This is a genomic window from Agrobacterium sp. DSM 25558 (assembly GCF_900100825.1).
Classification (GTDB): domain Bacteria; phylum Pseudomonadota; class Alphaproteobacteria; order Rhizobiales; family Rhizobiaceae; genus Agrobacterium.
This window is the reverse complement of the sequence record NZ_FMUD01000003.1, coordinates 170,682-225,967: the sequence shown is the minus strand read 5'-3', so window position 1 is coordinate 225,967 and position 55,286 is coordinate 170,682. Positions and strand designations below refer to the sequence as shown.

Here is a 55,286-nt window from a genome sequence, read left to right as displayed (position 1 = left end):
TTGGCAATCGCCAGGGTGTCTTCCTTAACCTGCAGAAGAAGCTTCATGCCGAGTTCCTGGTGAGCCATTTCGCGGCCACGGAACTTCAGTGTCACCTTTACCTTGTCGCCTTCGTCAAAGAAACGGTTCATCGCCTTCATCTTCACCTCATAGTCATGGGTGTCGATGTTAGGGCGCATCTTGATTTCCTTGACCTCAACGATCTTCTGCTTCTTGCGCGCTTCTGCCGCCTTTTTTTGCGACGAATACTTCAGCTTGCCGAGATCAAGAATTTTGCATACGGGCGGTTCTGCGTTCGGCGAAATCTCAACGAGATCGAGACCGGCGTCTTCCGCCATCTTCAGAGCCTGGTCCGTCGCCATGACGCCAAGGTTCTGGCCTTCTTCATCAATCAGCTGAATTTTGGGAATTCGAATTTCCCTGTTGGAGCGCGGGCCCTCTTTGACGGGGGCATCGGCTTTGAACGGTCTGCGAATGGTCGTAGTCTCCTGATCTGTTTCGGGATCGCGTCGGCAAAAACCAGCTTGTCGGTGCAAATGGCGGAAATGTCGTGAATGCCGCCGCGAAGTCAATAGCATGCCCGCGCAAAAAAATCACCTCCTGTCGTGCTTTTTCCGAATTTACGCTACATGGAGAGCAAAATGCAGGAGATTCTCACCGATATGACTGATCAAACGATTGAATACCTGACGGTTGGTACCGCCGATGAGGCCCGCGACATCGCCATACGCTCACGCGCAGCGACCCATAATGACGATGCTCCTGCATTGGTCTGGCTCGGCGGATATCGGTCCGACATGACGGGCACCAAAGCAGTGGAGCTCGACCGGTTTGCCGAACAGAATGGTCTTGCCTGTATTCGCCTTGATTACTCCGGCCACGGCGCATCCAAAGGTGACTTCAACAAAGGTACGATCTCGCGCTGGCTGGAAGAAACGATAGCCGTGCTGCGTCATACGGCACCAAAACGCGTCGTCGTCGTCGGCTCTTCCATGGGGGGATGGATTGCGCTGCGGCTGGTGGAAAAATTGCGCAAGCAGCAAGGCGGTCCTGACATTGCAGGTCTGCTGCTCATCGCGCCTGCCCCGGATTTTACCGCCGAACTGATAGAGCCCAATCTTTCCGAAGAGGAAAAGGCCTCGCTGAGGGAGCGAGGTTACTTCGAAGAACCGTCCGAATATAGCCCGGAGCCGAACATCTTTACCCGTGCCCTGATCGAGGACGGACGCAACAACCGCGTGTTGCAAGGCATTATCCAGACAGGGTGCCCGGTTTACATTCTACAGGGGATGAAAGATGAGGATGTACCCTACACGCACGCCCTCAAACTGCTGGAGCATCTGCCCGCCGATGATGTTGTCTTGAGCCTTATTCGCGATGGCGACCACAGACTGTCGCGTCCACAGGACATCGAACGCATGCTGGCAGCGGCCAAAAGCCTTGTTTTGTAGGCAAACCGGTCACGCTCTTAACCATATTATTCATCTTGCGTTCATGGACACCGAGTTCTGATTGACACATACCCCCGCCGTCTCTTAACTTTTCATTAAGATTTTAAGGGACGGGTTTCATGATGAACGCACCGCGGGCGCGGGCACTGCTTCTGGCAGTTGCGGCCGGAATACTTTCTGTGGCCTCCGCACAGGCAGAGAACAAGGGTAGCCCGGCCATGGTGACCGGTGGCATCACGTCCCAGCCTATCGGTCATTACGAGTTCTGCCAGAAGTATATGTCCGAGTGCGATATTCGCAGCAAGCTGACACCTCCTCCGCGCGTGACGGAGTATGGATGGAAGGTTGTTCGCGACATCAACAAGGAAGTAAACTCCACCATCATCGCCATGACCGACCTGGAAGTTTATGGCAAAGACGAAGTCTGGGAATATCCCAAGACCGCTGGTGACTGTGAAGATTTCGTGCTTTTGAAGCGCCGGAAACTGATGGAACGCGGCTTTGCCGTTTCCGACCTTTTGATCACCGTCGTTCGCAAGCCCGATGGCGAAGGCCATGCGGTGCTGACACTGCGCACCAATGACGGCGACTTCATTCTCGACAACCTGTCGGATGACGTGAAGCTGTGGACCGATACGAACTATACGTATCTCAAGCGTCAGGCCTCGTTCAACACGGGCCGCTGGGTTTCCATCGAGGATGGCCGCGACGTTCTGGTTGGCGCGCTACGGTAATATCCGAGCAGAGTGTCAAACCTCCGCCAGCAAGCCCGAAGCCAGTTGGCGGAAGGCCTGGACGGCCTTCGGGAAGGCGTCGCGCGGATCGTCGGCAGCGGCGATCCAGAGCGCCGCGTTCAACACGGCACCATTCAGCAGCCATGTCGTGGCTCTTGCGTCGACTGGCTTCAACGTGCCGTCATCGACCAGCGACTGAACCGTTTCCTCAATCCGCTTCAGGCAGGCCGTCTGGTTTGGCCAATTGGCGGGATCGCCCAACACTGCCGGGCCGTCCAACAGCATGATGCGCTGTATTTCCGGCTCCAGTGCCATTTCGACATAGGCTACGCTTTCGGCAAGCAGACCAAGCCAGGGTGTCTCTGCTTCCTTCTGGACGACATACAATCGCGCCAGCATTTCAGCATCGATCTGGTCGATCACGGCCTGAAGCAGTCCCTTTTTGTCGCCAAAATTATGATAGAGCGCTCCGCGCGTCAGCCCGGCTTCCGCTGTCAGCTCATCCATGGAGGATGCAGCATAACCCTTTGATGCAAAGGCTTTTCGCGCAGCAGCGATGAGTTTTGCACGCGTTTCCTCGACCATTTGCGACCGCGTTTTCGGTGTCATATCTCATCCCCAAACTAACATACGCCACGTATACCTATAGACATACGCGCCGTATGCTTAGTATCTAGACATACGGTGCGTATATCAAAATTTGTTCCGTACAGTAAAGTCATCAAAGGCCAGGCCATCAGACCTCGTCCCCCGCATATTGCATCGCGCCGGGGAATGGATGCTGCTGCCTTGAATTCTGGAGTATTCAAAAATGAGTAAACGCGACGCAATTTTCCCCGCCGATCGGCACGCGCTTTATGAGAAGCACGGCTATTCGGCAGCAGTCCGTTCCGGCGACCTGCTGTTCGTCTCGGGTCAGGTCGGCAGCCGCGACGATGGTTCAGCCGAACCGGATTTTGCCAAACAGGTGCAGCTTGCATTCGACAATCTGAAGGCCGTTCTGGCAGCCGCTGGCGCAACTTTCGATGACATCATCGATGTCACGACGTTCCACACCGACCCGGAAAATCAGTTCGAGACGATCATGGCCGTCAAGGCAACGGCTTTCAGTGAAAAGCCCTATCCCACATGGACTGCGGTTGGCGTGAACTGGCTGGCGGGTTTCGACTTCGAGATCAAAGTCATCGCCCGCGCTCCCCAGGCTGCATGAGTGATGTGGGGCTCAAGCGACGTTTTGAGCCCAACATCTTAGCCATGACCGATGATGATACCTGCCGCCAGCACCAGCGAACCACCTAGTACGACCTGAAAGACCGCCCGCAGGAACGGTGTTTCCATGTAGCGGTTCTGGATGAAGGCGATTGCCCAGAGTTCCATGAAGACGATGACAGCTGCAACGGCGGTTGCCGTCCAGAAATGTGGAATGAGATAAGGCAGCGTGTGGCCGAGGCCACCGATTGCCGTCATGATGCCGGATGCAAGACCGCGCTTGAAGGGTGAGCCACGGCCGGAAAGCTTGCCATCATCATGCGCCGCTTCCGTGAAACCCATGGAAATGCCAGCACCGACAGACGCCGAAAGGCCGATAAGAAATGTCTGCCATGTATCCTGAGTGGCGAAGGCGGCTGCAAAGATAGGAGCCAGTGTCGAGACCGATCCATCCATAAGGCCCGCCAGCCCCGGCTGGACATAGGTCAGCAGAAATCGACGCTTGGCGGTTTCCTCCTCTTCGGATTTGGCCTCTTCGGCCAAGTGTTTGCCTTCCAGCATTCCGGCAATGTCCTGATGCCCACGCTCCGCTTCAGCCAGATCGCCCAGCAATTTGCGGGTGGAAGCATCGGTCACATGTTTGACGGCCTCGTCGTAAAAGCGGATGGCCTGGTCTTCCATCCGTTCGGCCTGTTCCCGCATGGCCTCAAGAGACAGGTTCTTAACCAGCCAGTCCGGCTTGCGCTCATAAAAGCCGCTGACATGTTCGCGACGGATCAGTGGAATCGTGTCGCCAAATCTGTCCTGATGCATGCCGATCAGCATGTTGCGATGGGCATGCTCGACCTCTGCCATCTCGTCGAAAACCTTCGCCGACTGCGGATAATCCGCCCGCAAATGATCTGCATAGGACCGGTAGATACGCGCGTCATCTTCTTCAGAGGAGATGGCAAGTGAGAGAATTTCCTGTTCGCTCAGGGATGCGAAAGGGCGCTTGGAGTGTGAAAACAGACTGCGAAACATGAGAACCATCCGATTTAGAATAATTCTAAATAATACCGGCATTAAGTTAGCGCAAGCCAATTTAGAATAATTCTAATTTTGGCGATGTGGATCGCAACCGTTTGGCCTGAGCCACCCATCAACAAGCCCCAGGGCTGTGCAGGAATGCTAATTCGCCCCATGATTGAAATGTCATTTTCGTTTTACTGCAAAACAAAGACTGCCGACTCAATATCATCAAGATTATCTTGAAGGCTGCAACCGGACATGGTTAGTAGATGACGGGAGGCGTACCATACGGTTCGCCCTAGATATTCATATTCAAGGCTCAATCGACATGGATCGCAGATCATTCATCCGCAAGGCCGGTGCCGTTGGCGCAGGCGTTACAGCAACCGCCCTTGCCGCGCCCGCTATCGCTCAGGAAAACCCCAAGATCACTTGGCGTATGACATCGTCTTTCACCAAAGGCCTCGACATTCTTTTCGGTGCCGGACAGATCGTTGCAGACCACGTCAAGGAAGCATCCGGCGGCAACTTCACCATTCAGCATTTTGCCGGTGGCGAGATCGTTCCGGCCCTTCAGGCCGCAGATGCCGTGACCTCTGGCACGGTGGAAATGGCGCATACCTGCTCATACTATTACGTCGGTAAAGACCCGACCTTTGCGCTCGGAACATCTGTCCCATTCGGCCTCAATGCACGTCAGACGAATGCTTGGTTCAACCAGGCAGGCGGCAACGAGTTAATGAATGAGTTCTTTGCTAAGCACAACATCTACTCCATCCTGCTGGGCAACACCGGCGCGCAGATGGGTGGCTGGTTCCGCAAGGAAATCAACACGATCGATGACCTCAAGGGTCTGAAGATGCGCATTGCCGGCCTCACCGGTCAGGTCATGCAAAAGGTCGGCATCACGCCCCAGCAGATCGCAGGCGGCGACGTCTATGCGGCGCTGGAAAAGGGCACCATCGACGCGACGGAGTTTGTTGGTCCCTATGACGACCAGAAGCTCGGATTCTACAAGGTCGCGAAATACTATTACTATCCCGCATGGTGGGAAGGTGGCCCGGCCTGCCACGCCTTCGTGAACCTGGAAAAGTTCAACAGCCTGCCGGACAACTACAAGCGCATTCTGAGGGATGCCTGTGCGGCTGGCAGCGCCTCCATGCTGGAGCGTTACGATGCCCGCAACCCGAAGGCGTTGAAGGAACTGGTGGCCCAAGGCGCGATCCTTCGCCCGTTTAGCCAGGAAATTCTCGACGTCTGCCACAAGGCGGCGCTTGAAACCTATGCTGAGATTTCCTCGGTCAACGAGAACTTCAAGAAGATTTACGAAAGCCAGCAGGCGTTCAAGAAGGATGCCTATCTCTGGGCGCAGATCGCTGAATACACCTACGACACCTACATGATGATTCAGCAGCGCAACGGCAATCTGTAATCATCTTTTGTCTATGTTTGATGGCCATCCGGTTACGCCGGGTGGCCATTTTTATGCGCGGACACCAGCTTCCAAACCTCGCGCTCCCGCCATGCCAGCGGGTTCATACCGGTGATGCGGCGAAATTCCCGGTTGAAGTTGGATTTGGTCTGGAAGCCGCTTTCGAACATGATCGATGTGACGGACTGATCCGTCTCCTCCAGCAGCCGGCAGGCATCTTTCACTCGTAACTGGTTGATATATTGCGAGACGTTTCCCCCCGTCGCGCGGTTGATGGCGTTGGAAATCTGGCGGCTGGGCAACGCCATTTTGCGAGCAAGACGGGAGAGGTTGAGGTTTTCGTCGCGGTAAAACTTCTGCCGTGCCATCAGGTCTTCCAGGCGGGCCATGATTTCGTGGTCTTCGGTGGTGGCCCTAACTGGCTCTGCTTCCGTTAGCGCCGAAAGCTTTTCCGCTTTGCTGTCGCCCGCGACCCATGCCGTCAACCCAATCAGGAGCAGGCCGAGCACATTGCCATTGCTAATGAGGACACCAGCATTCTGACCCCGCGTCCATTCGTAGTCGAGAAGGATCACAACATCGAAGGAAGCGGAGAGGCAAAGAGCCGCAGCGGCGATGTAGAGCGCGCGGTGAACAGATGTGACGCTGGCAAATTGTGCCTCCTCCAACCCATCTGGCCCACGCCTTCCGAGCATAACGATGGCAAACGCATATCCTACAAAGAGACCAATGAGGGCCAAATCGATGGCAAGGGGGTAAATCGTCAAGAGCACTATGATAAGCAATGGCGGCAAGGTGATACTGAACAGCGTCTCTCTGCTTTTCAAACGCCAACCATTCATCAAGCTTCGGAAACTGGCATAGGCCAGCGGCGGCAAAAGCGATGCCATCACGGGCAAGGCTGGTTTCAGCAACTCCACATGATAACCCCAACGCAGACCGACAAGAGTTGACTGAATGGCGCTCAGCCCGAGTAACGCCAGAAAAGGCAGGTTGGCCTTTCCTTCGCCATTTCCACGAAGGATCGAGATCAGCATCAGCCAGAGAAAAAGTGAGACGACAATAGGTAGCGGCAGGAAAAGCAAGGCGGAAAAACCTAAGCTGGAACAATGACCCTTCTTACATGAACCAGATCGCGTTTGCGCACGACCTCAAACATGTTTCAGGGCGTGAAAAACTTGCGACGCGCAGACAACGGCCTCGTTATTCCAACCCCAAGAGGCTTTCCATGCGCTCCACTATCTCCGCTACCCTTCTTTTGTCAGTCTTCGCCATCCAGCCAGCTCTCGCAGACCAGAACGTTGGCACGCGCGATATCACTGTTCATTCTCCCGCACGCAACAGGGACCTATCCGTCACGCTCTGGTATCCATCCGACGGTAAGAGCCAGAAGGTCAGCGTCGGAGAAAATCGAATCTTCGACGGCGCGCCAGCCATCAAGGGCGCCTCTCTTCCGCGAGATCATCTGCCCTTGGTGCTGCTATCGCATGGCTCTGGCTCACGCGCGATTAGCATGGCCTGGATAGCAACGGCACTTGCTGAAGCGGGTTTCCTTGTTGCGGCACCGGATCACCCCGGTACGACGAGCGGCGATTCCACGCCTGCCGACACACCGAAAATCTGGGAGCGTACAGACGACATCTCCACCATCGTCACGTCGCTGACCACCAGTGCCGAATGGTCTGGATCAGTCGATGCCAAGCGCATCGGCGTTCTCGGCTTTTCGCTCGGCGGCAGCGCGGCGATGGAGCTTGCAGGTGCGCGTGCCGATCTCGACGCCTATGCGCAATATTGCGTAGACTATGCCACCTCCATGGATTGCCAGTGGTTTGCAGGTGGGCGCGGCTACAAGAACGATGAGCCAATCGATGTGCCGAAGTTCGATTTGCGCAGCGTCGACAAAGCGCGTTTCGAACAATCGAACCACGACGCCCGCATCCGCTCGGCGGTGCTTGTCGATCCGGGGTTGGAAGTGGCCTTTACGAAGGACAGCTTGAAGGCCATCGATATTCCGCTGACCTTCATCAATCTCGGCAGTGTCGGCGAAATTCCCGTCTCCGTGCTTTCGGACCAACTGGCCAAAGACGTGCCTAGTGCCACGTACATGCAGGTCAACGACAGCAACCATTTCAGCTTTCTGCCGGTCTGCAAAAAAGATGCCGATGCATTTTTGAAATCAGTCGGTGAAATCGATCCGATTTGTGAGCCGATGGCCAAGCGCGACAGGGCGGATATTCACGAGGAACTGGTGACGAAGATCGTGAGTGCCTTCCAGCGAACGCTGAAAGCCGGTTACTGATTGAGTCCATAGGGACAAAAATGGGAGCTGGTTTATAGACACCGGCTTCCATTTCCCATTTACCACGCATGGCGGAACTCACTGAATATTAACATTATTTTCAAACCTCAGTTGCAGAAGTCGAAGCGCACTGTTTTTTTCGGCTGCGAAGAATTGAAAGTCACAAAAAGGCTTTGGGGAAAAAATGATGATCGATAATCTGCTCGCCCGTTTTAAGATACAAACAAAAGTCATCGTGTTCATAGCGCCATTCGTAGCAAGTATTCTTGCAGTCGGATTTTCGGGTTTGTATGCATCAAACCTGCTGCAAAGCCGCATGGATGTTTCCAACACCATCCTTCAATCCTTAACGGGGTTCAAAGAAGTATATGGTGGCATGACATCGTTTCTTACCAACACTAATGATGAAACGCGGACCACCCTGCACCGGCAGCTTGCAGAGCAGGCCAATTTCCTGCGCGCGGCGGAAGATGGCGATTCCACTGAAATAAAAGATGCTATCGACCGGACGAAAATCATCACCAACCAAGTCGATGAATTGTGGTCGAGTCATCAGAAGGAGCAGGCACTCCGCGCTGGCATGGATGCAGACTTTTCGGTCATCAAGAAGGAACTGAACGGCCTTCTGGCAAACGCGACCAACATCAGAAATACGCTCCAGACCGACGAGGCCAAGGCCAAGCTGCTGTTGCGCGAGGCTGATAAACTCAATCGCGGTGCAAATCTCATCGCCACTGTCGTCACTGATTTTAACAGGGCGACATCGCCGGAAGAAAAGACTGCTGTTGTGAAGTCTGCGATCGGCAGTCTGGAAACAACCGCCAAGGAACTTGTCGCTATAGCCTCCGTCGATCAGAAAATGATTATCGAGCAGCTTGCCGAGGGCGTGACCCAGATCCGTGCGCAGCTCGATATCGGCATCGTCAACGACGCGACGGTTGGCGCGATCGACCGCGTGGTCAATCTGATGCGACCCTCCACTATTCGCCTTCAGGGTTTTGCCACCGTGAAATCACGGCAGGCGACCGAGGTTTTCGGCAAGCTGGACCAGCCCATCGAACAGGCAACGGCGTTTCTTGCCACCGCACGACAGATTGCAGAAGACGCCAAAAATCTGGAGCTTGAAATGGCAGGCTTTGTTGCCGCCCCTGCCAAGGCGTCGCTTGAGAAATTCAGGGATGTCGCTTTCCGCCTGAACGTCTCTGCTGGCGAGATGATGGGCGACAGAACGATGTCTGAGGCGACGCGCAAGAGCGCCGAGTCGATTGACGCCATGGCCACCAAGCTGGATCGCGCATCGGCAGACCTGTTCGCCATGTCGCAGCAGCGCCAGGTCGCATTCCGCATGGCGGAAGACGAGATCCGCAACGTTTGGGCCAGCTTGACGAGTTTTGCTGAGAAACAACGCACGGCTGCCGATACCGAGCGCAGTAAGGCGGATGACATCTCGCTGTCTGCCATGGTGATCGGCGTCTTCGTCGCCATCTTTGCCGGCATCGGTCTGGTCATGACGTTCAAGGGCCCGATCCTTGGGATTGTCGGCTCCATGAAACGTCTGGCCAAGGGCGATATCGACATTCCGCTTACCGGCAAGAACCGCCACGACGAAATCGGCGACATGGCGCGTGCGCTTGAGGTCTTCAAGGAAAATGCCGAAGAGCGCATTCGTCTTGAAGCCTCCACGCAGGAACAGCGCGCCTCTGCCGAAGCGCAGCGTAAGTCCAACGATGCCGAGCGTAAAGAGCTGGACCGCCAAATCCAGTTTGCCGTGACCGCCTTGGCCGGTGGCCTGGAGCGTCTGTCCGCAGGCGACATTTCCACCACCATCGATACGCCATTCAGCGACCGTCTCGAGCAGCTTCGCGTCGACTTCAACCAGTCCATGCTGCGCCTGCGCGAGACAATCGGCGGCATTCTCGAGAACGTCGGCGCTATTCGCGGAAATGCCCAGCAGATGTCGGAATCCGCCGTTGATCTGGCGCGCCGCACGGAACGTCAGGCAGCCTCGCTGGAGGAAACGGCCGCCGCCGTTGATGAAGTCAACTCCAACATGCGCAACGCGGTGGACCGCGCCCGCGAAGCAAACACCATTGTCGACAAGACACGCCGCAATACCGATGAATCACTTGTCATCGTCGGCAATGCGATTTCTGCCATGGAGCGGATCGAGAATGCGTCGAAGACCATCGGCAACATTACCGAAGTCATCGATTCCATTTCGTTCCAGACAAATCTGCTGGCTCTGAATGCGGGTGTTGAAGCAGCGCGCGCTGGAGAGGCGGGCAAGGGCTTTGCCGTCGTTGCCCATGAAGTGCGTGAGCTTGCGCAACGCTCCGCCGCAGCCGCCAAGGAAATCCGTCAACTGATTGCGGTTTCCAACAAGGAGGTTGCTGCCGGTTCCAGCCTCGTGAGCCAAACAGGCGAAGCGCTAGCCCAGATCGGCACGCAAATCTCCCATGTCAGCGAGCATGTTCAGCAGATCACGCAGGCTTCGCAGGACCAGTCTGTTGCCATGCAGCAAATCAACAGCTCGGTTGGTGAAGTGGATGTGTTGACACAGCAGAATGCCGCGATGGTGGAAGAGACAAGTGCTGCCAGCGAGCAACTGAACGAAGAGACGGATCAGTTGCTGGGTCTGCTGGAGCAGTTCCGTCTTGATACGACGCAGGATAGCCGCCGGGATCATCGTCGCGCTGCCTGACCAGAAACGACTGAAAACTCGAACTCGAGCGCGGGCGGTTTCGTCCGCGCTTTTTGCTGTCATGCTCACCATAGTCTCACGCAAACGTCAGCTCATGTTTTTTATCATTTTCCGATCGTAAAGATTGGATTCAGCCTTTTTTGATAATTTGTCGTTAGTCATCTTTTTTCACGGTCCCAGGGTGGTGCATTTTGTGCTTGCCCGTCTGTTTTGCGTACGGGTTCTCATGCATCGATCGACAGTGCCAGCCATTATTCTAGCCTGCCTATCCATCACGGGCTGTACATCCAGTTCAGGGCCGGAAGGTCTGATGGCTGGCATCCCTTCCAAAGAGACCACGAGTTCCGTCACGCCCTCTGCACCGGTGCCGCAGGCCAGTGTTGGACAAACACAAGCGCGGCTTCGCCCGGAACCTGCCCAGAAGGTTCTGGCCTGGGGTGGACCGGTTCCACAGGAACCGAAAGCCTTTGCTGCTGTGGACCAACAGTCGGCACCCCGCCGTGCCGTGCCCCAAATCGACACCTCCATGTCTCCACAGGCGGGTGTTGGCCTTCCAGATGAAAAATCGGTGCAGATGGCTATGGCTGCAGCGCCTGCCATAAATGCCGGGCCAGCCGTGCGCTCCCGCATCTTCCGGTCCAATTTCAGCGATGCTAAGCCGATCAATTTCGGCAGGATTACGCCACGGCATTTCGCCGTGCATGGCGTTGATGTTTCCCGCTGGCAGGGTAATATCGATTGGGAAAGGTTGAGATCACGCGGTGCCAACTTCGCGTTCATAAAGGCGACCGATGGTGGTGATCATCTGGACCCGATGTTCAAGACCAACTGGAACCGCTCCAAGGCAGCAGGGCTGCGCCGGGGTGCATACCACTTCTTCTACTGGTGCCGCCCTGCAAGCCAGCAAGCGGACTGGTTCATTCGTAACGTACCGCGCGACCCGGACGCACTGCCACCCGTCATCGACGTGGAATATAACGGCGAATCCAGCTGCAAGATGCGCCTGCCGCGCGCCAAGGTGCTGGAAAAGATGCAGGTCTTCATGGACATGCTGGAACGCCACTACGGCCAGCGCCCGATCATTTACACGGCACCGGATTTCTACAAGGACCACCTGTCCGGTGAATTCCTGAACTATCCGTTCTGGCTGCGGGCCGTGGCTCAGCATCCGTCCAAGGTCTATCCGGACCGCAAATGGATGTTCTGGCAATATTCCGGCTCTGGCCTTTCCCATGGCGTCGAAGGCAAGATCGACCTCAACGTCTTCAGCGGCAACGAAGAAAGCTGGCTTCGCTGGACATCGCGCCGTGGCAATGGCTAACGGGGATGCAGCTTCATAGCGGATTTCTTTGCGCCGACGACACAGGCCACGACGCCAAGCGTCGTCAGCAGCATGGGAATACTGACGGTTTCACCCAGCAAGCTCGCTGCCAGTACGAGACCCATAAAGGGCTGGAGCAGTTGCAACTGGCCAACGGCGGCAATGCCGCCCAGCGCCAAACCGCGATACCAGAAGACAAATCCGATCAACATGCTGAACAGCGATACGTAGACAAGTCCGCCCCAGGCGGCACCGGCGATATTGCTCCACGAAGCAGGCATGGTGAAAAGCGCAAGCGGCAGCATGACCGGCAGGGACAAAACCAGGGCCCACGAAATGACCTGCCAACCGCCCAGCTTGCGCGACAGGGCGGCACCTTCGGCATAACCCAACCCGCACAGCGCGATGGCTGCCAGCATCAGGAGATCGCCGGCCAGCGACGCTGAACCGCCCTGCATCATCGCAAAACCAGCGACCAATGCACTGCCCAGACACGAGTAAAGCCAGAAGGCCAGACGCGGGCGCTCGCCTCCGCGCAGCACGGCAAATATGGCCGTCGCCAAGGGCAGCAGACCCACGAAGACGACGGAATGGGCCGAGGTCATATGCTTCAACGCCATGGCTGTCAGCAGAGGGAAGCCGACCACGACGCCTAGCGAAACGATGGCCAGCGACACGAGATCGGCGCGCGCAGGCTGCTTCTGTCGAAAGACCGCAAGCAGCGCGAGCCCGAGCAAACCGGCAATACTGGCCCGCGCGAGGGTCAGAAACACGGGATCGAACCCCGTGACCGCCAAACGTGTTGCGGGCAAAGAGCCGCTGAAAATAACCACACCCACAAAACCGTTCACCCAACCAGCCGACTGCCTATCCATTTCAACGCTCCATTTCGATGGATTTATGCGTTGGAATGGATGGTGCAGACAGCGACAGTACGGTACAGTTTGATAAAACCGTTATGGCATCGAGAGCAATACGGATGGATGTGACCTCGAACAAACCTCACGATAACGCGCCTCGCATCAACAGCGTGATGGCGGAAATTCGTAAGCGTATTTCTGCACGCATCCTTGCACCGGGAGCAAAACTTCCATCCGTTCGCGCCTTCGCAAAGACCATGCTGGTCTCGACCTCGACCGTTGTCGAAGCCTATGAGCGGCTCATGGCGGAGGGCACCATTCACTCCCGACCGGGATCGGGATTTTATGTGGCGGCCGCTCTCGCTCCTCTTTCGCTCGCCGAAATCGGCCCGAAGCTCGACCGTGCGGTTGATCCCTTCTGGGTCTCGCGCCTGGCGCTGGATGGTCAGGATGGCATGATCAAACCCGGTTGTGGCTGGATGCCGCCTTCATGGATGCCGGAAGAGACGATACGCCGAGCCATGCGCAGCGTGGCGCGTGCCGAGCCAGACCTGTTGACCGACTACGGCACGCCGCTTGGGTTACTGCCATTGCGAAAACTGCTGTCACGGCGATTGTCGGAAAATGGTGTGCACGCGGCACCCGAACACATCATGCTGACGGACAGCGGCACACAGGCTATCGATCTGCTCTGCCGTTTTCTGCTGGAGCCGGGACAGACCGTGCTGGTCGATGACCCTTGCTATTTCAATTTCCACGCTCTGCTGCGCGCCCACCGGGTGAAGATCATCGGCCTGCCTTACACGCCTTCAGGGCCTGATGTCGCGCTGTTCGAACAGGCGTTGAGCGAGCATCAGCCTCGCCTCTACATCACCAATTCTGCAATTCACAACCCAACCGGCGCGGTTCTTTCCCCTGTTATAGCGCATCGGGTGCTGACGCTGGCGGAACGGGCCGGATTGACGATCATCGAAGACGATATTTTTGCAGATTTTGAAGACCAAAAAGCGCCAAGACTTGCGGCCTTCGATGGGCTGAACCGCGTCGTGCAGATTGGCAGTTTTTCTAAAACGCTCTCAGCATCCGTCCGTTGCGGCTATATCGCAGCACCGCAACGGTGGATCGAGCCGTTAACCGACTTGAAGATCGCCACGAATTTTTCCGGCAACCAGCTTTGCGAGGCGGTGGTATTGGCGGCATTGAAAGATGGCAGCTACCGGCGTCACATCGAGGCCGTGAAAGTGCGACTGTCCAGAGCAAGACTGGAAACAGAAGCAAGGCTTCGCGGTCTCGGCATCACGCCATGGATCGAACCGCAATCGGGTATATTTCTGTGGTGCAGCTTACCCGACGGGGTCGATGCAGCGGCGGTCGCCCGTCATGCGCTTTTAAAAAACGTGGTTCTGGCACCGGGCAATATTTTCAGCCAGTCGTACACCGCATCGACACATATGCGGTTCAACGTTTCGCATTGCGACGACCCCAAATTAACGAAGGTTTTGAGTGAGGCGATCGATAGGACGCGCACGACACCTTAGACCTACCAGTTTTTACCATTTATAGATTTCTGGAACCAATTAAGCACAATCGCATTTTCTCCCCATAGTAAGAGAGGAGAAAACACCATGACATTCGATCCAAATCTTCCACGTGACCCCAATCTTCGTCCAGACCGTCCGGAACTGCGCACGACGCCAGAAGCGGCCCGCAAGTCTGCTGGCTGGGCTCCATGGGTTGCGGTAATCGCCGTTCTGTTGGTCGGTGGCTTCATCTGGATGCAGATGAGCGCTCCATCGACAACTGACCCAACCACAACGTCGTCTACGACACCACCAGCAGTCAGCGATCAGGCTCCAGCGCCCGTCCCGATGACGCCAGCAGCACCTACCAACAACGCTGCCCCGGCTTCGCCGACCACTGGCGGCACATCGACACAGCCATAACAACTTAGGTTGTTATATGATCGAAGAACCGCTTGCCTTTAGGCAGGCGGTTTTTTGTTGAGATCAAAACCCTTGGAAGAGAAAGTCTGTGGCCGCTACAATTGAGTGATCATCGTCGGACAATCGTCCTATTGTCTCCTGTACATCACGCAAAGATATCGTACCCAACATATGTGTGACCATAATGCATATCGTTCCGTCAACTTGAAATTTGGGGTTGAGACGGGCAACCGGTTTAGGAAATTCTTCGAGCCTTAACAGTGGCGCGACAACCCGCGTATCCAAATCATCGATGATCGTAGCTTGAAGATCGACAACCAACCCGCCAGACTTAAGACGATAGATATCGAACCGCGCCATTAGAACTTGCGATATTGCGCGAGTGGCAAACCGTGCTTTTCAACATAGTCATTGGACAGCCTGATCGCTTCGACATTTTCCAACCGCCAAAGGCGCTCACGTTCCGCCTTGATGGCATAGGTGATGCCGTCTTCGGCCGCGCGTGAAATATTGATCTTCAGTTCGCGCGCCTGTTCCACAAGGACACTGTCCAGGGAAAGATTGGCGGCTTTTCTTGCTGTCGATACCATGACAACCTCCGACTTTGATGCGCATAGTCTATACGCATCAAGCCTGAAGGCAAGATCAATCGTCGCTCATCTTCAGTGCGGCGATAAACGCTTCCTGTGGAATGTCTACCTTGCCGAACTGGCGCATGCGCTTCTTGCCTTCCTTCTGCTTGTCCAGAAGTTTGCGCTTGCGGGTGGCATCGCCGCCGTAGCACTTGGCGGTTACGTCCTTGCGCATGGCTGAGATCGTTTCACGCGCGATGACGTTGCCGCCGATGGCCGCTTGAATCGGGATCTTGAACATGTGGCGTGGGATGAGGTCTTTCAGCTTCTCGCACATGTCGCGGCCGCGCTTGTCGGCAGCGGTACGGTGCACCAGCATAGAGAGCGCATCCACGGGTTCGCCATTGACCATGATCGACATCTTCACGAGGTTGCCTTCGCGGTAACCATCGAGATGATAATCGAAGGAGGCATAACCCTTGGAGATGGATTTCAGGCGGTCGTAGAAGTCGAACACGACTTCGTTGAGCGGCAGCTCATAGGTGAGCATGGCGCGCTTGCCGACATAGGTGAGTTCGGTCTGGACGCCGCGACGGTCCTGACAGAGTTTCAGGATACCGCCGAGATAATCATCAGGCGTCAGGATAGTCGCCTTGATCCACGGCTCGCGGATTTCGGAAATCTTGACAACATCGGGCATGTCAGCCGGGTTATGCAGCTCGCGCTCGGAGCCATCGGTCATCGTCAACTGATAAACCACCGAAGGGGCGGTCGCGATGAGGTCGAGATCGAATTCGCGCTCGAGGCGTTCCTGAATGATTTCCAGATGAAGCAGGCCGAGGAAGCCGCAGCGGAAACCGAAGCCCAGAGCGGCAGACGATTCCATTTCGAAGGAGAAGGAGGCGTCGTTGAGGCGAAGCTTGCCCATGGCGGCGCGCAGATCTTCGAAATCGGCGGCATCGACCGGGAACAGGCCGCAGAATACCACGGGCTGCGCAGGCTTGAAGCCTGGCAGCGCCTGAGCGGTGGGGCGCTTGTCTTCTGTGATGGTATCGCCGACGCGAGTATCGGCCACTTCCTTGATCGAGCCGGTGATGAAACCGATTTCGCCAGGGCCGAGGCTATCGACAGCTACCATTTTCGGTGTGAGAACGCCGACGCGTTCCACCTGATATTTCGCGTCCGTGCCCATCATGCGGATGGTCTGGCCCTTGGTCAGCACGCCATCAAGAACGCGCACCAGAACCATGACGCCGAGATAGGTATCGTACCAGCTATCGACCAGCAGGGCCTTCAACGGACCCTTCTCGCCAAGCTCGCTCTTTGGCGGCGGCAATTGGTGCACGATGGCTTCCAGAACGTCGGGAATACCGAGGCCAGTCTTTGCCGAAATCAGAACGGCCTGAGACGCATCGATGCCGATGACTTCCTCGATCTGCTCGCGAATGCGGTCCGGTTCGGCGGCGGGCAGGTCGATCTTGTTCAGAACCGTGACGATCTCGTGGTCGTTATCAATGGCCTGATAGACATTGGCCAGCGTCTGTGCTTCCACGCCTTGAGAGGCATCCACCACCAGCAGCGAGCCTTCGCAGGCCGACAGCGAGCGGGACACTTCATAAGCGAAATCGACGTGGCCGGGGGTGTCGATGAGGTTCAGCACATAGATTTCGCCGTTATTCGCCTTGTAATGCAGGCGCACGGTCTGTGCCTTGATGGTGATGCCGCGTTCGCGCTCGATATCCATATTGTCGAGCACCTGCTCGGACATGTCGCGCTCGGCAAGGCCGCCCGTCGACTGGATCAACCGGTCGGCTAGCGTCGATTTGCCATGGTCGATATGGGCAACGATGGAAAAGTTGCGGATATGGTCAAGCGGGGTGCGGGTCGAATTTGTGCTCATGCCCCGCGCTATAGCAGGGGCCTTTGCGCTGGAAAAGCGGGAATTTGGTTAAAAGCCTTTTAAGTTGGGCTTTTTCAACCAGCAACCAAGCGCGCGTGGCAACGAGATGAGGCATATCGTCGATTGCGGCACCGAATTCTGGTCTTTTAGACCGCAATTTCCATCATTGTGAATATTGACTCCATCATCAGAGATTATTATTCTCGCATAATGGAAAATGAAACTGTCACTTTTGAACGCTCCATTGCTGAACGCATCAAACATCTGCGAATGCAAGGCAATCTGACGCTCGACCAACTCGCCAGCGCCTCCGGGGTTAGCCGCGCCATGATTTCGCGCATAGAGCGCGGCGAAGCCAGCCCAACCGCAGCGCTTCTGGCGCGGATTTGCGCTGCACTTGGGCTCTCACTTTCAGGCTTCTTTGCCGAGAACGAAGATGCGATCTCGCCACTGGTCAAGAAACAGGACCAACAGACGTGGCAGGACCCTGATACCGGCTACGTGCGACGTGCGGTCTCGCCTCCCCGTGTCGGTTCCGACGTCGATATTGTCGAAGTGAATCTTCCGGCCCGTGCCAAGGTCAGCTTTCCACCGCATGCTGCAAGCCAGAGCATGACGCAGTATGTTTGGCTGCTTGAGGGAAACCTTGAGATGACAACGGGCAATCAGGTACACCGGATGACCTCAGGCGACTGCCTGTTCATGCCGGTTGGCGACGGACACACATTCCACAACCCCTCTGACGTCCCCGCCCGCTATGCGGTGGTGCTGGACCAGCGCAAGCGCTGACATTTTCTGGAGTTTTAAATGACTGTTATCCGCATGCTGAACGGCGAGGAAACCTTGTCGGCCCTATCAGATCTTTGCGAAATTTTATCCGACTGCGTCAATGGCGGCGCATCTGTGGGCTTCATCTTGCCCTTCACACCAGCGGACGCGACAGACTTCTGGCAAGACGTCGCGAAGAATGTAGACATAGGCAACACGATCCATGTGGTGGCAGAAGTGGATGGCAAAATCGTTGGCACCGTGCAGGTGGGACTTTCCTCCAAACCCAACCAGCCGCACCGGGGCGACCTGATGAAACTTCTGGTTCATCGCTCCGCTCGCGGGCTTGGTCTTTCGCGCAAACTGATGGACCGCGTGGAAGCCGAGGCCGCCCGCCTCGGCAGGACGCTTCTGGTCCTAGATACGGCGACCGGTAGCGAAGCGGAAGCTATATACCCTCGATTTGGTTGGGAGCGTGTGGGTGTCATTCCAGACTATGCGATGCATCCCGATGGTCGTTATTGCAACACGACATGGTTTTACAAACGGATCGGCTAGCACTCCCAGATATCAACACTTGCAAACATCTGTTTGCTGAAGAAACATGCCCTGATCGTTTCAAACAGACAAACGATGAGGGTCCCAATGACAGACGCAATAGCCAAGCCACGCATTTCCATCATTTATTGCACCCAATGCAATTGGCTCCTGCGCTCATCGTGGATGGCGCAGGAGTTGCTGCAGACCTTCTCCGATAGTCTTGGAGAAGTGTCGCTCGTGCCCGCCACAGGCGGACGTTTCGAAATCCTGGTGGACGGTCACGTGATCTGGGAACGCAAACGCGACGGCGGCTTCCCCGGACCCAAAGAGCTCAAACAACGCGTACGAGATATCATCGACCCCGACCGAGACCTCGGCCACTTGGATCGCTCCAAGAACGAAGGGCTGGATAGCTGATTCTTGCTTTCAGATGTCAATCGAGGCTCAGCCAACGCATGCGCGGATGACGGTTTCGATTTTTTTGGCGAAAAATCAAAGATCGTCACAAAACTTAAAAATGGCTGTTGACACCAGACGGCTGTCCCCGTACATCGCTCCTCGTCGCCCAGATGGCGGAATTGGTAGACGCGCCAGCTTCAGGTGCTGGTACTCGAAAGGGTGTGGAGGTTCGAGTCCTCTTCTGGGCACCATTCCATTTTTGATCTTAGCCAGATCAATAACTTACCTGAAAATTTCATATAAAAAAGAATCGCCCTTAGGGCGATTGAGTGTTGCGTATTTGCGTTTCAGCGCTTGCATTTGACTGTTGATACAGCCTCGCACGATGACCTCCAACATCCAGAAGACGCTAGCAGATATCACTGACCGCTGGCGGCTGCGCCTTCGTTGGGGGAGTGTTCTTCGCAATTCGGTGTGCAGGACAGAACCGTGCGGGCTGTCTGACGGAAAACGCGGACCGTGTTGCCTTCATCGATCGATACTAGCACCCGCTCATCGACGATGGCGTTGCCTTCAGCGTCCAGAAGCACCAGATTCGTCGTGCCGAAACTGCGACCGGTGAGGACGATGGTGGTGGCGTCTGCAACTGTCGCGTCCGCAACTTTTGAGTTGCCGATGATGACTTTGCTGACGGGGCGATCAAGTTTCAGGACGCGCGCGTGGTTCATGGACACGCGCAACATATCGCTGTCTGCAGCCATAATCGGTACTGACGTTGCGATAAGCACCGTCAAGGTCGCAGCAATTCTCGCTATAGAAACGGACAGCATGGATATGGGCAGCCTTGGTTCACTCGTTACGCACCTGATCAAAGTCACCATGCGCGGCATTGGTGAATGAAGCGTTAAGTATGAATCCTATTATGGCATCACGCCGATAAGGTACGGCACATATCGATGAGCCATTTCAAGCCATGCGCCATAATAGAACAGGAAAATGCACCGTTTTCGAACGCATTCGAAGCAATAATAGCGCCTGGCAACATTAGGGGAATAAGGATTCGAGACGGTGTATAAATATTGAATTTCTACTTTGATTTATTGTTTACTATGCTCGATTTCACCCTCCATTAACGCATTTTTAACGAGATTTTTTAAGTCGTTGGAAATCGACCTTCTGTAATTTGAGCTCAACCGAACAACGGAAAACAGTTGTCGGCGTGCTGAACAACAAACGAAGAGTTTAGGAGAACCCGCATGACAAACATTTTCGCTCGCTTCATGAAAGACGAGTCCGGCGCGACCGCCATCGAATACGGCTTGATCGCAGCCCTGATTTCCGTTGCAATTATCACTGGTGCTTCGTCAGTCGGCACAAAGCTTGGTACAATGTTTACCAATCTAGGCCTCCGTCTCAACGCGAATATGCCGTCAGCGACCAACTAAAAATCATTTTTAAATTTGATCTGGTACGTCGCTATTCGAGCGGCGTATCCTAACAAACGAGCTTGTACTGGGTGTAAGGGACGAAGACATGGTCATCGCTGCAGTCTTCCTCATACTGCCACTATGCCTAGCGTTTGCCGCATTTAACGACCTTTTCACAATGACGATACCTAACCGGATATCAGCAATTCTACTCGGCTCTTTTTTGATCGTCGCCCCGTTCAGCGGAATGAATTTGCAAACTCTGGCCTTAAGTCTTTTGGCTGGACTTTTGATTTTTATTTGTAGCTTTGGCCTTTTTGCTCTGAACACTATGGGCGGCGGAGATGCGAAGCTTTTGACCGCATCTGCTGTATGGTTTGGTTTCAATACGCAGCTTGCGGCCTATATGATTGCAGTAGCGATTATTGGCGGCGTCCTGACGATTGGCATTTTATTCATACGCTCTTACCATCAAGAAATCATGGCAAGCGGTTTGCCCATCCCCGACTCCTTGCTCGTCGCAAAAAAAATTCCCTACGGCATCGCCATCGCGATTGCTGGCCTTCTGACTTACCCCGAAGCACCCATCGTGCAACTCGCCATGCAGCACATGCTTTGAAGTCGCATTTCCAATAATCGTGTTGTTTATTTCTCATTAACCACGATGCGACAGATTTTATTAACCATAATTACACCAATGGCGGGCCAAGGTTCAGATCAGAGATTCTGACTCTTTCAAGGGCCTAGCATGAAGCCGTCGCGTGTCATCATACTTTCCGTTGCTGTCGTTGCCGCCGGTCTTGCCGGTTTGCTGGCGATGCAGCTTGGCGGCCCTCAGCAGGTCGTCGAACAGGCGGAAGCCATCATCCAGAAAGAGCCGACGGTCAACGTGCTGGTTTCCTCGGTCAATCTGCCGGTGGGAAGCCGCCTGAGCGCGGATTCCGTTCGGTGGGCCGCGTGGCCGCAGGGCAGCATCAACGACAATTTCGTGACCGAAACCAAACGGCCCGACGCCATAACCGAACTCACAGGCTCTGTTGTGCGCCTGCCTTTGTTCGAGGGCGAGCCGCTGCGGCCAGAGAAAGTGGTCGATTCCAGCACACGCATCATGTCTGCTCTTTTGCCAGCGGGCATGCGCGCCGTCGCCACCGAAATTTCCGTCGCCACGGGTGCTGGCGGCTTCGTGTTGCCCAATGACCGCGTTGACGTGATCATGGTTCGTAAGGGCGATGCGGGAAGCTTCCTGACTGAAAACGTTCTCAACAATGTCCGTGTTCTCGCCATCGACCAGCAGATCAAGGAAGGCGAAGACGGCACGACCGCTGTCGTTGGTGCAACTGCGACGCTGGAGCTGACGCCCGAGCAAGCGAAAATCATGATTGTCGCGCAGCAGATGGCGGACCGTTTGACGCTTTCCCTGCGCTCGGTTGCCGATGCTCAGGACAGCGACACGACATCGGCCAATTATCTCTTGAGCGGTGGCTCGGGACGACCGGCAATTCAGGTGATCAAATCCGGCTCGATTGTCCGGGATGGACAAGGAGGGTCGTCACAATGACCAGATTTCACGCACTCACCGGCCTGAAAAAAACGATGCGCTCCTCCGTCACAGGCGGAGTGGCGTTTTGCATCGCATTTTCCGGCTTTCCTGGAATGAACGCACCTTTCGGATTTTCAACGCATGAGGCGCTGGCACAAAGCGCGAGCATCGTGCGGATCAACGAAAGCGGTCAAGGTGTTCGCAAGCGGTTGAAGCTGGGCTTAAACAAAGCGCTGGTGATCGACCTGCCCCAGGATGCGCATGATATTCTGGTTGCCGACCCCAGCATGGCCGATGCCGTAACGCGCAGTTCGCGACGGATCTATCTGTTCGGCAAGGCGGTCGGCCAGACGAATATTTTCATCTTCGGTGATCAGGGACAGGAAATCGTCAGCCTCGATCTGGAAGTCGAACGCGATATTTCCGGTCTCCAAGCCAATTTGCGCCGATTTATTCCGGAATCGGATATTCGCGTCGAAATCGTCTCTGATAACATCGTTCTTTCGGGGACGGTCCGTACGCCACAGGATTCGGCGCGTGCCGTTCAATTGGCATCCGCCTTCTTGAAGGGTGGTGAGGCGACCACACGCAACATTACCGAAACCAGCCAGAGCAATGGTGACGGTGCCGTTGCCATCTTTGCCGAAGACCGTCAGCAATCATCCATCGTCAATATGCTGACGATCGAGGGTGAAGATCAGGTGACGTTGAAGGTTACCGTTGCCGAGGTCAGCCGACAGGTTCTGAAACAGCTCGGCTTTAACGGCTCCATCAGCGGCTCGGGTAGTGATTTGGGCGGGCGCATCTCGTTCTCCAACCCGTCGAACCTTGGCAATGCAATCGGGCTTGCAGGTACCGGAAACATTGCCGGCAGCATCGGCAAGTTGACCCTCGGTAGCTATTTCAATGCCATGGAACAGGCCGGCGTGATGCGAACGCTGGCTGAGCCTAGCCTCACCGCCATTTCAGGCGAGCAAGCGAAATTCTACGTCGGCGGCGAATTCCGCCTGCCTGCAGAGCAGGAGGTGGCCATCGATGACACCACTGGAAGACCAACTGTTACACGTACCACTGACACCGTGAACTACGGCATCGAGCTGAATTTTCGGCCCGTGGTTCTGTCGCCCGGCCGCATCAGTTTGAAAATTGAAACAAATGTCTCGGAGCCTACCTATGAGGGTAGCGCCGTGACCGGAAACGGTAGCAGCATCAGCGTTCCCGGCAGCACTTATCTGTCGATCCGCAAGCGCGAAGCCTCGACGAGTGTGGAACTTCCATCGGGCGGTTCCATCGTCATTGCCGGTCTGGTGCAGGACAATGTGCGCCAGGCAATGTCCGGCATACCGGGTGTTTCCAAGGTACCTGTTATCGGAACGCTGTTTCGCAGCAAGGACTTCATTCGCAACGAAACCGAACTGGTCATCATCGCCACGCCCTATCTCGTTCGCCCCGTTTCGCGAAACGAAATTGCGCGACCGGACGATAATTTCAACCCGGACAATGATGCCGCCATGTATTTCATGAACCGGGTGAACAAGGTCTACGGCAACAAGCAACAGGCTCACACACAGCCATATCAGGGCTCGGTAGGGTTTATCTACAAATGACAAAGATACATCAGATGAAACCGATCGCCCACCGTCCTTCCATCCGTCGAACCGGACTTGTTCTCGCGCTGTTGACGACTGCCGCACTGGCGCAAAGCTGCGCGCGCGACCCGATGTCGACGGGTGCCATTCCTGACGACTACCGCACTCGCCACCCGATCACGCTTTCCGAAGCGCAGCATTCGCTCGATATCCCGGTGTCTGCGGGCGACAATCGCCTGACCGTGGGCATGGCCGACAACATCAAGGGCTTTGCTCAAAGCTATGCCGCGACATCATCAGGTGTTGTTCAAATTCAGGTGCCGACGGGGTCTGCGAATTCCGTTGCGGCGTCCATCCTCAAACGTCAGATCCGCGCCACTCTTGCATCGTCAGGCATACCAGCGGCAAAGATCGTGGAAACGCCCTACCGCGCGGCACCTTCGGGCGATGCGGCTCCGATCCGCCTGAGCTACATTGCCGTTACCGCGATGACGGGGCAGTGCGGACAATGGCCGGAAGACCTGTCCGACAACACGTATTCCAACAAGAACTGGTACAATTTCGGCTGCGCCTCTCAAAACAATCTGGCTGCGCAGATCGCCAATCCCATGGACCTCGTCGGACCGCGCGGCATGAGCCCGATCGATGCGGAACGACGCTCCGCGGTGATCGGCAACTATCGTGCAGGCAAGACCACGGCAACCACAGAATGACGTCCAGCACGCAACGCATGCGGCAACAGGAAACACAATGAGCCCGGTAAACTACGATATTCAACCCGCAAATCCGGACGAACTCTACTCCGAAGAGCCTTTGCGCGTGGGAGATCTGGATGATCTGCGGCCACTGCCGCGCATTTCTATCCATGCCTTTTGCGAAAGTGAGGGCATGCAGCGCCTGATGGAACGTCTGTCCGGCGACCGTCGTATGAACAAGGTCAGCCTGCGTGTTACCAATGGCGAAGTCGAAGCCGCCGCGACCATGTTTTCTTCCAGCCCGACGCCCAACCTGATCATCCTCGAAACGGCGCGCGAGCCATCCAATCTGCTGAACGACCTGGCACCGCTTGCGGAAGTCTGTGATCCAACCACCCGCGTCATCATTATCGGTCGCCACAACGATATCGCGTTGTACCGCGACCTTATCCGCAATGGTATTTCGGAATATCTGGTTGCGCCCGTCAAAATGCCGGATTTGCTGGCGTCAATCTCCGCAATTTTCGTTGATCCCGAGGCAGAGCCCCTGGGCCGCAACATCGCTTTCATCGGTGCCAAAGGCGGTGTCGGCTCCTCCACCATTGCCCACAATTGCGCCTTCGGCATTTCCAGCCTGTTTTCGACCGAGACCATATTGGCCGATCTCGACCTGCCTTTCGGTACCGCAAATATCGATTTCGATCAGGACCCGGCGCAGGGTATCGCGGAAGCTGTGTATGCACCGGAGCGTCTGGACGAGGTGTTTCTTGATCGTCTATTGACCAAATGTTCCCAGCATCTTTCCCTGCTTGCCGCCCCATCCCTTCTGGACAGGCCTTACGATTTCGAGCGTCTTGCATTTCAGCCTCTGCTCGATCTTCTTCAACGCAGCACACCCGTGGCCGTTCTGGACGTTCCCCATATCTGGTCGGACTGGACGCAGACCGTGCTTGCAGCGGCGGACGAAGTGGTGATTACGGCTGTACCGGATCTTGCCAATCTCAGAAACACCAAAAACCTGCTGGATGCGCTGAAGAAGCTGAGACCCAATGACAAGGTTCCGCATCTGGTGCTCAACCAGGTCGGCATGCTGAAGCGCCCTGAGATTGCGCCTGCGGATTTCTTCGAGCCGTTGGAAATAGAGCCCATCGCCATTATTCCCTTTGATGTGCAGCTGTTTGGCAATGCGGCCAACAGCGGGCGCATGATCAGTGAAATCGATGCGAAATCTCCCATTGCCGAAACCTTCTCGCAGATCGCTCACATCGTGACGGGTCGATCCTCCGTTCGTAAAGCGAAACGTGCAAGCCTTGGCAAATTCATGGACTTGATCAAACGCAAGTAAGCGCGTCTCGCGCCTCTAGCGAAATACCGAAAGAAACAAATGTTCGGAAAACGCGGCAACGAGGGCTTTTCAAAAAGCCAGAATACCGGACAGGTGGCATCCATCCCTGCCCCGTCGCCTGCTATGGCAACACCACGTCTGGATGCGGCAGACACGCTGGTTCTTGCGCCGCCTCCAGCCGCGGCGTCCTCAAGTCCAGCGGCACCCCAGCCGCGCAAGCGTACACGGACAGATGACTATTACCAGACCAAGGCGCAGGTGTTTTCTGCGCTGATCGACACCATCGATCTATCACAGCTCGCCAAGCTGGACACCGAAAGCGCGCGCGAGGAAATTCGCGATATCGTCAATGATATCATCACGATCAAGAATTTCGCGATGTCGATTTCCGAGCAGGAAGAGCTGCTGGAAGACATCTGCAACGACGTTCTGGGTTATGGTCCGCTGGAGCCACTTCTGGCTCGCGACGACATTGCCGATATCATGGTCAATGGCTCCGGCCAGGTTTTCATTGAAGTCGGCGGCAAGACCATCGAATCCGACATTCGGTTCCGTGACAACAGCCAGCTTCTGTCGATCTGCCAGCGCATCGTCAGCCAGGTCGGGCGTCGCGTGGATGAATCGAGCCCGATTTGCGACGCCCGCCTTCCGGACGGTTCGCGTGTCAACGTCATCGCACCACCACTTGCGATTGATGGCCCCGCGCTGACGATCCGAAAATTCAAGAAGGACAAGCTGACGCTCGACCAGCTGGTACGCTTCGGTGCGATCACGCCCGAGGGTGCAGTGCTGCTGCAAATCATCGGGCGCGTTCGCTGCAACGTGGTCATCTCCGGCGGCACGGGTTCTGGTAAGACGACACTTCTCAACTGCCTGACGAGTTACATCGACAAGACCGAACGCATCATTACCTGCGAAGACACCGCCGAGCTCCAGCTTCAGCAGCCACATGTGGTGCGCCTGGAAACGCGTCCGCCAAATATCGAAGGCGAAGGCGAAATCACCATGCGTGATCTCGTCAAGAACTGCCTGCGTATGCGCCCGGAACGCATCATCGTCGGCGAAGTGCGCGGACCGGAGGTTTTTGACCTGTTGCAGGCCATGAACACCGGTCACGATGGCTCCATGGGGACGATCCACGCCAACACGCCGCGTGAGTGTTTGAGCCGAATGGAATCGATGATTGCCATGGGCGGTTTCACCCTGCCTGCAAAAACCGTGCGGGAAATCATTTCCTCGTCCGTGGACATCGTCATTCAGGCTGCGCGCCTTCGGGACGGCTCACGCCGTATCACGCAGGTGACAGAGGTGCTCGGCATGGAAGGCGACGTGATCATCACTCAGGATCTGATGCGTTATGAAATGGACGGAGAAGATGCCAATGGCCGGATCATCGGCCGTCACGTCTCGACCGGTATAACCAAACCGCATTTCTGGGATCGCGCGCGCTATTTCAACGAGGAAAAGCGACTTGCCGCAGCGCTCGATGAAATGGAAAGCAAGTCTCAATAAAGTAGTGAGTGGGAGCGCTCTTCGGACGTCGCGAAGACGTCGTCGCTCTCAGGCCAAAGGCGGAATAGCAAATGAACATGACGGTGATGCTGCTTGTGATCCTCGTCGCCGTTTCGGCAGGAGCGATGGCCTATGTCTTCCTGTTCCCGCAGATTGAGGTCGAGAAGAAAACCGCAAGCCGTGTCAGCCGTGTGAAGGCGGCGGAAACCGACAAAGAGAAGATCAAGATCGCACGCGACCGCGTGCAGGAGCTCAGCAAGCGGCGAAAGTCCGTACAGGACAATCTGAAGGATCTTGAAAAAAAGCAGACAGAAAAGAACAAGGACAGAAAAGACAAAACTGTGCGTGGCAGGCTCGTTCAGGCTGGCCTGACCATGTCTGTGCGAAAATTCCATCTGATCAGTGGGGGCATGGGGCTTGCGGTGTTTCTGGTTGCCCTGCTTTACGGCGCACCTCTTCTGCTGGCACTGGGCGGGAGCATCGTCGGCGCACTCGGTCTGCCGCGTTGGGTGCTTGGATTTCTCGTAAAACGACGGCAGAACAAGTTTCTTGAAGAGTTTCCGAATGCGCTCGATGTCATGTACCGCTCCATCAAATCCGGCCTGCCACTGAATGATTCCGTTCGGCTGATTGCGTCTGATGGACAGGAGCCGATCAAAAGCGAGTTTCAGCGGGTCGTTGAAGCACAACAGGTGGGCATGAGCATCCCGGAAGGGATCAACCGCATGATGCTGACCATGCCTTTGCCTGAGGTGAATTTCTTTGGCACCGTCATCACCATTCAGGCACAGGCCGGCGGCAACCTTTCCGAAGCGCTGGCCAACCTTTCCAAGGTGCTGCGGGAACGGCGCAAGATGAAGGCCAAGGTGGCCGCTCTTTCGATGGAGGCAAAAGCATCCGCCGTCATCATCGGTGCTCTTCCCTTCATCGTAGCGACGCTCGTCTATCTCACCTCGCCGGACTACATCATGGTGCTGTTTACCGATCCGCGTGGCCATCTCATTCTGGGTGCCTCGGCAATCTGGATGTCCATCGGTATCGTCGTCATGCGCCAGATGATCAACTTCGATATTTGAGGCGAAAAAGCATGTCGCAAGAACTCATATCCAGCATGACCAACCCGCACCTCATCATCGCCATTCTCGTTTCCGTCGCCGTGTTTGCGACTTTTTATACGCTCGCCATTCCCTATTTCGAAAAGGGCGATCTCGATAAGCGCATGAAGGCTGTGTCCACAGAGCGAGACCAGATCAGAAGCCGGGAACGCGACCGCATGAACGAGGTCGCCAAGGGCAGCAAGACATCGCTGCGCGCCACCAACAACAAATCGGCGACGCGGATCGTCGAGCGCTTCAACCTGCGTGAGGCTCTCATCGACGCGAATACCGTCAACAAACTGCGAGCTGCCGGCTATAGATCGCAGAACGCGCTGAACACGTTTCTGGCCGCACGGTTTATTCTTCCATTCGTCTTTCTGACACTGGCCTTTTTGTGGGTTTTCGTCATGGGAAACTTGCCTGAGAGACCCTTCGGCGTACGCCTGATGGTCGTTCTCGTCGTTGGTTACCTGGGCTTTTACGCGCCGAATATCTTTGTTTCCAACCAGATGTCCAAGCGCCAGAAATCCATCAAACGCGCATGGCCTGATGCCTTGGACCTGATGCTGATCTGCGTCGAATCCGGTGTGTCCATGGAAGCCGCCATGCGTCGTGTTGCCGAAGAAATGGCCGACCAATCGCCTGCCCTCGCCGAGGAAATGGTGCTGACGACGGCAGAACTTTCGTTCCTGCAGGACAGGCGTACCGCCCTCGAAAACCTCGGGCTTCGCACGCAATTGGAAGGGGTTAAAAGCGTGGTACAGGCGCTTATTCAGGCGGAGCGTTACGGTACCCCCCTGGCTCAGGCGCTGCGTGTTCTGGCGCAGGAAGGCCGTGACGAGCGTATGAATGAGGCGGAAAAGAAAGCATCGGCATTGCCGCCAAAACTCACTGTGCCGATGATCCTGTTCTTTCTGCCCGTACTGATCGCGGTCATTCTCGGCCCTGCCGGTATCCGGGTATCCGACTCGTTCTAAGGCGTTCAAACGAAAAAAGGCGGCCGGTAAGGCCGCCTTGCGTTTATCTCGCATCCATCAATCAGTTCGCGGCTGTTTTCTTGTTCTTGTCGGAAAGTTGCGACCACGCGTTCTGCTGCGACAGCATGCTTCTCAGATAGGTCAGATTGGCCTGAGCCTGCTGGGCGGACAGTTCCTGCATGGCAATGCGTTCCGCCTCTTCGAAACGGCCTTGAAGGCCCACCACCAATGCGAGATTCTGCCTGATCCGGCTATCGGCACCGGGCTGGGAGGCCGCAGAGCGCATGTAGGTTTCGGCTGTGCGAGGGTCGCTCTGAAGCACGTAGGACATGCCGAGATTGGACAGAATGGTGGGATCGTTGGGCTTCAAATCCAACGCCTGACGGTACTTGGCTCGTGCTTCGCTCGATCGGCCCAGCTGGTCCAGAACGGCTCCTTCGGCAGAATAGAGACGCCAGTCCGGGCGGTCCGGTGTCTGCGCGCGATTGATGGTGTTGAGCGCCTGTTCCAACTGTCCGGCGGCGGCCTGTGCCTTGCCGTAGGATGCGAGCACTTCGCGGTCGGACGGATAAGCGATCGCGACTTGCTGCATGACGGCAAGTGCCTGGCTGTTCTTGCCCGTCATCATCAACAGATTGGCGTAGTTGAGGCCGGTATTGCGGTCCTTCGGATTGCTGGCATAGGCCTTTCCGGTGGAAGCTTCCGCCTGCCGCAACTGTTCCATGTTCATCTGATCATAGGAATGAGAGACTGCGGGGATGGACCCCGTCGACATACGATCCGGTTTATTGGTGGAGCATCCGGCAATAACAAGGGCGAGCGCCGCTGCGCATACGCCGCGAAGCAAAGTCCTCTGGCGGGCTGAAATGTTGGAAACAGCAATCATGACATTGCCCCGGCTCTGGGTTTTAATCGAAATGTGCGGCGCGACGCATTTTCCTCGCCGCAACCCTCGCTCCAGCAATAATCTGTTAACCCTAATAGAGTGTTAATTTGCCGATTCCGGACCTTTACGAAAGCAGCCTGATGCCTCCCTATCAATTTATCGAACGCCCCACGCATTTCAGTTCCAAAGCAGGCAAGACGCTGCCGGTTTTTGCCGTGACACCCGCCCATATCGAGCAGGGTGCGATCGATCCGATTGCTCTGGACTGGGCGCGTAAAGCGGGCTTCAAGGCGGATGCGGGCGCTCTTCTTTTGATCCCTTCCGCAGAGGGTGCTCTCGGTGGCGCGCTTTTGGGCCTTGGTACGAACCCTTCCGAGCTGCCTTTCATTACCGGAAAACTGGCGAGAGAATTGCCGGAGGGCGATTGGCATATCGAAACGGCACCTTTGACCGTCAATCGACTGATGCTGGGTTTTGGCCTTGGTGCCTACCGTTTCGACAAATATCGCACCGTGAAAAGCAATGGCGCGAAACTCCTTATCCCGCGCGACGCGGAAGATGCGGAAATCAAGCGGATTCTGGCCGGTGTCTATCTGGCGCGCGATCTGATCAATGTTCCCGCAAACGATATGGGCCCGGACGAACTGGAGATCGCTTTCCGCAGTCTGGCCGCCCATTATAAAGCACAGGTCTCCGTCATTGCCGGTGAAGACCTGTTGAAAGAAAACTTCCCATTGGTTCACGCCGTTGGCCGCGCCAGTGAAAGCGCACCGCGTCTTTTGGAAATGACATGGGGCAAGAAGGGCAATCCAAGCCTGACACTCGTCGGCAAGGGTGTTTGCTTCGACACCGGCGGCCTCGATATCAAGCCCTCCTCCTCTATGGCGCTGATGAAGAAGGACATGGGCGGAGCCGCCAATGTCCTCGGCCTGGCGCTCATGATCATGGACGCGCGTCTGCCCATCGACCTGCGGGTCATCATACCCGCGGTGGAAAACTCCATCTCGTCGAACGCTTTCCGCCCGGGCGATATCTATCAGAGCCGCAAGGGCCTGACGGTCCAGATCGACAACACGGACGCCGAAGGTCGCCTGGTTTTGGCCGACGCATTGGCCTATGCGGATGAAGATGCGCCGGACCTGATGATCGATATGGCGACGCTGACGGGTGCCGCCCGTGTCGCCCTCGGTCCGGACGTGCCGCCATTCTTCACCGACGACGAGGACCTCGCCCACAGCATTTCCGATGCCAGTATGGATGTGGACGACCCGTTATGGCGTCTGCCGCTCTATATGGGCTACGACAAGGATATCCGCTCGCGCGCAGCCGATATCACCAACGCCCCTGCCGGTGGCATGGCAGGTTCGATCACGGCCGCTCTCTTCCTCAAGCGTTTCGTGACGCAGACGAAGAAGTGGGCGCATTTCGATATTTATGGCTGGTCCTTGAGCGAGCGCCCGCACTCATCCATCGGTGGCGAGGCGCAGGCCATCCGGGCGCTGTTCCACTACATCTCGCGCACCTTCGCGAAAAAGTAAGCTTGTCGCGGGGGCGATAAACGCCCTCTCTTTACACCCGAACGTCCTGGTCCTTGCGATCTTCCTGACCGAAGAATTTCAGATAGCGCTGAACCTCTTCCGGCTCTCCCGTCGCTTTCTGCGGATTGTCGGAAAGCTTTACCGCCGGGCGGCCATTGGCATCGATGACTTTGCAGACGATCGAGATTGGTTTCAGGCTCTCGATCGTCTTTGGCGCGCAACCTGCGAAGTCGTTCGTCAGGTTGGTGCCCCAACCGAAGCCCATCCGCACACGGCCTTCGAAATGTTTGTAGGTGTCGATGATGGCATCGACATCAAGACCATCTGAGAAGATCAGAAGCTTCTTTTTCGGGTCACGGCCCACCTTCTGCCACCAGTCGATGATCTTTTCACCACCCTCTATCGGGGGCGCGCTGTCGGGACGGAAGCCTGTCCAGTCCGCCACCCATTCCGGTGCGTTGCGCAGAAAGGCTGCGGTTCCGAACGCATCGGGAAGCACGATCAAGAGGTTGCCGCCATAGAGCCGGTTCCAGTCTTTCATCACTTGATAAGGAGCTGCGGCCAGTTCCTCGTCATTTTGGGCCAGAGCGGCCACGACCATCGGCAACTCATGCGCATTGGTGCCGACAGCCTCAAGGTCCGAATCCATTGCCAGCAACACGTTGCTGGTGCCGGTAAAGGCCGGGCCGATGCCTTCCTTCAAGGCTTCCACGCACCAGCGCTGCCATAAAAAGCTATGTCGACGGCGCGTCCCGAAATCCGAAATGCGAAGGCCCGGCAGCTCGCGAAGGCGCTCCACCTTTTCCCACATCTTGGCTTTTGCGCGGGCATAGAGCACATCGAGCGTGAAGTAGCCGAGAGAGCGCATGGCGCTGCGCGACCGCAACTCGTTGATGATGGCGAGCGCCGGGATTTCCCACAGCGTCGTGTCCATCCAGCGTCCGTGGAAATTCAGTTCATACTGGCCATCACGTTTGAACAGCTCGTATTCCGGCAATTGATAGCTATCCAGCCAAGACAGGAATTCCGGATCGAATATCTGTGAGCGCCCGTAAAATGTATTACCCGCCAACCAGATTCTTTCCTTTTTGGAAAGTCGCAAGGTTCGGGCGTGGTCGAGCTGCTCGCGCAGTTCGGTCTCATCGATTTCATCGGCGAGCTTGACGGTCTTGGTGCGATTGATTAGCGAAAATGTCGCATTCACATCCGGGTACAGTTTCCAGATCATCTGCAACATCAACAGCTTGTAGAAATCTGTATCGATGAGGCTGCGAATGATCGGGTCCAGCTTCCAGGTGTGGTTGTGCACACGGGTCGCTATATCTGTCTTCGTCATTGCTGCTGCTATCCCCCGCACCGGCAGAGCCGGTTTCGCCGCGCATTTGAGAAGGCATGAAGCCTCCCGGAGCCTGATCCGCTCCTGACACAAGACTTATCTGATAAAGCCTTGGCAAGTCCAGACCGGTTCGGACAAAGACGGTTCTGCCCGACCAATCAAAAATCGACAGCTGGCGGATTGATGCCGGGATACCAGTCTTTGGACGTGGGAACGCGCGTGCCCGTGATCGAGACCCCCGGCGAGCCCGAGCAGCGGTAACCCTGCACCGGTAAGCCGCGATTGCCAAAAACATCGCGATAAGGCCCATCGGGATAACCAGAGTTCACGGTTGTCGAGTAGCAGGTGTAACGCTCTTTTTGTTGCAGCGTCTTTGGATCTTTCACACCCGGAAGATTGGCATAGGCATCCGGGGCGGGCCTATAGCCTTTCTCATAGACCGTCTGCGCCTGAGCGGATGTGACCACGAAAAGACCGGCAAAAAATAGAGTCGAGATGCCTGTTGCTAGTCGTGACATATGCGTTGCCCTACCGTGAGTTCCATTCTGGTTATATAGGGGCGGCTGACACCGAAACAGCGGTTACATCCAAACGTTTTCGTGAAAACGTCAAGGGCGGCGGAAGGCGGTCGGCATTTCGTAGAGCCAGCCGATCCGCTTTATCGCTTCTTCCAGATTTTCTCGCGATACATTCATGGTGTGGCCATTCGCATGAAGCAATGTTGCTTCGTCCTCCATGATGCCGACATGGCCTTTCCAGAAAACGAGATCGCCACGGCGCAGTTCGTCGCTGTCGATCGGTGTCCCAAGCGATGTGACCTGCATGTCTGTATCTCGCAGAACGGATGTTCCGGTCATCGCCATGGAAAGCTGCACCAGACCCGAGCAATCGATGCCGAAACCGGACCGTCCGCCCCATAGATACGGCGTTTCCAGAAAGCGCAGCGCGACCGAAACATAATCCGTCGGTGATGGCTGGTCCAGGGCAAGGCAATGGGCGGCAATGACGCCCTCGCCTTTTTCCGTCATCAGATAGCGCGTACCGCGTGTCTCAGCTTCCCCTATAAAGGTTACAGAACTGCCCATCGACAGCGCTGCAACGGGTGGCTTCCGAAGTTCGGCCTCGGGGTAAAGAAACGTACGCGGTGCGATAATGTGATGCGTGGCGTGCAAGATATCGCCAATCGCGGTCTCCGGTAGATATCCGGCATAGCCATCCGCATCCGCCTGAACCCATGCCCAGCCCTCAGCTCTGTCAAACACGTGCAACGTTTCGCCCAGCAACAGCTCCGTATCTATGCCGACAGCTAGGTCGGGCTTTGGGCGCAGGCCAATGACGGGAACTTTGACCTGGGCGGGCGTACCGTTCACAAAGCGAGCAGCCTCGACCTGACCTTTCAATGTCTCGTCGGCCAGATCGGCACGGAAGATGTGCAGGCGGCGGTCAAGGGGCGTATTTGCGGATGTCATATCGTTGCGTCCTGCTGTGTTGTGTCGGCTCTGCGCGCCGGATCGTTCGAGGCGGTATTTAAGCTTTTCGGGCTTGATCAATAATCAGATCGCCGAATTTTTCCAGATAAAGCGCACCGGCGACCGTGCGTTTTATCACGACATTCCGCCGGTCACGTTGATCACGCTCCCGCTCCACAAGCCCAATCGTGCCCATGCTGTCCAACGCTCGGGTGATGACGGGTTTGGTGACGCCGAGGACCGAGGCCAGGCCGCGGACCGTATGCGGCGGCGGCACGAGATAGATATGCAGAAGAATCGCCATTTGTCGCGATGTCATATCCGGCGCATCGTCTTCCACCTGCGCCAGGACCACCCTGTGCCAGAGGCTCAGCGCTTGCGTTGGTGACAGCTCGACAGACAATTTCCCTCTCCATTGGCTTGGGGCATTGCCCGAACTCACTGTGACCGTATCTTCCGCCAAATCAATGAACAAAACAAAACCGCCGCCACTATGACCACGCAAGAGCGCAGATAGTGGCGGCGGTTGATGGCTCGTTCGAGCTTTGCGTCCCCTCTGGACTTGAATCTAAACAAGCATGAAGCATGCCAGTTCAAACAAGCCCCGAAATCCGGTTCATTCGAACCAGAATCCAAATGCGCGACGCTTTATTTTCTCACCCAATGCATAAATAACATGCAATCAGGCATCACACCGCGGCGTTCCGACCAGCTTCGATTTCATGCGCACGTTCGCGCTTGTTGTAGCGGATCGAAGACCAAAGTGAGATACCGATGAGCGTTGCGCCGCCCAGACCCGTGATGACTTCGGGAATATGGACAAGGCTCTGTACGTACATGATGACCGACAGGATGAGGATGGCATAGAACGCGCCATGCTCGAGATAGCGGTATTCCGCCAGCGTTCCCTTTTCCACCAGCATAATCGTCATCGAGCGCACATACATGGCACCGATGCCAAGACCGATGGCGATGATGAAGAGGTTGGAGGTCAGCGCGAAGGCACCGATGACGCCATCGAAAGAGAAGCTGGCATCCAGCACTTCGAGGTAAAGGAACGCACCGAAGCCGCCCTTTGCCGCACCTTCCAGCACCTGCTGGCTGCGATCCAGAATACCGCCCAGAACTTCAACGAGAAGGAAGGTCAACAGACCCCAGATCGCGGAACTGAAGAAGACATTGGCTGCCTCCGGCCCAAGAGCCGGATCAGCGCTGTTGGCGATGATGCGCGAGAAGACCAGCATGACGATCAGAACAAAAGCGATCTCGATGCCCTTGATGGAGGAGTAGGTCGCAATCTTTTCTTCGAACCAGCGAACCCAGTGAACGTCTTTTTCATGATCGAAGAAGAAGCTGAGGCCCACCATCATCAGGAAGGTGCCGCCGAAGGCAGCAATCGGCAGATGCGCATCCTTCATGATCTGGGCATAACGATCCGGCTCGGTTGCCGCCATGACCATGGCTGTCCAAGGGCCGACATTGGCCGCGATGACGACGATAAGCAGAGGGAAAACGATACGCATGCCGAAAACGGCGATGAGAATACCCCAGGTCAAAAAGCGATGCTGCCATTCCGGCGTCATGTCTTTCAGCTTGTTGGCATTGACGATGGCGTTATCGAAGGAGAGCGAGATTTCCAGAACTGCGAGAACCGCGCAGATGAAGAAGATCGTCGCGGTACCGCTGACGGTACCCGTCATCTGCCAGCCAAGATAGCCGCCGAGGATGAGGCCGACGATCGTAACGATGAAGGCCCATTTGAAATAGGTGAGTGTGGATTTTGTTGTCGTCGTCATCACAGTGCTCCCGCGCTAGCTGGGCGAACGGGAAAACGTGGAGCAGGCATGGCACAAAGCGCACGCATGGAATGCATGGTCAGATTTTTCATGGGTTTAAATCCGCCGGCGTCATAAGCAGGCGGTACCGACATCGCGAGAGCGCCGTAAAACTCTCGCCAGAGGGGCCCGGCACCAAAGTTCGGTTCCCAAATCCCGATGTCAGGGGATGGGAATGTCTTTGTTAGTCTCTCAAGTTCGTGATCTCGTCAAGGTGAAAGTTGTTTTTTCAGCCCATGAGTCGACCAAATGCGCATTATTTGAGCCGATTTACAAACTGCAGTTGCGCAGCACGTTGTCATAATATCATTTTATAAAGAGATACTATTTGTTTCTTGCCTGCTTGATGTGTCTGCGATAGAGGAGACAGACAGCGAGTTATTGATGGATGGAGACACGGAATGACGATTTCCTTCGACTTGACCGGCAAGACGGCCATCGTCACAGGTGCCAACACCGGCCTGGGACAGGGCATCGCCACAGCACTGGCAGGTGCGGGAGCAACCGTGGCACTCGTTGGCCGTTCGTCCATGGCGGAAACGGAAGCGGCGATTTCGGCGATTGGCGGCCGAAGCCACAGCATCAAAGCCGACCTGTCATCCATTGCACCCGTTGGCGAGATCATCAGTGAAACCGTGCGTCTTTCCGGCCGCGCCGATATTCTCGTCAACAACGCGGGCATCATCAAACGCGCCGACTCGTTGGACTTCAGCGAGGCAGATTGGGATGCGGTGATGGATGTGAACCTGAAGTCGGTTTTCTTTCTCGCCCAAGCATTTGCCCGTCATCTCGTGGCGGAAAACAAGCCTGGCAAGATCATCAACATCGCTTCGCTTCTGTCATTTCAGGGCGGGATCCGCATTCCGTCCTACACCGCATCCAAGAGCGGTCTTGCGGGCCTGACCCGGCTTCTGGCCTGCGAATGGGCTGCTAAGGGCATCAACGTCAACGCCATTGCGCCCGGCTATTTCGACACCAACAATACGGAAGCCCTGCGCAACGACCCGGACCGCAACGCGGCGATCCTGGCGCGTATTCCCTCAGGCCATTGGGGCAAGCCGGAGGAGCTTGGCGGAGCGGCGGTATTCCTTGCCTCCAGCGCTGCCGATTATATTCACGGCACCGTTCTGCCGGTTGATGGCGGCTGGCTGGCGCGATGATCTGAAAGATCAGACGAGGTCATCCAGCGGTGGATTTGCGGATTTCGCCTGTCTGCGTTTGAGGGTGTTTTCCCGGAAGAAGATATAGAGGCCCGCCAGGACGATGAGGCCGGCACCGATGACGATGCTGGACTGCGGCACATCGCCAAAGATCAGCCATCCGAATACCACCGCCCAGAGCAGCAGCGTATATTGCAAGGGTGCCACCGTCGCGGCATCGGCCAGCTTCAGCGCGCGGTTGACCAGCACATGGGCCATCATGGCGACAATGCCCAGCAGAGCCAGCAGGGAGAGATCGAAGCCCGACTTCAGAGGCACCCAGCCCGCAGGCGTAACGGCAATGGCAACGATACCGGCAAGGGCTGCTCCCACGATCTGCCAGAAGGCCAGAACCGTATCCGGCGTATTTCGTAGCTGACGCCCAGACAACATCATGAATGCAAAGGCGGCACTTCCAAGGATGGAAAACAGTGCAGCCGACGTCAGCGACGCCGAACTTGGTTTCAGCGCGATCAAGACGCCGACAAAACCAATCGCAATCGCCGTCCAGCGCCGCCAGCCAACCTTTTCACCCAGCAGAAATGGCGACAGCGCCGCGACATAGATGGGTGCTGCCAGCCAATAGGTCATGACATCCGCCAAAGGCAGCGCTTTGACCGCGAAATAGAAACAGAAGAGCTCTGCCGTGGAGAAAAACACCCGCGCCGCCTGCAAGCCGGGACGCTCGACACGCACGACGTTGATTGCACCCGCTCTCCAAAGAATAGGGGTCAGTACGATGATGGCCGCAACGCTACGCACCAGCACCACTTGCCCTAGGCTGTAAGTGGAAACCAGCCATTTTCCCATGGCGTCGTTCAACGCAAAGAGAAGCATGCCGAGCAGCATGACAGCCACCCCGAGACCCGTGGGTGAAAGCTGGCGAATGAAATTGGGCATTTTGTTTTTGAACTCCCTAGAAGCCCATGACTCCGCGAGGTCCTTTTCCGAGTCAAGCCCAAGGATGGTTCGATGTGTATATGAGAGATGTCTATTCCAACAAAACTTATCCCATCGCATGCGATGAATTTGGTCGGCAGACTTCAGCCATATGAATTACAGAAACATCTGTCGCTCGCTGGATACGATATCCTGAAGAAACTGTACCACGGTTCTGACGCGCGCAAGTTGCCGTGCATTCTCATGAAAGGCCGTCCAGTAGGATCGGTGGATCGAAACCTCGGGCAAAACCCGCACGAGCTCCGGATGGCTGCGAGCGATATAATCATGCAGAATGCCGATGCCCGCACCGGAGCGCACCGCCTCCATCTGGCCTATGGCACTGGAAATTTCGAAGCTCGCATTCCAGTCCCGCATGATTTCGCCGGTGTAGTTCAGCGAAGGCGAGAAGATCAGATCTTCGACATAGCCGATACGGCGGTGAAGTTTTAGCGCCTCGACAGTTTCAGGCGTTCCGTGCTGCGTCAGGTAGGATTTCGACGCATAGAGACCCAGCGAATAATCCGTCAGTTTCGAGAAAACCAGCCTGCCCTGCTCCGGCCTTTCAATCGTTATGGCAATATCTGCTTCGCGTTGCGACAGCGAAAAAGAGCGTGGTACCGGAACAAGCTCGATCTTGAGTTCCGGGTGTAGCGACATCAATGCGCCAAGGCGTGGCGCCAGAAACGAGACGCCAAAACCGTCCGGGGCACCGATCCTCACGGTTCCGCTAATCGCGGCATCGCTGCGTCCGAGACTTGCCTGAACCGCGAGCATTTCCGCTTCCATATGCTCGGCCGATATCAGAAAGCGACCACCATCTTCCGTCAACTCACAGCCGTTGGTGCGGCGGGTGAAAAGTCGGGTCTTGAGCGCTTCCTCCAGGGATGTCAGCCGTCGCGACAATGTGGCATGGTTCAGGCCGAGACGTTTCGATGCAGCAAGGATTTGGCCCGTGCGCGCAACAGCAAGGAAGATACGGACGTCATCCCAGTTCATGGCTTGCTACGCAAGATCACGGGCTCCACGTCGATCAGCGTGAGCGACCTCACCATTGCCGCCGTAGCTGTTTTGTATTTGAGAAAATGCGGAGTCTGTAAATGGGCCTCATATGCCGCAGGGCTGGCGTAGATTTCGAGGATACGAATTTTCTCCGGGCAATCCTTTATCGCCACCGCATTCAACGAGATCACGCCCTCTTCCATAGTGACTGAAGCCTCGATCTCTTCGGCAAGCAAATGGCGATAGGTATCCAGATGACGCGGATCGATTTCGATGTCCGCCATTCTGACGACAAGGTCTTGATCCATCGATTTGCTCACTGTTTGGCCATCCAGTTTTGGACTTCAATTTACGCACAACGGCTTCTTATATCAGCTCATTGATTTGTATAAATTGAAGTGCGATGGTTCGCTATCAAAAAATCCCGGAGGAACATCCATGAAAGAAATCGGTCACTTTATCAACGGCAAGCATGTTGCTGGCACCAGCGGTCGCACATCCAATGTCTACAACCCGGCAACGGGTGAAGTCCAGGCCACGCTTTCTTTGGCCAGCGACGCGGAAATTCTGGCCGCCGTGGAGAGTGCCAAGGCCGCGCAGCCAAAATGGGCCGCAACCAACCCGCAGCGCCGTGCGCGCGTGTTCTTCAAATTTGTTGATTTGCTGAACCAAAATATGGATGAGCTGGCAACGTTGCTCTCCAGCGAACACGGCAAGACGGTGGAAGATTCCAAGGGCGATATCATTCGCGGACTTGAAGTCTGCGAATTCGTCTGCGGCATTCCGCATCTCTCCAAGGGTGAGTACACCGAAGGCGCTGGTCCTGCCATCGATATGTATTCCATCCGCCAGCCGGTCGGCATTGGCGCAGGTATTACGCCGTTCAACTTTCCCGGCATGATCCCGATGTGGATGTTTGCGCCCGCGATTGCCTGCGGCAACGCCTTCATCCTAAAGCCGTCCGAGCGCGATCCATCGCTACCTATCCGTCTGGCAGAATTGATGATCGAGGCTGGTCTGCCAGCGGGTATCCTCAACGTCATCAATGGCGACAAGAGCGCGGTTGACGGCATTCTGACCAATCCGGATATCGGCGCGATCTCCTTCGTCGGCTCCACGCCCATCGCACGCTATGTTTATGGCACGGCAGCGATGAACGGCAAGCGCGCGCAGTGCTTCGGTGGTGCCAAGAACCACATGATCATCATGCCGGATGCCGATCTCGATCAAGCCGTCAGCGCATTGATGGGTGCTGGCTACGGTTCGGCTGGCGAGCGCTGCATGGCGGTTTCCGTTGCCGTTCCCGTTGGCGAAGAGACGGCCAACCGTCTCATCGAAAAGCTCATTCCGCAGATCGAAGCGCTGAAGATCGGCCCCTACACAGATGACAAGGCTGATATGGGTCCGTTGATCACCAAGGAAGCGCAGAGACGTGTGAGCGGCCTGATCGACAGTGGCGTTGAGCAGGGTGCGAAGCTTGTCGTCGATGGCCGTAATTTCAAGCTTCAGGGCTATGAAGATGGTTACTTCGTCGGCGGATGCCTGTTCGACAACGTGACCACCGACATGGATATCTACAAGCAGGAAATCTTTGGACCCGTTCTCTCTGTCGTTCGCGCAAAGAACTACGAAGAGGCGCTCGATCTGCCGATGAAGCATGAATATGGCAACGGCGTTGCAATCTTCACCCGCGATGGTGATGCAGCCCGTGACTTTGCCAGCCGTATCAATATCGGCATGATCGGTATCAACGTTCCAATTCCCGTCCCCTTGGCCTACCACTCCTTTGGCGGTTGGAAGGCTTCGAGCTTCGGCGACCTCAACCAGCACGGCACAGATTCTATCAAGTTCTGGACGAAGACCAAGACGGTCACGGCACGCTGGCCGTCGGGCATCAAGAGCGGTGCTGAATTCGTCATGCCGACGATGAAGTAAGAGATATCTGTCTCACTGATTATGCGCCCTCATCGCTGAGGGCGCATTTTTTGTAGGCGTTATTTCGTGCCGTACATGCGGTCGCCCGCGTCACCGAGGCCGGGCATGATGTAGCCCTGTTCGTTTAGGTGGCTGTCGATCGAGGCCGTGAAGATCGGCACATCAGGATGCGCTTCGCGGAAATTCTTGATGCCTTCGGGGGCGGCCAGCAGGCAGAGGAAGCGCATGTTCTTCGCTCCACGTTCCTTCAACTTGTCCACGGCAGCGATGGACGAGTTGCCGGTGGCCAGCATCGGATCGACAACGATGATCAGGCGCGCATCGAGATTGTCGGGTGCCTTGAAGAAATACTCCACTGCTTCCAGCGTATCATGATCGCGGTAGACGCCGATATGCGAAACGCGGGCGGAGGGAACGAGCTCGAGCATGCCTTCCAGAAGGCCGTTACCGGCACGCAGGATGGAGGCGAACACCAGCTTCTTGCCCTCCAGAACCGGCGCGTCGATGGTCTGCATCGGCGTTTCGATGGTCTCCATCGTCATTTCCAGATCGCGCGTGACCTCGTAACACAGCAGCGTCGAGATTTCCCGCAGCAGACGGCGGAAACCGGCGGTCGAGGTTTCCTTCTTGCGCATGATGGTAAGTTTGTGCTGCACGAGGGGATGAGCGATAACGGTGACGCCGTCCATGAACCTGGCCTTTTCTTTTATCTATGATGTCTCTGTATTTCACCGAATACGCGACTTTCGCAAGACCGGAAGCACATTTTGTACCTCCGTTCCTGCTCGATTTATGCCGCTGAAGACTACGCATCCAGCTTAGCAAGCAGCGTCGCGCGTGTGTTCTCATCCACAAACGCGGCCTCGATCGAGGTACGAGTCATCGCATTGATCTCCGCATCGCTGAACCCAAAGGCGTGGCGAGCGATCTCATATTCCTGCGCCAGCGATGTGTGGAAGAACGGTGGATCGTCGGAACTGATGCAAACGCGCACGCCCGCATCGCGAAGGCGTTTCAAGGGATGGCTTTCGAAATCCGGATAGACATTCAACGCAATGTTGGAGCCGGGGCAGACTTCCAGCACCGTGCCGAGTTCTACCAGTCGCGCGACCAATGCATCGTCTTCGATGGCGCGTACGCCATGGCCGATACGCTGGGGTTTGACCAGATCGAGCGCATCCGTCACGCTGAAAGCGCCGCAGACTTCGCCCGCGTGGATGGTGAGCCCAAGCCCGGCATCGCGGGCAATATCGAAGGCGCGGACATAATCCGCCACGCGGCCCATGCGCTCTTCACCTGCCATGTTGAAGCCTGTGATCAGCGGGTGCCTGACCCGCGCTGCATATTCAGCAGCAGCAATCACGCTTTCGGGGCCGAAATGGCGCTCGCCGGTGACGATGATGCGTGCTTCGATGCCGGTCTTGTCCTTGGCCGCCGCGATGCCTGCCGCGATCCCAGAGAGATAGGCATCCGCGCCCAAACCGATACGGTCGCCGTGATCGGGCGAAATGATCAGCTCACTATAGATGGTGTTTTCACCGGCCAGTTCGGTCAGATAGGTCTCGGCCAGAAGCGCGTAATCCTCCTCGGTCTTGAAGACTTGGGCAACGGCATCATAGCAGCGAATGAACTCGGCAAAATCCGTCCAGATGTAAGCGCCATCGCGCAGGAAGCTGCTGCTGTCTATGCCGTATTTCTGTGCTTGCTGTTCTACCAATGTAGGTGGGGCAGCACCCTCTAGATGGCAATGAATTTCTGCTTTCAAGAGATGGGACGTCACATGAAACTCCTGCCGTGGCGGCCAGTTGCGATGCCGAGATGGGACGCTATGCTTTCGCCGATATCGGCAAAGGACGAGCGTATCCCGATATTGCGTTCGCGGATGCCGGGACCGAAGGCCATAATCGGCACGCGCTCACGCGTGTGGTCCGTGCCGCGCCATGTTGGGTCGCAGCCGTGGTCGGCAGTGAGAATGGCCATATCGCCCGGCTGCATCTTGCGGTGAATTTCCGGCAAGCGAGCGTCGAAAGCCTCAAGTGCCGCGGCATAACCCGCGACATCGCGACGGTGTCCATAGTTCATGTCGAAATCAACAAAATTGGTGAAGACGAGATCGCCGTTTTCGGCCTCGTCCATCGCCTGCAATGTCGCATCCATCAGGGCTTCATTGCCATTGGCCTTGATGACGCGGGTAACGCCCTGATGCGCATAGATATCTCCGATCTTGCCGATGGCGAGCACCTTTCGGTCCCTCTCCACCAGACGGTCGAGCAAGGTCGGTTCCGGCGGCAGAACGGAAAAATCGCGGCGATTGCCGGTTCGCTCGAATGTGGCAACGGTCTCGCCCGTAAATGGCCGGGCGATGACGCGGCCGATATTGAGGGGATCGACCAGTTTGCGCACCGTTTGGCAAAAGGCGATCAGCCGCTCCAGTCCGAAATGCTCTTCATGCGCCGCAATCTGGAAAACGGAATCCGAGGACGTATAGCAGATGGGCTTGCCGGTGCGGATGTGTTCCGCACCGAAACGCGCAATGATCTCGGTGCCGGATGCGTGGCAATTTCCGAGGATGCCGGGTACCTCGCCCTGCTCGCAAATGGCTTCGACCAGTTCAGGAGAGAAAGCATCGCCCTCGGTCGGGAAATAACCCCAATCGAACCGGACCGGCGTACCTGCAATTTCCCAATGGCCTGACGGCGTGTCCTTGCCTTTGGAAACCTCATTGGCAGAGCCGTGGATGCCATAGATGCGTTCCGGTGGCTCCATGCCGGCGGGGGTCTCTCCGCTGGACAGTGTTGCAATGTTTAAAAGGCCAAGCGCCGACATGTTCGGCAATTTCAGCGGGCCGGAGCGCAAGCCTGCGCGATCTGCCGCACCGGCGGCGCAGAACTCCGCGATGTGGCCCAGCGTGTTGGAGCCGAGATCGCCGTAATCTTCGGCATCCGGCGCGCCACCCACGCCAAAGGAATCGAGAACGAGAAGAAAGGCTCGTGCCATACGTCACCCAGAAAAAGCGCAGCCCAAACGGCCGCGATAACAAACGAGTGATATAATCACCGCGATGAGAAAGGTGAAACGCTTTCTTCAAGCACTGTCTTGATCGTCTGCTCTGGCTTTCTTTGGCGCATTGAGATTGCGCGTGACATACCACCCCGCAGCCACCACCATGCCTGCCAGAATGTACCATGTGATGGCATAGGACAGGTGGTTGTTGGGAAAGGTCAGCATCGTCTTGCCGCCGATAGGAAACCCACCCGGATTGGGGGTCGCATCCGCGTCAACGTAGAAAGGCGCGGCATTCTCGATATGTTTGGCCTGTGTGATTTCAGCAATATTGCGGGCGTACCAGCGATTGTTCTGTGGATCGTTTGTGCGCAGGAAAAGCCCGCCCGTCTCCGGTGCGCGCATCAATCCGACGACATCGACGCGGCCTTCGACCTCGCCTTGCGGACGCGCGGAAGGTTCGCGTTTGTCGGTGGGGACGAAACCGCGGTTGACGATGATGGACGAACCGTCGTCCCGTCGCAGCGGCGTCAGCACCCAATAACCGGGGCCAATATCGGAAACCGTGTACACCTGCACCTCGTCCTGATGAAGGAAAGTGCCGGACAGGTGGACGCGGCGATATTCGTATTGCGATGGCTCGGTCATCATCGGCCAATCGCTGGCCATTGGTGCCTCCACGGGCGCGGCATGAGCGCGCTCCTCCACATGGGCGATGAGATCGCGCTTCCATGCAAGGCGATTGACCTGCCACGTGCCGAGCGCCAACAGGCAGCCGGTCAGTATGACGGTCATGAAGATGACGACGATGGCCGCAGGGCGAATGCCCTTACGCAGCGTATTTTCATTTTGGGTGGTCATGGGAGCTTTCCCGCTCAACAAAAAACCCCATGAATCCGCTCTCCGATTCATGGGGTTTTGTGTCTCTCGGAGAAGAGCGGCCCGCTTTTGCGCGGGCCGCAATATCGTTGCAACTGTAACCGTTACGGCATGTTGCGCATCTGCTCCATGGTCATGGTCGGCATCATGTTCTTGTTCATGTTGTACATGACCCAGAGCGAACCGACGAGCGTGATCATGACCACGACCAGCGTGAACAGCAGCGACATGAAGGTCCAGCCGCCCTGCGACTTGGTGTTCATGTGCAGGAAGTAGATCATGTGCACGAAAACCTGGATCACACCGAAGATCATGATGACGATGACGGTGGTGGTGCGATTATCGATGACATCGCCCATGACCAGCCAGAACGGAATGGCCGTCAGGATGACCGAGAGGATAAAGCCGATCATGTAACTCTTGAAAGAGCCGTGATCTTCGCCGCTATCGTGGTGGTGATCATCGCCATGTGCGTGGGCATGCCCATGATCGTGGTTATGGTCGTGTGTGTTCGTACTCATCACAGAACTCCAACCAGATAGACAAAGGAAAAGACGCCGATCCAGATCACGTCGAGGAAGTGCCAGAACATGGACAGGCACGTCAGGCGGCGCATGTTTTCAGGATGCAGGCCGAACTTCTTCACCTGTACCATGAGCGTGACTAGCCAGATGACACCGAAGGTGACGTGCAGGCCGTGGGTACCAACCAGCGCGAAGAAGGCCGACAGGAACGCCGAGCGCTGTGGCGTCGCGCCTTCATGGATCAGGTGATAGAACTCGTAGAGTTCCAAGCTCAAGAAGGCCAGACCGAACAGGCCGGTGATGGCGAGCCAGATCAGGGTCGTGTTGATGTTCTTCTTCTGCGCTTCCAGCATGGCAAAGCCATAGGTGATGGAAGAAAACAGCAGGAAGGCCGTATTGATGGCCACCAGCTTCAGATCAAACAGATCCGCACCGGACGGGCCGGCCGCATAGCTGCGACCGACGACGGCGTAAGTTGCAAAGAGCGTTGCGAAAATCAGGCAGTCGCTCATCAGATACAGCCAGAAACCGATAGACGTACCGTTTTCCGGGTGGTGGTCTTCCTTCAGATAGAAGACCGGCTTTTCTGCGCCGTTGGCGCTCTGGGCAGGTGCTTGAGACATTCTGTTACGCCTGAGTTGCCAGCAGCTTCGTACGTTCTGCTTCGACTTCCGTCACATCCGATACCGGGATGTAATAGTCGCGATTGTAGTTGAAGGTGTGAGCGATGGAGACCGCGATAATCGCAACCAAGGAGACGATTGCCAGCCACCAGATGTGCCAAACCAGTGCGAAGCCGAGCACGACGCTGATCGCGCTGATGATAACGCCCGTGCCGGTGTTTTTTGGCATGTGGATGGGGATGAAGCCATCGACCGGACGTTCTGCATTGTGCTTCTTCATATGCGCCCAGGCATCGATTTCATGCACGACCGGCGTGAAAGCGAAGTTGTAGGCAGGAGGAGGCGAAGACGTGGACCATTCCAGCGTACGACCGCCATAGGGGTCACCGGTCACATCACGCAGCTGTTCGCGTCGCAGGAAGCTGACGATGAGCTGGATGACGAAGGACGCAATACCGAGTGCGATAAGGAATGCACCGAAGGCCGCGATGATGAACCATATCTGAAGCGATGTGTCCTCGAACTGGCTGAGACGACGCGTAATCCCCATCAGGCCGAGCACGTAGAGCGGCATGAAGGCGAAGTAGAAGCCGACGAACCAGAACCAGAAGGACATCTTGCCCCAAAACGGGTCGAGACGGTAACCAAAGGCCTTCGGGAACCAGTACGAGATACCAGCCAGAACACCGAACACCACGCCGCCGATAATCGTGTTGTGGAAGTGGGCGATCAGGAACAGCGAGTTGTGCAGCACGAAGTCAGCCGGGGGAACGGCGAGCAGAACGCCCGTCATACCGCCAATGACGAAGGTGATCATGAAGCCCATGGCCCACAGCATGGGCACATCGAAGGTGATGCGGCCCTTGTACATGGTGAACAGCCAGTTGAAGATCTTCGCACCCGTCGGAATCGAGATGATCATGGTCGTTATGCCGAAGAAGGCATTGACGCTGGCACCCGAACCCATGGTGAAGAAGTGGTGCAGCCAGACGACATAAGCGAGAATGGTGATAACCACCGTCGCATAGACCATCGAGGCATAACCGAAGAGGCGCTTGTTCGAGAAGGTCGATACGATCTCGGAGAAGATGCCGAAGGCTGGCAGCACGAGAATGTAGACTTCCGGGTGACCCCAGATCCAGATGAGGTTGACATACATCATCGGGTTGCCACCGAGATCGTTGGTGAAGAAGTTGGTACCAACGTAACGGTCGAGTGTCAGAAGTGCGAGCGTGCCGGTCAGGATCGGGAACGAGGCCACGATCAGGATGTTGGAACACAGCGACGTCCAGACGAAGATCGGCAGGCGCATCAATGTCATGCCCGGAGCGCGCATCTTGATGATGGTCACGATCAGGTTGATACCCGAGAGCGTGGTTCCGACACCGGCGATCTGCAGACCCCAGATATAATAGTCGACGCCGACGCTTGGGCTCCCCTGAATGCCCGACAGCGGCGGATAAGCCAGCCAGCCCGTCTGCGCATATTCACCGATGAATAGCGAGATCATGGTGATGATGGCACCGGCCGTCGTCATCCAGAACGAGAAGTTGTTGAGGAACGGGAACGAGACGTCACGCGCACCGATCTGCAATGGAATGATGTAGTTCATCAAACCAGTGATCATCGGCATTGCCATGAAGAAGATCATGATCACGCCGTGGGCGGTGAAAATCTGGTCGTAATGGTGGGGGTTCAGATACCCTTCAGAACCACCCGATGCGATGGCTTGCTGGAGGCGCATCATGATGGCGTCGGCAAACCCACGCAGCAGCATGATGAGAGCCAGAATGATGTACATGATACCGATCTTCTTGTGATCGATACTGGTGAACCATTCCTTCCAGAGATATCCCCAGAGCCGGAAGTAGGTTAGCGCGCCAAGCACGGCTGCGCCGCCAAGCGCCACAACCGCGAAGGTCACGATCAGAATGGGCTCATGGATGGGGATGGATTCCCACGTCAGCTTCCCGAAAAGGAACGACGTTTGATCGGTATTGACGACCATTTTAGCCTCTTGCGATTTTCGGAATGCTGCTCGTCCACCGGGACGAACCGAACATTCCCACGTCATTGAATCTACGCACCGAACAGACCGATGCGCTCAGAGCAGCGCCAACGAAGCGCCGCATAATCACCCTATTCAGCCTGCGCTTTTGCCTGCCGATGGCAGTTGCGCCTTCGTATCTGGGAGAGCCGCAGGCTGGAATGTCTGACCTTCGATGGCTGCTGGCACAGACTGCGGACCCGACGCCATGCCATATGGCGAAAGCGGTGTGCAGACCACGGAGTTCAGTGCCTTGGCAATATCGATGCCTTCCTTGCCGCCGCCGCCATTGGCGTCGATGTGCATCATGTCGCGCATGCAGAGCTTGTTGGGCTCCACACAACGGTTGAGGATGGCATCGTAGAGCTGCGGATCGACATTGGCGAAATACTGCACGGGCTCGCGTTCGCTCGGCTTGGCGAATTCGAGATATTCCATGCGGCCAAAGCCCTTGCCGCCATCCTTGGCCTTAGCAACCCACTGGTCGAAGCCTTCCTGGCTCAGACCATGGAACTTGAAGCGCATATGCGAGAAGCCCGGGCCGGAGAAGTTGGCCGAGAAGCCATCATAGACGCCGGGCTTGTTGATCACGGCGTGAAGCTTGGTCTGCATGCCGCCCATGGCGTAAATCTGACCGGCCAGCGCAGGAACGAAGAACGAGTTCATGGCCGTGGTGCCAGTGATCTTGAAATTGATCGGCACATCGACAGGCGCTGCGAATTCATTGACACTGCCGATGCCGAGTTCCGGGTAGAAGAACAGCCACTTCCAGTCCATGGCGACCACTTCGACCGTGATCGGCTTCATGTCGACCGTGACCTGACGGTTTTCATCGATGCGCTCAATAGGCCGGTAAGGATCGAGACGGTGCGTCGCAATCCAGGTCACCGTGCCGAGCATGAGGATGATGGCGACCGGGGCCGACCAGATCACCATTTCAAGACGCGTGGAGTGGTGCCACTCTGGGTCATAATCCTCCGCCTTGGCGGACGCACGGTACTTCCACGCAAAGAAGAGCGTAAGAGCAAGAACCGGAACGATGATGAGGAGCATCAAAACCGTGGAGGTGATGATGAGGTCTCGCTGCTGGACAGCAATGTCACCCGCGGGATTCATCACAACGAGATTGCAGCCGCTCAAAAGCAGAAGCGACGAGATGGCCAATAGGGCAGATGGAATTTTCATGAGCGTGCGCACGTTCTGGTACTCGTACTGTTTTTGGTAATGTCGCGTATAATTGTCAAACGTCATAAAGGACATGAGGTAGTTTGTCGCGGTGCAGCATAAACTTAAAACCGCGATCATTGCGGCAATCGGATTTGGGACCGAAAGGATGGGTGCGCCCCATTATCTCACACGATACGGTCTGGGCAAGCCCCTACGCGCATTCTGTAATTGACGGGCTCAAACCCCTGTGTGACAATCCGCCGCATATGACGCAACGCAAGAGGAGGCGGGTGCGTTATGGATAAGGGCTCTGCCCTACGCAGGAGGGAATTTTATGAGTTATACCGACACGGCTTTTCCGCAACACAAAGGACCATCCGGTCAATCTCCGGCACCCGTCGCTGTCGATCCCGACCGCATCACGATTGCGGTCATTTTGGCCAGAATGACGGAGTTCTTCGACTTCTTCGTCTATGCCATCGCATCTGCGCTGGTTTTCCCTCACGTCTTTTTCTCCTTCGTTGATCCTCTCACCGCGACGCTCTATTCCTTTGCCGTATTTTCACTGGCTTTCATTGCAAGACCGATCGGCTCCCTTTTGTTTCTGCAGATCGACCGTAGATTCGGCCGTGCTGTCAAATTAGCGACCGCTCTGTTTACGCTCTGTGGCTCCACCATGGCGATCAGCTTCCTGCCGTCCTATGCCGAAGCTGGAATGCTTGCGCCCATCCTTCTCGCCGTCTTCCGCATCGGTCAGGGTATTGGCCTTGGCGGTGCCTGGGATGGACTTGTCTCGCTGCTTGCCATGAACGCGCCTGAAAAACAGCGCGGCTGGTACGCCATGATGCCGCAGCTGGGTGCTGCCATGGGCTTTGGTCTTGCGAGCGCATTCTTCATCATCTTCACGACGCAGCTGTCGAACCCCGAATTTCTGGCTTGGGGCTGGCGCTTCCCGTTCTTCGTCGCACTGGCGCTCAATGTTCTGGCTCTGTTTGCGCGGCTGCGCATGATCATGACGCCAGAATTCCAGACAATGCTGCAACAGCATGAGCTCGAGCCGAAGCCGATGTTCGAAATGCTGCGCAAGCAGTCGCGGGTGGTGCTGACGGGTGCTTTCGTGCCATTGGCAAGCTTTGCCCTGTTTCACCTCGTCACGGTTTTTCCACTCAGCTGGGTGTCGCTCAACACCGACCAGAAAGTTTCTGACTTCCTGTTCGTTCAATTCGTCAGCGCCATCATCGCAGGCGGTATGATCGTCGTTTCAGGCGTTCTCTCCGACAAGTTCGGTCGTCGCAAGCTACTGGGCGCTGCGGCTGCGATGATCGCGGTTTTCAGCTTCATCGCGCCGGTTCTCCTGTCCTCTGGCGATATCGGTCGCTACCTGTTCGTGTTGATCGGTTTTGCTTTGCTCGGGCTGTCCTTCGGGCAATCCGGTGGAGCACTGGCATCGCGTTTCAGCCGCGAATATCGCTATACCGGAGCGTCGCTCACGTCAGACATTTCCTGGCTGATTGGCGCTGGCTTTGCGCCTTTGGTGGCGCTCGGCTTCTCGTCCAAATTCGGATTGTTCGCGGTTGGAATTTATCTTTTGTCCGGTGCCGTCTGCACGCTTGTCGCACTCTATTTCAGCCGAACGCTCGATATGCCTGCCGAATAAGATGAATTGAAACAACAGCGGCGCAGAATCACATTCGATTCTGCGCCGCTTTTTTGTTGTCAGTCAGCGTCAGCAATCCGAGCAGGTAATCGGGTCCGCTTCGCGCTTAGCGAAATAATAATCCCGGCCAATGGTGATCGGCGTTATCTTTGACGACAAGCTCGACATGAACATCAGAAGCGTGTGAGGGATCGTCAGCTCCGCATGAACCAGAAACGCATTGGCCTGCTTCAGATTATCAGGAATCTTCACGATCGAATTAACGGGATAAGGCTGCTTATTATCCTGATCCCATGACCAGCTGATCTTGGCGACCTTGTTGGCATCGACCTGTATCCCACTGATCTTCAAGGTGAGTCCGGTTGTTCCGTACGGCACGAAAATAGCCGCAGCCACGTCCTTCATGGTGTTGAGATAGGCTTTGTTGACGGTCTGCGGCTGCGACGTCAAATCCGCGATTGCGCCCGCTGCTCGCGTCGCACGCTTATAGACGCTGAAACCGATCGTGAGCTCGAATGCCGTGATGTAAAGCGAGAGCAGGATCGGGAAAATAATGGCGAATTCCACCGCGCCGACGCCTTGACGGTCACGTTTCAGACGATTGAACGTTCCGCCGAGAGTGCGCAGAGCTCGCTTAATTTTCCTCATGGTCTGGGCGCGATCATTGATAGGCTTCATTGCGGAAAGCGTCCGTTGCGACAATCAGAAAATGGGACGGCATGGAGCCGTCCTTGGGGCGGATTTTGGTCAGGTAAGGCCTGACAAGATCTGTGATCACCTGCCAGCGGTAATAGACGCGCAGCATGTTGATGGATGAGGGACCGCCAGGCGTGAATCCGAACGTCGAAACATCAAGATCGTAATATTGACCGTTCAGCGTCAACGGAATGGTTTTCGGAATATCGGCAAAGGTGTTGAAACGCCTCAGATCAACATAGAGTTTCTGCGGCGTCTTGATCTCGTCGTCCGAACAGGTAATCAGGATCGATACCTCCGCGCAGAACTGCTTTCGGAATTCTTCTTTGGTGATGGTACTGGCTATTTGCCCTGTCCGCAGCTTGCGCGCCATGGTGTCTGTCGCATTCGTCACCAGTTGCTCTCCGACCAGCGCCAGAAAGGTTTCGATGATCGCAAATACGATCAGAAAATAAGGTATGGCCAGAATCGCGAACTCGATCGCTGCCGACCCATCACGGGAACGAATAAACCGGACGGCCGGATTTGTTTTTGACAACAGTGATCGCATAGAGCTTTTTATCTTCATGATGAGAAAGCATGTCTGGCCCGAAAGCTTTTATAAGATAGAACCATATGGCCGCTTCCTTTATATTCCCTTGCTTGAAATCCTCGCATTTCCCCTAATGAGACGATTTTCCAAACATAGCGCCGGAATATGAGCATCGGAGATCATATCAATGACCGCAGAAATAATATAAATATTGCCAATCTCCTGCAATTGCGGGATATTTAGACACTTGTTTTTTAACGGAGACGCATGCCGGCTTGTGTCTCCATTTTGCCCGGAGTGAACATTTGACCAGCTTCAGTGAGACCGTCGAGAGCGGCGCGAAAGAACATTCCGCTATCGGCCGCTCCGGTGGCTCCCTCGTCAGCCAAACGGCGGATGCATTGCGGCAGTCGATTCTGTCCGGGCAATACAAGCCCGGCGACAAGTTGCCGAGTGAAGCGGGTCTGACTGAACTCTACAAGGTCAGCCGCACCGTGGTGCGTGAAGCTGTCGCAGCACTACGCGCCGACAAACTGGTCGAAGCCCGCCATGGTGCCGGCATTTTCGTGCTGACCCTGCCGACACAGCAACCGCAGCCATTTCAGGATGTGGACCACGACCGCATCTCGTCGATTATCGAGCTTCTGGAGTTGCGTGCCGCAGTGGAAACCGAAGCGGCAGAGCTTGCGGCAGTTCGCCGATCACCCGCACAGGAGGAAGCGATCATCCGCTGTCTTTCGGCCGTTCAGGACTGCATAGACAAGGCAGAACCGACGGCGGAAGCAGATTTCAAGCTGCACCTTGCCATTGCCGATGCGACCAACAATCCACGCTTTCGTGAGTTTTTGGAAGTCATGGGCCAAAACATCATACCGCGCGCGGCATTAAGGTCGTCACAATCCGAACAGACTGCTGCATCCTATCTGCAGCAGCTTCAGGATGAGCACGACGTGATCGTCCATGCCATTTCAGATGGAGATGCCGTTGCTGCCCGCGATGCCATGCGCAAACACCTGAAAGGCAGCCAGCAACGCTACCGCGCCATGTTGCGGCAGGGCTGATTGCCAGAATCAAGGGCATATGCCCGGAGGAGTTTCATGACACTGATCAGAACCTTTGAGGGTAAGTCCCCTCGCATTTCCATGCCCAAAGGTGCCATAGACACCCAGATGCACATGTACTTGCCCGACTTTCCCGCTCAGGAAGGCGGACCTCCGGTGCCAGAGGGTACGCCTGGGCCGGAAGAGTATCGCCGCCTGATGAAATGGATCGGCATAGAGCGTGTGGTCATAACCCAGGGAAACGCCCACCAGCGTGACAATGGAAACCTGATCGCCTGCCTGCGGGAAATGGGCAGCGTCGCCAAGGGTGTCGCGGTGGTGACGCGCGAAACACCGCTTGATGAGTTGCAGGAACTTGTCGAAGCAGGTGTCGTTGGTGCACGCATCATGGATCTACCGGGTGGAGCCGTCGATCTTACCCATCTGGAAGAAGTCGACAGCATATCTCAGGAACTCGGCTGGTCCGTTGCTGTTCAGTTCGATGGCTCCAATATTCTCGACCACGAAAAGAGGCTTTCCGCGATCAAGAGCCGCTGGATTTTCGATCATCACGGCAAGTTTTTTGCTGGCGTTACACCCGACAGCCCACAGGTGGCGGCCCTGAAGCGGCTGATCGACAAGGGCAATTGCTGGTTCAAATTCGCTGGCTGCTACGAATCGAGTCGCTCAGGTGGGCCAGATTTCGAAGACATCGCTGCCGTCGCCCGCGTCATAGCCGACTATGCGCCGGAGCGCATCATCTGGGGCACCAACTGGCCGCATAACAACGCCAAAACAACCGAAGAATATCCTGACGATGCCGACCTGCTGGATACGGTTCTGTCGTGGTTACCGTCCGACGCGGCCCGCAAAAAGGCACTTGTGACAAACCCTGAAGAACTGTTTGGCTTCGATCCCGCCTAAGCGAATATGCAAAAAGCCCGGCTTGACCGGGCTTTTTCAAGTCTGAAAATATCTGAGACCTTAACCGCCGTCAGCGTTGTAAAGCACTTCCAGCGTCGGAATCGACGTGATGTTGAAGCCGCCGTCGACATAGTGGCATTCGCCGGTCACGCCACGCGACAAGCTGGACAGCAGATAGAGCGCGGAACCGCCGATATCTTCGATGTCAGGCGTGCGGCGCAGTGGCGCATTCTTCTGGTTCCAGGAGAAAATCGCGCGTGCATCCGAAATGCCGGCACCTGCCAGGGTCCGCACGGGCCCAGCGGAGATCGCGTTGACGCGAATGCCCTTCGGACCGTAGTCGGCAGCGAGATAGCGCACAGACGCTTCCAGCGCGGCCTTGGCAACGCCCATGACGTTATAGTTCGGGATGACGCGCTGGGAACCATTATAGGTCAGCGTCAACATGGAGCCGCCATCGGTCATGAGGACTGCTGCCCGCTTGGCGATTTCCGTGAATGAGAAACAGGAAATGACCATTGTGCGGCTGAAGTTTGCCCGCGTCGTATCCGCGTAAAGGCCCTTCAACTCGTTCTTATCGGAAAAGCCGATGGCGTGAACGACGAAGTCCAAAGAGCCCCAGCGTTCGCGCACCGTTTCGAACAGAGCATCCACAGAGGCAATATCTTCCACGTCGCAGGGTACGATGAAGTCGGAGCCAAGTTCGGCAGCCAGTGGCTTTACGCGCTTGCCC

General features: G+C 56.1%; 57 protein-coding genes and 1 tRNA gene (2 of these 58 cut by a window edge). 29 read left to right on the top strand and 29 right to left on the bottom strand.

Features of this window, described 5'->3' with window-relative positions:
• Positions 1-476 carry the 5' portion of a translation initiation factor IF-3 gene (infC, locus tag DSM25558_RS04795; protein ID WP_067649815.1) on the bottom strand. Its footprint begins 61 nt before the window's first position, so the window shows 476 of its 537 coding nt (coding positions 1-476); it begins with the start codon at positions 474-476; the stop codon falls past the left edge of the window.
• Between the two features lie 186 nt (positions 477-662).
• Here infC and DSM25558_RS04790 point away from each other — a divergent pair, with 186 nt between their 5' ends.
• Both DSM25558_RS04790 and DSM25558_RS04785 read left to right on the top strand, forming a co-directional pair.
• Complete coding sequence (locus DSM25558_RS04790) at positions 663-1,451, top strand: alpha/beta hydrolase (protein ID WP_077102364.1); 789 nt, start codon at positions 663-665, stop codon at positions 1,449-1,451.
• A 119-nt stretch (positions 1,452-1,570) separates the two neighbouring features.
• Positions 1,571-2,185 carry a transglutaminase-like cysteine peptidase gene (locus tag DSM25558_RS04785; protein WP_077102280.1) on the top strand — a complete coding sequence of 205 codons (615 nt, stop codon included), beginning with the start codon at positions 1,571-1,573 and terminating at the stop codon, positions 2,183-2,185.
• A gap of 15 nt (positions 2,186-2,200) precedes the next feature.
• On the opposite strand, the gene DSM25558_RS04780 is transcribed toward DSM25558_RS04785, so the two are convergent.
• Positions 2,201-2,794: a TetR/AcrR family transcriptional regulator gene (locus tag DSM25558_RS04780; RefSeq protein ID WP_077102278.1), complete on the bottom strand. Its 594-nt coding sequence runs from the start codon at positions 2,792-2,794 to the stop codon at positions 2,201-2,203.
• Between the two features lie 202 nt (positions 2,795-2,996).
• Between DSM25558_RS04780 and DSM25558_RS04775 the strand changes: the two genes are divergently transcribed.
• Complete coding sequence (locus DSM25558_RS04775; RefSeq protein WP_077102276.1) at positions 2,997-3,395, top strand: RidA family protein; 399 nt, start codon at positions 2,997-2,999, stop codon at positions 3,393-3,395.
• A 38-nt stretch (positions 3,396-3,433) separates the two neighbouring features.
• On the opposite strand, the gene mbfA is transcribed toward DSM25558_RS04775, so the two are convergent.
• Positions 3,434-4,417, bottom strand: coding sequence for an iron exporter MbfA (gene mbfA / locus DSM25558_RS04770; RefSeq protein ID WP_077102274.1), 984 nt, complete (start codon positions 4,415-4,417; stop codon positions 3,434-3,436).
• A gap of 316 nt (positions 4,418-4,733) precedes the next feature.
• Between mbfA and DSM25558_RS04765 the strand changes: the two genes are divergently transcribed.
• Positions 4,734-5,837: a TRAP transporter substrate-binding protein gene (locus DSM25558_RS04765; protein WP_077102272.1), complete on the top strand. Its 1,104-nt coding sequence runs from the start codon at positions 4,734-4,736 to the stop codon at positions 5,835-5,837.
• A 32-nt stretch (positions 5,838-5,869) separates the two neighbouring features.
• Here DSM25558_RS04765 and DSM25558_RS04760 read toward each other — a convergent pair whose 3' ends face one another.
• Positions 5,870-6,922: a helix-turn-helix domain-containing protein gene (locus DSM25558_RS04760; RefSeq protein ID WP_077102270.1), complete on the bottom strand. Its 1,053-nt coding sequence runs from the start codon at positions 6,920-6,922 to the stop codon at positions 5,870-5,872.
• Positions 6,923-7,065: 143 nt separating this feature from the next.
• On the opposite strand from DSM25558_RS04760, the gene DSM25558_RS04755 reads away from it, so the two are divergent.
• The 3 genes from DSM25558_RS04755 (at position 7,066) to DSM25558_RS04745 (ending at position 12,158) form a co-directional block, all read left to right on the top strand.
• On the top strand, positions 7,066-8,136 hold the full coding sequence (locus DSM25558_RS04755) for an alpha/beta hydrolase family protein (RefSeq protein WP_077102362.1): 1,071 nt from the start codon (positions 7,066-7,068) through the stop codon (positions 8,134-8,136).
• Between the two features lie 187 nt (positions 8,137-8,323).
• The gene (locus DSM25558_RS04750) at positions 8,324-10,837 is read left to right on the top strand and encodes a methyl-accepting chemotaxis protein (protein WP_159442475.1); all 2,514 of its coding nucleotides are present in this window, start codon (positions 8,324-8,326) and stop codon (positions 10,835-10,837) included.
• A gap of 226 nt (positions 10,838-11,063) precedes the next feature.
• The gene (locus tag DSM25558_RS04745; RefSeq protein ID WP_077102267.1) at positions 11,064-12,158 is read left to right on the top strand and encodes a glycoside hydrolase family 25 protein; all 1,095 of its coding nucleotides are present in this window, start codon (positions 11,064-11,066) and stop codon (positions 12,156-12,158) included.
• On the opposite strand, the gene DSM25558_RS04740 is transcribed toward DSM25558_RS04745, so the two are convergent.
• A complete protein-coding gene (locus DSM25558_RS04740; RefSeq protein ID WP_077102264.1) occupies positions 12,155-13,033 on the bottom strand; it encodes a DMT family transporter in 879 nt (292 codons plus the stop codon). The two genes, DSM25558_RS04745 and DSM25558_RS04740, sit on opposite strands and share 4 nt — an antisense overlap.
• An 83-nt stretch (positions 13,034-13,116) precedes the next feature.
• On the opposite strand from DSM25558_RS04740, the gene DSM25558_RS04735 reads away from it, so the two are divergent.
• Positions 13,117-14,556 (top strand): aminotransferase-like domain-containing protein, encoded by a 1,440-nt coding sequence (locus DSM25558_RS04735; protein ID WP_371479461.1) that lies wholly within the window; start codon positions 13,117-13,119, stop codon positions 14,554-14,556.
• Between the two features lie 87 nt (positions 14,557-14,643).
• Entirely contained in the window at positions 14,644-14,961 is a 318-nt protein-coding gene (locus DSM25558_RS04730; RefSeq protein ID WP_077102260.1) for a hypothetical protein, read from the top strand.
• Between the two features lie 63 nt (positions 14,962-15,024).
• Here DSM25558_RS04730 and DSM25558_RS29755 read toward each other — a convergent pair whose 3' ends face one another.
• Genes DSM25558_RS29755 through lepA form a run of 3 tightly spaced genes read right to left on the bottom strand, consistent with a single transcriptional unit; the run spans position 15,025 to position 17,445 of the window.
• The gene (locus tag DSM25558_RS29755) at positions 15,025-15,321 is read right to left on the bottom strand and encodes a CcdB family protein (protein ID WP_077102258.1); all 297 of its coding nucleotides are present in this window, start codon (positions 15,319-15,321) and stop codon (positions 15,025-15,027) included.
• Entirely contained in the window at positions 15,321-15,551 is a 231-nt protein-coding gene (locus tag DSM25558_RS04720; protein WP_077102256.1) for a type II toxin-antitoxin system CcdA family antitoxin, read from the bottom strand. Before DSM25558_RS04720 ends, DSM25558_RS29755 begins: the two co-directional genes overlap by 1 nt.
• Positions 15,552-15,606: 55 nt before the next feature.
• Positions 15,607-17,445 (bottom strand): translation elongation factor 4, encoded by a 1,839-nt coding sequence (gene lepA / locus DSM25558_RS04715; protein ID WP_077102254.1) that lies wholly within the window; start codon positions 17,443-17,445, stop codon positions 15,607-15,609.
• Positions 17,446-17,643: 198 nt separating this feature from the next.
• On the opposite strand from lepA, the gene DSM25558_RS04710 reads away from it, so the two are divergent.
• From DSM25558_RS04710 to DSM25558_RS04695, 4 genes are all read left to right on the top strand, one after another.
• Positions 17,644-18,222 (top strand): helix-turn-helix domain-containing protein, encoded by a 579-nt coding sequence (locus DSM25558_RS04710; protein WP_077102252.1) that lies wholly within the window; start codon positions 17,644-17,646, stop codon positions 18,220-18,222.
• A gap of 18 nt (positions 18,223-18,240) precedes the next feature.
• Positions 18,241-18,759: a GNAT family N-acetyltransferase gene (locus DSM25558_RS04705; protein WP_077102250.1), complete on the top strand. Its 519-nt coding sequence runs from the start codon at positions 18,241-18,243 to the stop codon at positions 18,757-18,759.
• Between the two features lie 87 nt (positions 18,760-18,846).
• The gene (locus tag DSM25558_RS04700; RefSeq protein ID WP_077102248.1) at positions 18,847-19,158 is read left to right on the top strand and encodes an Rdx family protein; all 312 of its coding nucleotides are present in this window, start codon (positions 18,847-18,849) and stop codon (positions 19,156-19,158) included.
• A 146-nt stretch (positions 19,159-19,304) separates the two neighbouring features.
• Positions 19,305-19,391, top strand: a tRNA-Leu gene (locus tag DSM25558_RS04695).
• A gap of 168 nt (positions 19,392-19,559) precedes the next feature.
• On the opposite strand, the gene DSM25558_RS04690 is transcribed toward DSM25558_RS04695, so the two are convergent.
• Positions 19,560-19,901: a pilus assembly protein N-terminal domain-containing protein gene (locus DSM25558_RS04690; RefSeq protein WP_143240021.1), complete on the bottom strand. Its 342-nt coding sequence runs from the start codon at positions 19,899-19,901 to the stop codon at positions 19,560-19,562.
• On the opposite strand from DSM25558_RS04690, the gene DSM25558_RS29210 reads away from it, so the two are divergent.
• The 10 genes from DSM25558_RS29210 (at position 19,867) to DSM25558_RS04645 (ending at position 29,322) form a co-directional block, all read left to right on the top strand.
• A complete protein-coding gene (locus DSM25558_RS29210) occupies positions 19,867-20,040 on the top strand; it encodes a hypothetical protein (protein ID WP_244554115.1) in 174 nt (57 codons plus the stop codon). The genes DSM25558_RS04690 and DSM25558_RS29210 overlap by 35 nt on opposite strands.
• A 356-nt stretch (positions 20,041-20,396) precedes the next feature.
• Positions 20,397-20,585, top strand: a complete 189-nt coding sequence (locus tag DSM25558_RS04685) for a Flp family type IVb pilin (RefSeq protein WP_077102243.1) — start codon at positions 20,397-20,399, stop codon at positions 20,583-20,585.
• Between the two features lie 88 nt (positions 20,586-20,673).
• Complete coding sequence (locus tag DSM25558_RS04680; RefSeq protein WP_077102241.1) at positions 20,674-21,186, top strand: A24 family peptidase; 513 nt, start codon at positions 20,674-20,676, stop codon at positions 21,184-21,186.
• Between the two features lie 129 nt (positions 21,187-21,315).
• Positions 21,316-22,125, top strand: coding sequence for a Flp pilus assembly protein CpaB (gene cpaB / locus DSM25558_RS04675; protein ID WP_077102239.1), 810 nt, complete (start codon positions 21,316-21,318; stop codon positions 22,123-22,125).
• Positions 22,122-23,714 carry a type II and III secretion system protein family protein gene (locus tag DSM25558_RS04670; RefSeq protein WP_077102237.1) on the top strand — a complete coding sequence of 531 codons (1,593 nt, stop codon included), beginning with the start codon at positions 22,122-22,124 and terminating at the stop codon, positions 23,712-23,714. Before cpaB ends, DSM25558_RS04670 begins: the two co-directional genes overlap by 4 nt.
• 14 nt (positions 23,715-23,728) lie before the next feature.
• Complete coding sequence (locus DSM25558_RS04665; RefSeq protein ID WP_077102235.1) at positions 23,729-24,409, top strand: CpaD family pilus assembly protein; 681 nt, start codon at positions 23,729-23,731, stop codon at positions 24,407-24,409.
• Between the two features lie 37 nt (positions 24,410-24,446).
• Complete coding sequence (locus tag DSM25558_RS04660) at positions 24,447-25,736, top strand: AAA family ATPase (RefSeq protein ID WP_077102233.1); 1,290 nt, start codon at positions 24,447-24,449, stop codon at positions 25,734-25,736.
• A gap of 39 nt (positions 25,737-25,775) precedes the next feature.
• Positions 25,776-27,248 (top strand): CpaF family protein, encoded by a 1,473-nt coding sequence (locus DSM25558_RS04655; protein ID WP_077102231.1) that lies wholly within the window; start codon positions 25,776-25,778, stop codon positions 27,246-27,248.
• 71 nt (positions 27,249-27,319) lie between these two features.
• Positions 27,320-28,324 carry a type II secretion system F family protein gene (locus tag DSM25558_RS04650; protein WP_077102229.1) on the top strand — a complete coding sequence of 335 codons (1,005 nt, stop codon included), beginning with the start codon at positions 27,320-27,322 and terminating at the stop codon, positions 28,322-28,324.
• Positions 28,325-28,335: 11 nt separating this feature from the next.
• Positions 28,336-29,322, top strand: coding sequence for a type II secretion system F family protein (locus tag DSM25558_RS04645; protein WP_077102227.1), 987 nt, complete (start codon positions 28,336-28,338; stop codon positions 29,320-29,322).
• A gap of 61 nt (positions 29,323-29,383) precedes the next feature.
• On the opposite strand, the gene DSM25558_RS04640 is transcribed toward DSM25558_RS04645, so the two are convergent.
• Complete coding sequence (locus DSM25558_RS04640) at positions 29,384-30,208, bottom strand: tetratricopeptide repeat protein (protein ID WP_077102225.1); 825 nt, start codon at positions 30,206-30,208, stop codon at positions 29,384-29,386.
• A 140-nt stretch (positions 30,209-30,348) separates the two neighbouring features.
• Between DSM25558_RS04640 and DSM25558_RS04635 the strand changes: the two genes are divergently transcribed.
• Positions 30,349-31,746: a leucyl aminopeptidase family protein gene (locus DSM25558_RS04635; protein WP_077102223.1), complete on the top strand. Its 1,398-nt coding sequence runs from the start codon at positions 30,349-30,351 to the stop codon at positions 31,744-31,746.
• 31 nt (positions 31,747-31,777) lie between these two features.
• Here DSM25558_RS04635 and pncB read toward each other — a convergent pair whose 3' ends face one another.
• The 5 genes from pncB to DSM25558_RS04610 form a co-directional block, all read right to left on the bottom strand.
• Positions 31,778-33,082 (bottom strand): nicotinate phosphoribosyltransferase, encoded by a 1,305-nt coding sequence (pncB, locus tag DSM25558_RS04630; RefSeq protein WP_077102221.1) that lies wholly within the window; start codon positions 33,080-33,082, stop codon positions 31,778-31,780.
• A 158-nt stretch (positions 33,083-33,240) separates the two neighbouring features.
• Positions 33,241-33,600, bottom strand: a complete 360-nt coding sequence (locus DSM25558_RS04625; protein WP_077102219.1) for a hypothetical protein — start codon at positions 33,598-33,600, stop codon at positions 33,241-33,243.
• A 90-nt stretch (positions 33,601-33,690) separates the two neighbouring features.
• Positions 33,691-34,551, bottom strand: a complete 861-nt coding sequence (locus tag DSM25558_RS04620) for a C40 family peptidase (protein ID WP_077102360.1) — start codon at positions 34,549-34,551, stop codon at positions 33,691-33,693.
• 58 nt (positions 34,552-34,609) lie between these two features.
• On the bottom strand, positions 34,610-34,954 hold the full coding sequence (locus DSM25558_RS04615; RefSeq protein ID WP_077102217.1) for a MarR family transcriptional regulator: 345 nt from the start codon (positions 34,952-34,954) through the stop codon (positions 34,610-34,612).
• Between the two features lie 286 nt (positions 34,955-35,240).
• Positions 35,241-36,347, bottom strand: a complete 1,107-nt coding sequence (locus DSM25558_RS04610; protein ID WP_077102216.1) for a DUF475 domain-containing protein — start codon at positions 36,345-36,347, stop codon at positions 35,241-35,243.
• A 440-nt stretch (positions 36,348-36,787) separates the two neighbouring features.
• Between DSM25558_RS04610 and kduD the strand changes: the two genes are divergently transcribed.
• Positions 36,788-37,546 (top strand): 2-dehydro-3-deoxy-D-gluconate 5-dehydrogenase KduD, encoded by a 759-nt coding sequence (gene kduD, locus DSM25558_RS04605; protein ID WP_077102214.1) that lies wholly within the window; start codon positions 36,788-36,790, stop codon positions 37,544-37,546.
• A 9-nt stretch (positions 37,547-37,555) separates the two neighbouring features.
• Here the strand turns inward: kduD and DSM25558_RS04600 are convergent, their stop codons facing one another.
• The 3 genes from DSM25558_RS04600 to DSM25558_RS04590 all read right to left on the bottom strand — a co-directional run bounded on the left by DSM25558_RS04600 (position 37,556) and on the right by DSM25558_RS04590 (position 39,834).
• Positions 37,556-38,485, bottom strand: coding sequence for a DMT family transporter (locus DSM25558_RS04600; RefSeq protein WP_077102212.1), 930 nt, complete (start codon positions 38,483-38,485; stop codon positions 37,556-37,558).
• Between the two features lie 156 nt (positions 38,486-38,641).
• Positions 38,642-39,523 (bottom strand): LysR family transcriptional regulator, encoded by an 882-nt coding sequence (locus DSM25558_RS04595; RefSeq protein WP_077102210.1) that lies wholly within the window; start codon positions 39,521-39,523, stop codon positions 38,642-38,644.
• A complete protein-coding gene (locus DSM25558_RS04590) occupies positions 39,520-39,834 on the bottom strand; it encodes a putative quinol monooxygenase (protein ID WP_077102208.1) in 315 nt (104 codons plus the stop codon). Before DSM25558_RS04590 ends, DSM25558_RS04595 begins: the two co-directional genes overlap by 4 nt.
• Before the next feature lie 130 nt (positions 39,835-39,964).
• Between DSM25558_RS04590 and DSM25558_RS04585 the strand changes: the two genes are divergently transcribed.
• Positions 39,965-41,461 carry a CoA-acylating methylmalonate-semialdehyde dehydrogenase gene (locus tag DSM25558_RS04585; protein WP_077102206.1) on the top strand — a complete coding sequence of 499 codons (1,497 nt, stop codon included), beginning with the start codon at positions 39,965-39,967 and terminating at the stop codon, positions 41,459-41,461.
• A 59-nt stretch (positions 41,462-41,520) separates the two neighbouring features.
• Here DSM25558_RS04585 and upp read toward each other — a convergent pair whose 3' ends face one another.
• The 8 genes from upp to cyoA all read right to left on the bottom strand — a co-directional run bounded on the left by upp (position 41,521) and on the right by cyoA (position 49,722).
• The gene (gene upp / locus DSM25558_RS04580) at positions 41,521-42,150 is read right to left on the bottom strand and encodes a uracil phosphoribosyltransferase (RefSeq protein ID WP_077102204.1); all 630 of its coding nucleotides are present in this window, start codon (positions 42,148-42,150) and stop codon (positions 41,521-41,523) included.
• Positions 42,151-42,266: 116 nt separating this feature from the next.
• Positions 42,267-43,241: an adenosine deaminase gene (locus DSM25558_RS04575; protein WP_077102202.1), complete on the bottom strand. Its 975-nt coding sequence runs from the start codon at positions 43,239-43,241 to the stop codon at positions 42,267-42,269.
• Complete coding sequence (locus DSM25558_RS04570) at positions 43,238-44,458, bottom strand: phosphopentomutase (RefSeq protein ID WP_077102200.1); 1,221 nt, start codon at positions 44,456-44,458, stop codon at positions 43,238-43,240. The genes DSM25558_RS04575 and DSM25558_RS04570 overlap by 4 nt, the downstream gene beginning before the upstream one ends.
• 87 nt (positions 44,459-44,545) lie before the next feature.
• A complete protein-coding gene (locus DSM25558_RS04565; RefSeq protein ID WP_077102198.1) occupies positions 44,546-45,325 on the bottom strand; it encodes an SURF1 family protein in 780 nt (259 codons plus the stop codon).
• 122 nt (positions 45,326-45,447) lie between these two features.
• A complete protein-coding gene (cyoD, locus tag DSM25558_RS04560) occupies positions 45,448-45,864 on the bottom strand; it encodes a cytochrome o ubiquinol oxidase subunit IV (protein ID WP_077102196.1) in 417 nt (138 codons plus the stop codon).
• A complete protein-coding gene (gene cyoC / locus DSM25558_RS04555) occupies positions 45,864-46,490 on the bottom strand; it encodes a cytochrome o ubiquinol oxidase subunit III (protein WP_077102194.1) in 627 nt (208 codons plus the stop codon). The genes cyoD and cyoC overlap by 1 nt, the downstream gene beginning before the upstream one ends.
• 4 nt (positions 46,491-46,494) lie before the next feature.
• Entirely contained in the window at positions 46,495-48,498 is a 2,004-nt protein-coding gene (gene cyoB / locus DSM25558_RS04550) for a cytochrome o ubiquinol oxidase subunit I (protein ID WP_077102192.1), read from the bottom strand.
• Between the two features lie 135 nt (positions 48,499-48,633).
• Complete coding sequence (gene cyoA, locus DSM25558_RS04545) at positions 48,634-49,722, bottom strand: ubiquinol oxidase subunit II (RefSeq protein ID WP_077102358.1); 1,089 nt, start codon at positions 49,720-49,722, stop codon at positions 48,634-48,636.
• Positions 49,723-50,038: 316 nt separating this feature from the next.
• On the opposite strand from cyoA, the gene DSM25558_RS04540 reads away from it, so the two are divergent.
• The gene (locus DSM25558_RS04540; RefSeq protein ID WP_077102190.1) at positions 50,039-51,361 is read left to right on the top strand and encodes an MFS transporter; all 1,323 of its coding nucleotides are present in this window, start codon (positions 50,039-50,041) and stop codon (positions 51,359-51,361) included.
• Positions 51,362-51,430: 69 nt separating this feature from the next.
• On the opposite strand, the gene DSM25558_RS04535 is transcribed toward DSM25558_RS04540, so the two are convergent.
• Both DSM25558_RS04535 and DSM25558_RS04530 read right to left on the bottom strand, forming a co-directional pair.
• Positions 51,431-52,039: a TadE/TadG family type IV pilus assembly protein gene (locus DSM25558_RS04535; protein WP_371479450.1), complete on the bottom strand. Its 609-nt coding sequence runs from the start codon at positions 52,037-52,039 to the stop codon at positions 51,431-51,433.
• Positions 52,023-52,595 (bottom strand): TadE/TadG family type IV pilus assembly protein, encoded by a 573-nt coding sequence (locus DSM25558_RS04530; RefSeq protein ID WP_371479448.1) that lies wholly within the window; start codon positions 52,593-52,595, stop codon positions 52,023-52,025. The genes DSM25558_RS04535 and DSM25558_RS04530 overlap by 17 nt, the downstream gene beginning before the upstream one ends.
• Positions 52,596-52,894: 299 nt before the next feature.
• On the opposite strand from DSM25558_RS04530, the gene DSM25558_RS04525 reads away from it, so the two are divergent.
• Entirely contained in the window at positions 52,895-53,650 is a 756-nt protein-coding gene (locus DSM25558_RS04525) for a FadR/GntR family transcriptional regulator (protein WP_210347887.1), read from the top strand.
• Between the two features lie 36 nt (positions 53,651-53,686).
• Positions 53,687-54,553: an amidohydrolase family protein gene (locus DSM25558_RS04520; RefSeq protein WP_077102186.1), complete on the top strand. Its 867-nt coding sequence runs from the start codon at positions 53,687-53,689 to the stop codon at positions 54,551-54,553.
• Positions 54,554-54,613: 60 nt separating this feature from the next.
• Here DSM25558_RS04520 and fabI read toward each other — a convergent pair whose 3' ends face one another.
• Positions 54,614-55,286 carry the 3' portion of an enoyl-ACP reductase FabI gene (fabI, locus tag DSM25558_RS04515; protein ID WP_077102184.1) on the bottom strand. Its footprint extends 134 nt past the window's final position, so 673 of the gene's 807 nt are visible here — the last part of the coding sequence; its start codon lies off the right edge, out of view — the gene reads right to left on this strand; it ends in the stop codon at positions 54,614-54,616.

What these genes read in the sequence shown, in the direction of transcription:
- DSM25558_RS04790 (WP_077102364.1), top strand. Translation starts at nt 663, where the DNA reads ATGACTGATCAAACGATTGAATACCTGACGGTTGGTACCGCCGATGAG.
- DSM25558_RS04785 (WP_077102280.1), top strand. Translation starts at nt 1,571, where the DNA reads ATGATGAACGCACCGCGGGCGCGGGCACTGCTTCTGGCAGTTGCGGCC.
- DSM25558_RS04780 (WP_077102278.1), bottom strand. Translation starts at nt 2,794, where the DNA reads ATGACACCGAAAACGCGGTCGCAAATGGTCGAGGAAACGCGTGCAAAA.
- DSM25558_RS04775 (WP_077102276.1), top strand. Translation starts at nt 2,997, where the DNA reads ATGAGTAAACGCGACGCAATTTTCCCCGCCGATCGGCACGCGCTTTAT.
- mbfA (WP_077102274.1), bottom strand. Translation starts at nt 4,417, where the DNA reads ATGTTTCGCAGTCTGTTTTCACACTCCAAGCGCCCTTTCGCATCCCTG.
- DSM25558_RS04765 (WP_077102272.1), top strand. Translation starts at nt 4,734, where the DNA reads ATGGATCGCAGATCATTCATCCGCAAGGCCGGTGCCGTTGGCGCAGGC.
- DSM25558_RS04755 (WP_077102362.1), top strand. Translation starts at nt 7,066, where the DNA reads ATGCGCTCCACTATCTCCGCTACCCTTCTTTTGTCAGTCTTCGCCATC.
- DSM25558_RS04750 (WP_159442475.1), top strand. Translation starts at nt 8,324, where the DNA reads ATGATCGATAATCTGCTCGCCCGTTTTAAGATACAAACAAAAGTCATC.
- DSM25558_RS04745 (WP_077102267.1), top strand. Translation starts at nt 11,064, where the DNA reads ATGCATCGATCGACAGTGCCAGCCATTATTCTAGCCTGCCTATCCATC.
- DSM25558_RS04740 (WP_077102264.1), bottom strand. Translation starts at nt 13,033, where the DNA reads ATGGATAGGCAGTCGGCTGGTTGGGTGAACGGTTTTGTGGGTGTGGTT.
- DSM25558_RS04735 (WP_371479461.1), top strand. Translation starts at nt 13,117, where the DNA reads ATGGCATCGAGAGCAATACGGATGGATGTGACCTCGAACAAACCTCAC.
- DSM25558_RS04730 (WP_077102260.1), top strand. Translation starts at nt 14,644, where the DNA reads ATGACATTCGATCCAAATCTTCCACGTGACCCCAATCTTCGTCCAGAC.
- DSM25558_RS29755 (WP_077102258.1), bottom strand. Translation starts at nt 15,321, where the DNA reads ATGGCGCGGTTCGATATCTATCGTCTTAAGTCTGGCGGGTTGGTTGTC.
- DSM25558_RS04720 (WP_077102256.1), bottom strand. Translation starts at nt 15,551, where the DNA reads ATGGTATCGACAGCAAGAAAAGCCGCCAATCTTTCCCTGGACAGTGTC.
- DSM25558_RS04710 (WP_077102252.1), top strand. Translation starts at nt 17,644, where the DNA reads ATGGAAAATGAAACTGTCACTTTTGAACGCTCCATTGCTGAACGCATC.
- DSM25558_RS04705 (WP_077102250.1), top strand. Translation starts at nt 18,241, where the DNA reads ATGACTGTTATCCGCATGCTGAACGGCGAGGAAACCTTGTCGGCCCTA.
- DSM25558_RS04700 (WP_077102248.1), top strand. Translation starts at nt 18,847, where the DNA reads ATGACAGACGCAATAGCCAAGCCACGCATTTCCATCATTTATTGCACC.
- DSM25558_RS29210 (WP_244554115.1), top strand. Translation starts at nt 19,867, where the DNA reads ATGGACACGCGCAACATATCGCTGTCTGCAGCCATAATCGGTACTGAC.
- DSM25558_RS04690 (WP_143240021.1), bottom strand. Translation starts at nt 19,901, where the DNA reads ATGGCTGCAGACAGCGATATGTTGCGCGTGTCCATGAACCACGCGCGC.
- DSM25558_RS04685 (WP_077102243.1), top strand. Translation starts at nt 20,397, where the DNA reads ATGACAAACATTTTCGCTCGCTTCATGAAAGACGAGTCCGGCGCGACC.
- DSM25558_RS04680 (WP_077102241.1), top strand. Translation starts at nt 20,674, where the DNA reads ATGGTCATCGCTGCAGTCTTCCTCATACTGCCACTATGCCTAGCGTTT.
- cpaB (WP_077102239.1), top strand. Translation starts at nt 21,316, where the DNA reads ATGAAGCCGTCGCGTGTCATCATACTTTCCGTTGCTGTCGTTGCCGCC.
- DSM25558_RS04670 (WP_077102237.1), top strand. Translation starts at nt 22,122, where the DNA reads ATGACCAGATTTCACGCACTCACCGGCCTGAAAAAAACGATGCGCTCC.
- DSM25558_RS04665 (WP_077102235.1), top strand. Translation starts at nt 23,729, where the DNA reads ATGAAACCGATCGCCCACCGTCCTTCCATCCGTCGAACCGGACTTGTT.
- DSM25558_RS04660 (WP_077102233.1), top strand. Translation starts at nt 24,447, where the DNA reads ATGAGCCCGGTAAACTACGATATTCAACCCGCAAATCCGGACGAACTC.
- DSM25558_RS04655 (WP_077102231.1), top strand. Translation starts at nt 25,776, where the DNA reads ATGTTCGGAAAACGCGGCAACGAGGGCTTTTCAAAAAGCCAGAATACC.
- DSM25558_RS04650 (WP_077102229.1), top strand. Translation starts at nt 27,320, where the DNA reads ATGAACATGACGGTGATGCTGCTTGTGATCCTCGTCGCCGTTTCGGCA.
- DSM25558_RS04645 (WP_077102227.1), top strand. Translation starts at nt 28,336, where the DNA reads ATGTCGCAAGAACTCATATCCAGCATGACCAACCCGCACCTCATCATC.
- DSM25558_RS04640 (WP_077102225.1), bottom strand. Translation starts at nt 30,208, where the DNA reads ATGATTGCTGTTTCCAACATTTCAGCCCGCCAGAGGACTTTGCTTCGC.
- DSM25558_RS04635 (WP_077102223.1), top strand. Translation starts at nt 30,349, where the DNA reads ATGCCTCCCTATCAATTTATCGAACGCCCCACGCATTTCAGTTCCAAA.
- pncB (WP_077102221.1), bottom strand. Translation starts at nt 33,082, where the DNA reads ATGACGAAGACAGATATAGCGACCCGTGTGCACAACCACACCTGGAAG.
- DSM25558_RS04625 (WP_077102219.1), bottom strand. Translation starts at nt 33,600, where the DNA reads ATGTCACGACTAGCAACAGGCATCTCGACTCTATTTTTTGCCGGTCTT.
- DSM25558_RS04620 (WP_077102360.1), bottom strand. Translation starts at nt 34,551, where the DNA reads ATGACATCCGCAAATACGCCCCTTGACCGCCGCCTGCACATCTTCCGT.
- DSM25558_RS04610 (WP_077102216.1), bottom strand. Translation starts at nt 36,347, where the DNA reads ATGACGACGACAACAAAATCCACACTCACCTATTTCAAATGGGCCTTC.
- kduD (WP_077102214.1), top strand. Translation starts at nt 36,788, where the DNA reads ATGACGATTTCCTTCGACTTGACCGGCAAGACGGCCATCGTCACAGGT.
- DSM25558_RS04600 (WP_077102212.1), bottom strand. Translation starts at nt 38,485, where the DNA reads ATGCCCAATTTCATTCGCCAGCTTTCACCCACGGGTCTCGGGGTGGCT.
- DSM25558_RS04595 (WP_077102210.1), bottom strand. Translation starts at nt 39,523, where the DNA reads ATGAACTGGGATGACGTCCGTATCTTCCTTGCTGTTGCGCGCACGGGC.
- DSM25558_RS04590 (WP_077102208.1), bottom strand. Translation starts at nt 39,834, where the DNA reads ATGGATCAAGACCTTGTCGTCAGAATGGCGGACATCGAAATCGATCCG.
- DSM25558_RS04585 (WP_077102206.1), top strand. Translation starts at nt 39,965, where the DNA reads ATGAAAGAAATCGGTCACTTTATCAACGGCAAGCATGTTGCTGGCACC.
- upp (WP_077102204.1), bottom strand. Translation starts at nt 42,150, where the DNA reads ATGGACGGCGTCACCGTTATCGCTCATCCCCTCGTGCAGCACAAACTT.
- DSM25558_RS04570 (WP_077102200.1), bottom strand. Translation starts at nt 44,458, where the DNA reads ATGGCACGAGCCTTTCTTCTCGTTCTCGATTCCTTTGGCGTGGGTGGC.
- DSM25558_RS04565 (WP_077102198.1), bottom strand. Translation starts at nt 45,325, where the DNA reads ATGACCACCCAAAATGAAAATACGCTGCGTAAGGGCATTCGCCCTGCG.
- cyoD (WP_077102196.1), bottom strand. Translation starts at nt 45,864, where the DNA reads ATGAGTACGAACACACACGACCATAACCACGATCATGGGCATGCCCAC.
- cyoC (WP_077102194.1), bottom strand. Translation starts at nt 46,490, where the DNA reads ATGTCTCAAGCACCTGCCCAGAGCGCCAACGGCGCAGAAAAGCCGGTC.
- cyoB (WP_077102192.1), bottom strand. Translation starts at nt 48,498, where the DNA reads ATGGTCGTCAATACCGATCAAACGTCGTTCCTTTTCGGGAAGCTGACG.
- cyoA (WP_077102358.1), bottom strand. Translation starts at nt 49,722, where the DNA reads ATGAAAATTCCATCTGCCCTATTGGCCATCTCGTCGCTTCTGCTTTTG.
- DSM25558_RS04540 (WP_077102190.1), top strand. Translation starts at nt 50,039, where the DNA reads ATGAGTTATACCGACACGGCTTTTCCGCAACACAAAGGACCATCCGGT.
- DSM25558_RS04535 (WP_371479450.1), bottom strand. Translation starts at nt 52,039, where the DNA reads ATGAAGCCTATCAATGATCGCGCCCAGACCATGAGGAAAATTAAGCGA.
- DSM25558_RS04520 (WP_077102186.1), top strand. Translation starts at nt 53,687, where the DNA reads ATGACACTGATCAGAACCTTTGAGGGTAAGTCCCCTCGCATTTCCATG.